This window comes from Actinophytocola sp., assembly GCF_036555685.1.
Lineage (GTDB): Bacteria > Actinomycetota > Actinomycetes > Mycobacteriales > Pseudonocardiaceae > Actinophytocola.
Genome location: NZ_DATBKY010000004.1, coordinates 1 through 55,755 on the forward strand (window position 1 = coordinate 1; position 55,755 = coordinate 55,755).

Sequence of the window (55,755 nt, forward strand, 5' to 3'; positions counted from 1 at the left end):
CGACGGCGGGCTGCCGAAGCTGTACGTCGAGCTGTCGCGCGAGCTGGCCGGCGACCCCGACCTCGTGTCGACCGTGCGGGCCGTGCTCGCCGACGCCTCGCTCGAGCCCGACCAGCTGCAGCTCGGCATGCCCGTGCAGGCCCTGTGCATGACCGACGGGCTGGCCGAGGACAACCTCCACGTGCTCGTGGACCTCGGCATCTCGGTCGTGCTCTACGAGTTCGGCACCACCCGCGGCGACCTCGCGTGCCTCGAAGACCTGCCGGTGCGCGCGGTGAAGATGTCGGGCGTCGCGGTGGCGCGGGTCGAGCGGATGGGTGCGGACGCGCTGTTCACCCGCGCCATGCGCGAGCTCGTGGCACTGGTGCGCGACTCCGGCACGCCGGTCATCGTCGGCGACATCTGCGCCGAGGCCCAGTTCGACTGGTGGCACGCGGTCGGCGCCGACTTCGCGCAGGGCGAGTTCACCGGCACGGCCGGCTCGCCGCAGGACGCGGAGCACCTGTTCGTCGCCTGACCGGCCCGCCTCAGAGCCACCCGCGGTGCGCGGCCTGGACCCCGGCCTGGAACCGGGTCGTCGCGCCGAGCCGGTCGAGCAGCACGGCGATCCGGCGCACGACCGTCCGCCGGGACAGCTGCAGCCGCCGCGCGATCGCGTCGTCGGTCACCCCCGCCGCCATCAGCGCGATGATCTTTCTGTCCTGTTCGGACAGCGGAGCACGGTCGCCCGACACGGGGATGCCGAGCGTCCACAGTGTCTCGAACAGTCCGGCGAAGGCTTTCAGCAGCCCGCCCGCGTGCACGACGAGCGACTCGGCCACGCCCGCGCGGTCGGGTTCGGGCACCAGCAGCGCGGTGTGCTCGTCGCCGATCATGAGCTTCACCGGGAGGTCGGCGAGCACCCGGGCGTCCTCGCCGCGCTCGACCATGCGGGTCATGCTCGCGAACAGGCCGGGGTCGTCGTAGACGGCCTGGTGGTAGACGGTGCGGTAGCGCAGCCCGGCCGCCATCCGCCGGGTCTGCAGCTCTTCCTGCGCGGCGAAGTGGTGCGGCTTGCTGTGGTACGGCGGGCGGTCCAGCCACCGGATGCACCCGCTCGACCGCTCCTGCAGCTGCCGGGTCAGCGCGATGAGGTCCAGCGGGTGCTCGATGGTCTCCACGCCGGGGTCCGTGTCGCGCCGCGCCTGCTGGTAGAGCCGGTCGAGCTCGGCGCCGGCGCGCCACAGCCCGGCGCGGCGCTCGTCCTCGAGGCCCAGCACCGCGACCAGCACCCGGTGCGGCGGGCGTGCCTCCCACAGGCCGGCCTCGCCGTCGACGAGCAGGACGGCGTCGGCCCCGGCCATCGCCTCGAGGGCGGTCGTGACGGCCGGCACGGGCAACCCGGTGTGCCGGGCGAGCTGGTCCGGCCGGCAACGGCCGCGGGTGGCGAGCGTGCGATAGACCCGGCCCTGGTCGCTGTCGGGGTCCAGGACGTCCTGCACCGGCGCAGCGTAGAAAGCGCCATCGAGCCCGGTCAACGCGCCGAAAGTCGGTGGCTGGCGCATGTGCGCCATAGCGCAGGTGAGCCACCGCCCGGCCCTGGCGCCGCTAACCGAATACCTCGACAGTTGGTGAGCAGTTGACTACAAGTTCGGGGAGATCCACATGCGCACACGCCTGCTCGTCGTGCCCGCAACCGTCCTGGCACTGGCGTTCTCCGTGCCCGCGTTCGCCGACGCCTCTGCGCTGTCGGCGCCTCTCACCAACGTCCACGCCACCGCCGACCACATCCTGCAAGTCGACTACCAGGTGCAGCAGACCGGGTACTGGTGCGGCCCGGCCGCCACCCGGATAGCGCTCTCTGCTCGTGGGGTCTACCGCAGCCAGTCGGCCCTGGCGGCCGAGCTGGGCACCGACACCGGCGGCACGGACTGGATCGGCCAGGTCACCGGAGTGCTGAGCAACTACGTCGGCTGGTACGAGACGAAGGAGATGCCGAACGACCCGCCCACGCAGGCCCAGCGGGACCTGCTGTGGAACGACATCGTGCTGGACATCGACAACGGCTACGCCATCGTCGCGAACATCGTCGCCCCGCCCGGCAACCAGCCCCCCGGCTACCCGCCCGACCAGACGATCTACCACTACTTCACGGTGATCGGCTACAACGACGTCGACCGCACGGTGCTCATCGCGGACCCCGCCTCGTTCAGCGGCAACCAGATCTACTGGCTCACCTTCAACCAGCTCGCAACGCTGATCCCACCGAAGGGCTACAGCGCCTGACCTTGACCCGAAACGCCACCCACCTCGACCTTGATCCACAGCGGCCGGGGTGGGTGGTGGGCGCACCCGTGGTGGATGCTCGGAACATGGAGTTCTTGAGCAGCCGCGTCATCGTCCGGCCGCGGGATCCGGAGCGGTCGCTGGCCTTCTACCGCGACACGCTCGGGCTCGCGGTCTACCGCGAGTTCCCCGGCGGCACGGTCTTCTTCACCGGCAACGGCCTGCTGGAGGTCTCCGGGCAGGCGAGCGACGGGCCGGGCGCGGGCGTGGTGCTGTGGCTGCAGGTGCGGGACATCGCCGCTACCACGCGTGAGCTGAGACAACGCAACGTTCACATTGTTCGCGAAGCTCAACAGGAACCGTGGGGACTTCTCGAAATGTGGATCGTCGATCCGGACGGCTTACGCATAGTGCTCGTGGAAATACCCTCCGAGCACCCGCTGCGAAAAGACGTGCGAAGCTAGCGCACCATCCGCCGGGCTGAGAATTCCGCGGATGCGGACCGAATCAGGCGGCGGCGGGCGCGGGTGCGATGGCCGCGACGCCCTCGGCCGTCAGCTGCGCGGGCACGAGGTCGCCGACATCGCCGCCCGTCGCGGCCTCGATCAGCCCGGCGTGCGCGAGCATGTGTGCGGTGAACTGGTCACAGCAGGGCACGTTGTCGATGAACAGGTCCGGCTCGCTGCTGCAGCTGATCTGGGCTCGGCCGGCCACTACCGCGCGGAGCATGGAGATGGCTCGGTGGTTCAGACCTTCGGGTGGCTGCATGGTTCGGGCGGTGGACATGATCGTCGTTTCCTGTGCCTGTTCGATTTCACTTGCGAGTCTGTTGTAGCACTCGGCTCTGACAATTCGTTGGATGCTCGCTGGGCCCGTTCGGTTTCATCGAAATTCCTAACAGACCGTTACCTGTATGGAGCACGCGGGGTAGGCCCAGATACGCACGCGTTCCGGACGTACCAGCGCGATCGGCCGAACGGGCCACCTCGTGAGTGTGCAAAGGGGACATCAGCGGTCCAGCTTCGCGCGCAGCCAGGCCGGCCAGCCGCGCGGGCGGCGGACCAGCGCGCCGAGCAGCCGCAGGCCGTCGAAGTTGGCCGTGCGCGAGACGATCAGGTTGTCCCGCAGCACGATCTTGTCCACCGTGACCCACTCGATCGGCTTGCGGCCGAACGTGCCGTGCAGGCGCAGCTCGACGAACACCGTGTCCTCGTCGGCCTGCGCCCAGCTGACCACCTCGCCGCGCAGGTCCGGGATCGTCGACAGCAGCTCGTCCAGGACGTTCTCCAGGCGCGCACGCCCACGGGCCGTCGCGGCCAGCGGCTGGCGGAACGTGGCGTCCGGGTGCGTCAGCGCGAGAAGCCCCTCGACGGTCGGCTCGGCCCACTCCTCGGCGAAGCGGCGCACGAAGGCCGCCGTGTCGGTCTGGAACATGGCGGTCAAGGTAACCGAACCAGCGCTACTCATCCGTCGCGGGACCTCGTCCGTTCTCTCAGCTCGCCTTGTAGATCGCGTAGCTGAACCTGTCCAGGTGCAGGCGGCCCGCCTCGTGCCTGGTGCCCCGGCCCAGCACCAGCTCGCCTGCCGCCGGGATGTCCGCGGTCACCGGGGTGAACGACGGGTTCACCGCCACCGTGAACTCGCCGCCCCGGCGGTACACGAACGGGTAACCCGGGTTCAGGATCTCCACTCCGCCGCCCGAGCCCAGGGACGGGTTCGCCTTGCGCAGTGCGATCAGCTCGCGCACCAGGTTCAGCAGCGAGTCCGGGTCGGCCTGCGAGTCCGCCACGTTCGGGCGGGTCGGGGACGGGTGCGGCGGCAGGTAGGTCACCTCGGGGTCCGCCTTGTCCCACTGCATCGGGGTGCGGGAACCGGCCCGGTTGTAGCCGGCCCGCGGCGGGCCCAGCGTCGCGCCCTCGAGGTCCGGCAGGCCGGGCTGGTACTGCATGCCGATCTCGTCGCCGTAGTACACGGCAGGCAGCGTCGGCCAGGTGAGCACGAAGACGAACGCCGCGCGGGCCTGGTCCGCGCTGCGGGAACCGGCCACGAGGCGGGGGAAGTCGTGGTTGGACGTGGGCAGGATGATATGGCCGTTGCGGCCGATCACGGTCGTCGCGGTGGCCCATTCGGCCAGGAACTCCGAGATCGTGCCCGCGCCCGACGGGTCGAAGTAGCACGCGCGCGCCGGGCGCCACGTGTCGTCGTACACCGCGCCGTTGTGCCACAGCGAGCGGAACGCCTGGCTGGACCCGAAGTGCAGGAAGAAGTCCGCGTGGAAGCCCGCCGGCACCGACACGTGCGGCTGCGCCCACTCGCTCAGCAGCACCGCGTCGGGGTGCGCCGAGTCGATCCAGCCGCGCATCTCCCGCCACAGCTTGGCCGTCTCCGCCTTGCCGGCGTCGTCCTTCACCAGCGACGATGCCATGTCCACGCGGAAACCGGACACGCCCGTGCGCAGCCAGTGGTCCATGATGTCGCGCAGCGCCTGGCGGTTCGCCCGCGGTCCCTCGGCGTCGACCGGCTGGCGCCACGGCTCGTCCGGATCCATCCGCGCGTAGCCGAAGTTCAGCGCGGGCTGCACCGGGAAGAAGTTCGGCAGGTAGAAACCCGGCCGCGAGCCGGGCGAGGGCTGGAAGCCCGGCGCCTGCCGGTCCGACCAGACGTAACGGTGGTCGGCCGGGTCGTTCGCCGAGTGCTGGAACCACGGGTGCTGGTCGGACGTGTGCCCGGCGACGAGGTCGAGCAGCACCCGGATCCCCCGCCTGCGCGCGGAGTCGACGAGCTTCGCCAGGTCGTCGCCCGTGCCGTAGCGCGGGTCGATCGCGAAGTAGTCCGCCACGTCGTAGCCGGCGTCGCGCATCGGGGAGACGAAGCACGGGTTGAGCCACACCGTGTCGACGCCGAGCCAGGCCAGGTAGTCCAGTTTGGACTCCACGCCGTTCAGGTCGCCGATGCCGTCGCCGTTGCTGTCCGCGAAACTCTGCGGGTAGATCTGGTACAGGACGGCATCCGCCAACCAGTCGGCCATGTACGCTCCTCGCTCCTCAGCGCCGGGTCAGCCGCAGCGATCGGATTCCCGGCATCGGTACCTCCACCGTGACCGACGCGGTTCCGTCCGCGCCGACCGCCACGTCCGCAAGGTACTCGATCGGCAGGGTGTCGGCGGCGCGCAGCGCCTCCCACTGGTCGTCGCTCGGCCAGTCCCCGCCGCCGAGCCGCGCCCAGGTCCGCGCGATGTTCGCGTGCGCCTCGTCGACCCGCGCCGACACCACCGCGTACCGGCCTGGCGCCAGCCCGGACAGCTCCACCGTCGCCGACCGGTCGAGGATCCTTGCACCGTCGATTTTGGACTGATCGAGCGTGCCGTTCCACGCCAGCACGTCCACGGTCGACGCCGTCTTCGTGGCCAGCGCCTCGACGAGCGCCTCGCCGCCGTCGCCGGTCACGGTCGCCGGGATCCGGCCGCCGGCCAGCGCGGAGAGCATCGCGAGCGCCCAGAACCGCGGCTTGCGCAGGTTGCCGACGGTCAGCAGGCCGAACCCGCCGTGCAGCAGCTTCGGCGCCCAGCCGAGCTCCTCGAACTGGTCGGAGGCCACCCAGTAGGACAGGCAGTCGGTCGTGTCGAGCGCACTCTTCATGCCGCGCAGCACGAACGGCGCGGCGAACACCGTGTCGTTGACCCGGTGGAAGTGCGTGGGCGTCACGCCCCATTCGGTCCACAGGATCTCCGGCTCTGCCCTGCCGGTGGCCTTCGCGTACGAGCGGGTCAGCGGCCGCATGTCCAGCGGCGCGTTGCCGTAGGTGTGGGTGGACACGAAGTCGATGGGCACGTCGTTCGCCAGGCAGTACTCGAGCAGCGCCCCCACCCAGCCCGCCGCGGCCGAGGACGGCCCGCCGACCCGGATCCGCGGGTCGACGCTCTTCACCGCGCGCGCCGCGAGCTCGTAGAGCCGGTGGTAGTCGTCCTGGGTGCCGTTCCAGAACACCTCGAGGTTGGCCTCGTTCCAGACCTCGAACTCCCAGGTGGCGACCTCGTCCGCGCCGTAGCGCTCCCGCAGGTGCACGGTCAGGTCGCGGACGAGCTCGGCCCAGCGCGCCCAGTCGCGCGGCACCGAGACCGTCGCCTTGTAGTCGAAGACGGTGTACCCGGGATCCGCGCACAGCGCGGCCGGCATGAACGACAGCTCGACGACCGGCTTGAGCCCGGTCTCGAGGAAGCGGTCGTACACCTCGTCGAGGCCGGCGAAGTCGAACGAGCCGTCCTCCCCGACCGTGACCGTCTCCGGCAGGAACGTGCCGTGCGCGCGGACGCTGCGCACGCCGACCTCGTCGCGCATGATGCGCAGCGCCTCGGCGTACTCGGCGGCGACGTCCGAGCCGCCGGGTCCGGGCTTGTCCCAGACGAGCAGCGAGAAGTGCTCGGCGCCGATCATCCGGCGCCACACGTCCGGCAGCGGGGCCGGCGCCGTGGTCGCGTCCACGGACACGACCACCCGCGCCGGCGCCGGTCCCGCCGGAAGGGGAGCGGCGCAGGCCGTCGCCGACAGTGCCCCCGCACCTTCGTCGCTCCACGTGGCCACTCGGTAGTGGTAGGTCTCGCCCGGCTCGACGAGCGTGTCGGCGTAGGGCGGGCAGGGCACCGCGAGCACGTCGCCGCCGAGATGGTCGAGCGGCTCGAACGGACCGTCGGCCGAGGTCGCGCGGTGCACGAGGTAGCCGAGTGCGCCCTGCACCGGCCGCCAGTCCAGCCGGACCAGGCCGGTGCCGGGCTCCGCGACGAGCTCCCGCGGCGGCGGTAGCTCACCGATGCCGGTGAGCCGCTCGTCGCTCGGCAGTCCGATCCGCTGCTCCCAGTCCGCTCGCGCGCTGGTCTCGGTCACCGCTGCCCCCTTGCCTGTAAGCGCTCCCTGTAAGCGCATACACTATGCGCGGGCAGCGGCTCCCCGCAAGGGAACCAAGCCCCTTCCTCGCAGATCAGGGGCAGCCGCAGCTGGTCCGGCGGGTCTGGTTGACCGGCAGCATGACCGAGCGCGGCTGGCGGTCGGGGTCGCGCAGCCGCTCCACGAGCAGGTCCACCGCGGTCTCGCCGAGACGGCGCATGGGCTGGCTGACCGTGGTCAGGCTGGGCCGCACCACGCGGCCGAGCGGGATGCCGTCGAAGCCGACCACGGCCACGTCCTCGGGCACCCGGATGCCACGCCGCTCCAGGGTCTGCAGCGCGCCGACGGCCATCTGGTCGTTCGCGCACACCAGGGCCTGCGGCACCGCGCCGCCCGCATCGAGCAGCCGCTCCGCCGCGGCCCGGCCGTCGGCCTGGGTGAAGTTGCCGCGGGTGGCCGGCTCGGCCGGTACCGGGAGGCCCGCGTCGCCGAGCGCGCGCTGGAAGCCGCGGAACCGGGCGGCCGCGTCCGGCGAGTCCTCGCCGCCGCTGATGAACGCGAGCCGGGTCAGCCCGTGGTCGTCGATCAGGTGCCGGGTCAGCTCGTACTCGCCCTCGTCGTTGGCCACCTGCAGGTGGTCGAGATGGTCGATCTCGCGCGGCCCCGCGATCATCACGATCGGCAGCCGGTGGGCGATGATCTCCAGGTCCTCGGTCGGCACGGTACGGGCGAGCACCGCGAACCCGTCCACCCGTCCGGCCACCTTCGCGACCAGGCTCTCGGGGCCGCCCTCGAGCGAGGCCGCGATCAGCAGCGCGTACCCGTGCCGGCGGGCCGCGCGTTCCATGCCGCGGGTGATCTCGTCCGCGTAGAGCATGTGCTCGGGATCGTCGGCGGCGTCGTCGGAACCGTCCCCGGGGTTGTCGACCTCGGGGTCGGCGTAGTCGGGAAAGCACAGGCCGAGCACCCCGGTCGTGCGGCTGGCCAGGCCGCGCGCGTTGCCGCTCGGCACGTAGCCCAGCTCGCGTGCCACCGCGAGCACCCGCTCACGTGTCGTCGCACGCACCGTGTCCGGGTTGCGGTAGACGCGGGACACGGTCGCGATCGAGACCTGTGCGCGGGCGGCGACGTCATAGACCGTGGGGGCACTCACCCGGTAACCGTCCTTGTATCGCGCATTCAGCTTGCCAACGCTACCCGGCGTATCGGGCAGCGGGAACGAGTTAACCCCCAGTACCCGCCCCGGTCCAGCTTCGCCACAGTTCCGCGTACCGGCCGCCGGTCCGGACGAGGTCCGCGTGGGTCCCGAGCTCGACCACCCTCGCGCGTCGGACTCCGCGAGCTTCGCGTGCGTGCCGGTCGCCAACCTCTGTCCATAGTGGACCAGCCGGCGGTCGGAAGACGTGGCTTGTACCTAACCCCATAGAGGGGTATACATGGGGGTATGCCGAAGATAAACGTGTACCTGCCCGACGACCTCGCCGAGGCCGTCAAGGAGACCGGGCTGCCGGTCTCGGCCGTGTGCCAGCGCGCTCTCGAGGTTTCCGTCAAGCGCGTCAGCGCCATCCGGGCCGCCGTCATCGGCGACCTGTCCGACGCCGACCCGACGGCCGGGCTCACCCAGTTCACCCAGCGCGCCAAGAACGTCGTCACGCTCGCGATCACCAACGCGCGGGAGCGCGGGGCCGCCGAGGTCGGCACCCGCGACCTGCTCTCCGGCATGGTCACCGAGGGCACGAACCTGGCGCTGCACGTGCTGCGGTCCATCGACGTCGACCCGCAACTCGTGCTCCGCGCGGTGGGCGAGCTCGCGCCGCCCGAGGGGGGCGGCGACGCGCGACGGATGAGCACCACGGCGGCGAACGCGCTCGAGATGACGGTCGCCGAGGCGATCGCGCTCGGCCACAACTACGTCGGCTGCGAGCACCTGCTGCTCGGCCTGCTCGCCGAGCCGGACGGTGCCGGCGGCGAGGTGCTGCGCGGGCTCGGCGTGGAGCTGCGCGCGGCCCGGCACGCGGTCGGCGCCGCGCTCATGGGCTACGAGCAGGCCAAGCTGGCCGGCGCCAGTCCCGTCGTGAACATGGTGAACCAGGCGATCCGGACGGCGCTCGAGCCGGTGCTGCGCCGGCTGGACCGGCTGGAGGCGCGGGCCGGGTAGTCACTTGCTCCGGATCTCGGGCTGGATCTCGCCGCCGACGCACCGCAGGCGGACCTCGACCTCCCGGTCACCCGAGCGGAAGCGGACGTGCGGGTGGTCGTCGACGCCCTCGTCCGCCGAGTCGACCCCGTAGCCCTGCGCGGGGGAGGTGCCGACGACCTCCACGCCACCGGGCACGCAGCGGGCGAGCACCGTGCCGCCGGCCGAGTGCACGGCGGTGGTCCGGGTCTCGGGCGGGCTGGTCGCGGGCGGCGTGGTCGTGGGCGCCGCGGACGAGGACGGCGGGGTCGTCATGGTGGCCGGTGTCGTGGTCTCCGCCAGTTGAGCGTCCACTTCGGACTCGCTGAGCGGCCGCTGCGCGCTCGCGCCGAAGATGTCCGTGCCGATCGCGCTCACGGCGACGATCCCGACGGTGGTGGCGGCCGCCGCGGCGGCCAGCCACAGCACGACGCCGGTCGTGAAGCGCATGGCTCGGGCCCTCATCACGTTCGCAGTATGCCGGCCGCGATGGTTAAGGGAGTCCTAACGCCGCGCTAGGGGAGCCGCGCGCCCGGTCCGCGCACGCCCGCGTGCCTTAGTGTTCGACCACATGGCGCAGGTACTCGTCGTCGAGGACGACGCGACGATCCGCTCGTCGATCATCCGCGGGCTGACCGACCGCGGCCACGCCGTGTTCTCCGCGCCGACCGCGATGGCCGGCCTGGAGCAGGCGGTGAGCGCGCGCCCGGACGTCGTCGTCCTCGACCTCGGCCTGCCCGACCTGGACGGCACGGCGATGCTGCGCATGCTGCGCGGCGTCAGCGACGTGCCGGTGATCGTCGCGACCGCCCGCGACGACGAGGCCGAGATCGTCACCGTCCTCGATGCCGGCGCCGACGACTACGTGGTCAAGCCGTTCGGCGTGGCGCAGCTCGACGCCCGCATCCGCGCGGTGCTGCGCCGCGGCGCCGACGAGGACCGCGTGATGGCTGTGGAGGTCGGCGGCCTGCGCGTGGACCCGCGCTCGCGCGAGGCGTCGCTGGACGGCCGCGAGCTGGAGCTGACGCCGCGCGAGTTCGACCTGCTGTACTACCTGGCCGCGCGGGCGGGGGAGGTGGTGAGCAAGCGGGAACTGCTCACCGAGGTCTGGCAACAGCCCTACGGCGGCGCGGACAAGACCGTCGACGTGCACCTGTCGTGGCTGCGCCGCAAGCTCGGCGAGACCGCCCAGCAGGCCCGTTACCTGCACGCGGTGCGTGGCGTGGGCGTGCGGCTCGCGGCACCGGAGGGCTGAGCCGTGCGCCGCCGCGTCCTGCTGCTCGTCGCCGCCACCACGCTGCTCGTGCTCGTGGCCTTCCTCGTGCCGCTCGCGCTGCTCGTGCGCAGCGCCGCCGCGGACAACGCAGTGCAGCAGGCGACCGCCCAGGCCCAGGCACTGACCTCGCTCGTGGCGACCACGTCCGAATCCGAGGCGCTGGACCTGACCGTGCAGCAGGCCGACGCCGGCAGCGGCTACGACATCACGGTCTTCCTCACCGGGAACGTGCGGTACGGCGCACCCGCGGAGCGCTCCTCGCTCGTCGAGCTCGCCTGGCGCGGGAAGAGCGCGTCGGCGGAGGTGCCGGGTGGACGGGAGATCGTGTTCGCCGTCGACCGGCCGGCCGGCATGGCCGGCGTGATCCGCACGTTCGTGCCCGACGCCGAGCTGACCCGCGGGGTCGGCCGGGCGTGGCTCCTGCTCGCCGGGCTCGGCCTCGCGCTGCTGGCGGTCAGCCTCGTGGTCGCCGACCGGCTGGCGCGCCGGCTGGTCCGGTCTACGATCGACCTCGCCGCCGTGTCGCACCGGCTGGGCCGCGGCGAGCTGACCGCGCGGGCCGACGTGTCCGCGCCGGGGGAGCTGGGCGTGGTCGCGGGCGCGCTGAACGGGCTGGCGGGACGGATCACCGGCCTGCTGCGTGAGGAGCGCGAGACGATCGCCGACCTGTCGCATCGGGTGCGCACGCCGCTGACGACGCTGCGCATGGAGGCCGAGTCGCTGTCCCCGCCGGACGCCGAGCGGATCACCGCCGGCGTGGAGGCGGTGAACCGGGCGGTGACCGACGTGATCCAGCAGGCCCGCCGCCGCGGCGCCGAACCGTCCGGTGTGGACGCCACCGAGCTGGTGCGTGAGCGGGTGGCGTTCTGGGCCGTACTCGCGGAGGACACCGACCGCGCGCTGACCGTCGACATCGGACCCGGGCCGTTGCGGGTGGAGCTGCCGCGCGCGGACCTGGAGGCGTGCGTGGACGCGTTGCTGGGCAACGTGTTCGCACACACGCCCAACGGCACGCCGTTCGCCGTGCGGCTGACCGGCCGGCCCGGCGGCGCCACGCTCGTGGTCGCCGACTCCGGCCCGGGCCTGCCCGGCCCGGCCACCGGTGCGCTGCGCCGCGGCGTCAGCGGGTCCGGCTCCAGCGGGCTGGGGCTGGACATCGTGCGTCGCGCGGCCGAGCACACCGGCGGCGAGGTCCGGCTCGAACCCGGTTCGCCCGGGCTGACCGTCGTGGTGGAGCTCGGCGCGTTAGCGCCGTCTTAACCGTCGTGCAGCGCGGTGCTAGGCCCGTGCTCGGCAGTGTTGGTGGCGTTCCGAAGGAAAGGGAAGGACTCCACCATGAACAGGAAGACGATCGTTGTCGCAGCGGCCGCGGGCGCGCTGGTGGTCTCCGGCGGCACTGCGTGGGCGCTGGGCACGGGCGACTCCGGGGCGGCCGGTGCGGTCGCGATCCCGACGGCGCTCACCTCGTCCACGACCACCTCGCCGACCACCACGCCGACCACCTCACCGCCCACCACGTCGAGTACCGCGAGGCTCTCGGCCGACGACGCGGCCCGGCTGGTGCGCACGCGGCTCGGCGGCGGCGTCGTGCGCGAGGTCGAGGCGGAGTTCGAGCACGGCCGGCTCGAGTGGAAGGTCAGCATCGTCAAGGACGGCGTCCGCTACGACATCCGCGTCGACGCCGAGACCGGCGCGACGACGCGCGTCGACACGAAGGCCCGCGACGACCGGGGCGGCCGTGACGACCGCCGTGACGACCGCGGGGACGACCACCGGGACGACCGCGGCGGGCACGGGGTGGACGACCCCGTGGGCGACGACCACGGCGGCGCCACCGACCCGGGCTCCGGCAACTCGGGCTCCGGGTCCTCGGGCCGCGGCGGCGCGGACGATCCCGCCGGTGACGACCACGGCGGGCACGGCGGCGACGACGCCCCAGGCGACGACCATGGCGGTGACCATGGCGGTGACCGTTGATCGTTTGCCGGGTTTAACCTGGCTGTTTGTGCACCGAGGCATCAGCGTCCGCCATACCGACGCGATCCAGCTCGGCCGGCACACCGCCCGGCTCGAAAGCCTGTACCGGCGCTGTTTCACCGAGCCACCGTGGTGGGAGTCGGCCGAGCGCCTCGCCGGGTTCCGCGACCGGCTGACCGGTCACCTCGGTCGCGGCGGCTTCGGGGGACTCGTCGCCGAGCGCGACGGCCGGCTGATCGGGACCGTGTACGGCTGGCCCGCCGGACCGAACCTGGGCGGCGGCAACCATTTCGACGACGCACTGGCCGCGGCGGTCACCTCCACGGTGGCCGCCCGGCTCGTCGAACCGGCGCTCGTGGTCGCCCAGCTGATGGTCGACCCGAGACACCAGCAGCGGGGGATCGGCCGGGAGCTGCTCACCCGCTTCACCGACGGCTGGCCCGCCGCGTGGCTGTGCACCCACCCAGAGGCCCCCGCCGCCGGCATGTACCGCCGCGGCGGCTGGTGCGAGGAGACCCACTTCCACGTCGACGAGTGCCCGATGGTCCTGTTCACCTGGCGGGCCCCCGACCAGCTTTCTCCGGCGTAGCACCGCCTTCGCCGGCCGCGACCGACGAGGCGGCAAAGTCGCGCAGCCGGCAACTACCGCGCCGGCTGCGGCTCCCAGGCGAACTCCCGCAGTGGCTCGTCGACCGGGGCCTCGGTGAGCCGGTTGGCCAAAGTGGACAGTGTGTAGGTGCCGATGCCCAGCACGACCTCGAGTGCCTGCCGGCGCGTGAAGCCGTGCGACAGGAACGTCGCCACCCTCGCCTCGCCCACGTCGCCGGCGGCGTCGGCGACGTCCTCGGTGAACCGGCGCAGCTCCGCCAGCCGCGGGTCGTCGAGCGGCTCACCGTCGCGCAGCGCGGCGATCACCGCCGGCGGGGCGGACAGGCCGACGAGCTTGGCCGTGTGCATGGCCATGCAGAGATGGCAGCCGTTGCGCCGGGCGATCGTCATGATCAGGACCTCGCGGGCAAGCGGGTCCAGCGAGGTGTTCTCGAACATGCCGGACAGTTTGAGGAAGCCGTCCATCAGCTGTGGCGCCTCCGCCATCCGCGCCATCGCGGCGGGCAGGTAGCCGAGCTGCCTCTCGGTGGCGGACAGGATGCGGCGGGCCGCTGGCGGGGCGGACTCGACGGTGTGGTCGGCGAACATGACTCTCCACTACGTTAGACAACGTGGTTGACGAAATAGTAAATCGGGTTGTCGATTCTGGCAACGAGCCGCCGGGATTCGAGCTGCCGCTGCTGCTCCTGGCCGGTTTCCGCACGCTGATCGAGGCCCTGCACGCCGAGCTCGCGCGCCAGGGGCACGCGCAGGCGCGTCCGGTACACGGGTTCACGCTGCAGGCCATCGGCACCGCGGGCGCGACCGCGAGCGAGGTGGGCCGGCGGCTCGGCGTGTCCAAGCAGGCCGCCGGCAAGACCATCGACCGACTGGAGAAGCTCGGCTACGTGACCCGTGCCAGCGACGACCGCGACGCGCGCCGCAAGCTGGTCCGCCTCACCGACCGCGGCCTCGATCTCCTCGCCCGCTCGGCCGCGATCTTCGATGACCTTCGCGCGCAGTGGGTCCGCACGCTCGGCGCCGACCGCGTGCGGGAGATCGAGTCCGCGCTGCGCGCAGTCACGCCCGCCGGCATCTGGCGGCTCGACACCCCGGCCTGGTTCTCGTCGTGACTCCCGCGATCGCGGACCCTCGGCTGGCCGGCGGAACGGCCGGTGGAGATCGGTCGCGGACGCCCGTTTCGCCGGTGGGAGGGGCTAGGCTCACCGGGCGGCTACGGGATCAGCGCGGAGAGGACGCAGTCGTGGACCTGAAGGAACGCAACCGGCAGGTGATCGAGCAGTTCCGGGCGGGCGGCGAGATCGACGGCATGCATCGCGACCGGATCCTGCTCTTGACCACGACCGGCAAGCGCACCGGCAACGCGCACACGACGCCGGTGATGTTCGTGCGCAACGACGACCGGCTCTTCGTCGTCGCGGCCGCGGGCGGCACGCCCACCCACCCCGACTGGTACCACAACCTCGTGGCCACGCCGGACGTGACCGTCGAGATAGGACATGGCCGGTACGAGGCGACGGCGACCCCGCTCGAGGGGGAGGACTACCGGGCGCAGTGGGAGAACATCACGTCGCGGTACGCGTTCTTCGCCGAGTACGACGAGAAGCTCAGCCGGACGATTCCGGTCGTGGAGCTCGTCCGCCGGTGAACGTCCCGATCGGGTGGTTCACGGCAGAAGGGTGACATCCGGGCTGCCGATGCCGGCGGGCCCCGTCCGCCGACATCGGGTCCGGCTCAGAACACCGAGACGCGGAACTTGCTCAGGGCCTCGGTCACCGGCTGGAAGAACGTCGTGCCGCCCGACCGGCAGTCGCCGCTGCCGCCCGAGGTGAGGCCGATTGCGGTGGAGCGGTCGTACAGCGGGCCACCGCTGTCACCGGGTTCCGCGCAGACGTTCGTCTGGATCATGCCGCGCACCGTGCCGCCGCTCGAGTAATGCACGGTGACGTTGAGCGCGGTGACGGTGCCACTGTGGACACCCGTGGTGCTGCCGCGCCGCGTCACCGACTCGCCGACGAACGCGTTGCCGGCCGAGGTGATGTCCTGGCCACCGACCGTGCCGTCGATGGCGATCGAGGTGTTGGTGTAGCGCACGATGCCGTAGTCGTTGCCGGGGAAGCTGGTTCCGGTCCGGTCACCGAGCTTGTTGTTGTGGTTGGCGTCGGCGAACCACTCCGTGGCCTCGTCGGTGCAGTGACCGGCGGTCAGGAAGGAGTAGGTGTTGCCGCTGCGCACGTTGAAGCCGAGCGAGCAGCGGAACTGGCCGCCGTAGATCGCGTCACCGCCGGAGATCAGCGGGCCGATCGTGCCGCGCAGCGTCTCGACCCGGGCCGCGCCGCCCGAGCGTGCCGCGGCGGCCCGCAGCGTGGCGACCTCGGCGGCGCCGACCGATCGGTCGGCACTGATCACCAGCTGGTTGGCGACCGGATCCACGGCCCACGCCGTGCCGGCGAGGCCGGTGTCGAGCCGGGCCATGAGCTGGTTCATCTCGCGGTCGCTGAACCGGACGACCCGGGCCTGCGCGCCCGACGCACGCACGGCCGCCGCCGCCGCGGCGTCGGTCACGTTGACGACCATCCGGCCTGTCGCGGCATCGCGGTAGACGCCGGCCGTGCGGTCCGCGCCGAGGGTGCCGGCCAGGTCGCTCGCCGCGGCCGCGCCCAATGGTGCGGCCGTGGCCGCGGGAGCGACGGCGATGACGCCGGCCGTGGCGAGTGCCGCGCTGGCAGCGCCGACAAGGACTCTTCGAACCAGGACTCTTCGAACCAATCGCATGTTCCGCCTCCTGCAGGGTCTCCGGCTCGCGCCGGGACGGCGGGTTGCCGTGGCCACAGCTCACCCCACGAGGCAGGGGCGTCACAAGCGGTCAACGGGTCGACCGGCGGCGGCCACCCGGCGGGTGGCCCTGCGGCCGAACGGGCTCCCCTGCGTGGGTGGCGGCTAGCGGCGCTCCGCGAGGATCGTGATGCCGCGGCGGTCCACCCGCAGCAGGCTCGGGACCGACTCCGACGCGGGGTAGTCCGTCTCCATGATCATGGACCGCACGGTGTCCGCGTGCGGGGAGGACTCCGCTGCGATCAGCAGGTGCTGCGGGCAGTACAGGCCGACCACGAACCGCTCCTCGCCGACCAGACCGGAGACGTACGAGTGGAAGTCCGGCAGGCACACCGCGGGCGCGGCGAGGGTGCCCTCGCGGTGCATGTTCAGCACGCCGTTGTCGTACTCCTCGATCCGCAGCCCCGCCGCGAGGTTCGCGCACGCCGCCTCGTACAGCTCCTCGAACGTGCCCGCCTCACCCCACACGCCCTCCTCGCCGAAGTGGTGGTGGGTCAGGTGGCTGATGCCGATCCGCCCGTTCGGCGCGGAGCCGACCATCGCGAGCGACACGTGCAGGCCGTCGGCGACGAGCGTGTAGTGCGGCATCGCCGCGAGCAGGTCGATCTGCGGTGACGACTCGCTCCACAGCATCGGCAGCAGCTCGCCCTCGCGCTGCAGTTCCTCGCACCGGTCGTGGACCCGCTCCGCGGCCTTCTCCTCCATCTGCCGGCGTGCGGCCGCGAGCGCGTCGGGCCAGCGGTGCGGGTCCGGCCGCGGGAACGTGTAGTACACCGCCGCACCCGGGAACGTCCGCTCGATGAAGACGTTGTCCGCGGCGGAGGGCTCCCACTCGGACATCAGCGCGACGACGTCCTCGGGTCGCGCGCCGTGCTCGCGCTGGGCCAGGTCCCACGCCTGCCGGACGCTGTCGTCGGCGATGGTCGGCCCGTGCGCGGCGACGCTCTCGTCCTGACCGCGGGAGAGCTGGAATACCACGACATTGCTGGCTGGGTCGGTGTCCACGTGGGACACGATGCCCGCGGCGGCGGCGTGCCGGCAGCGGCGCTGCACGACCGGTCACGTCCGCTGCGCGCACGGACAACACGATCACCGCACCAGCCCGAAGAACGACCGCACCTCGTCGACGAACAGCTCCGGCTGCTCCCACGCGGCGAAGTGCCCGCCCCGGTCCAGCTCGTGCCACTGCCGGATGTCGGGGTACCGCTTCGCCGCCCACCGGCGCGACGGCCGCGGGATCTCCTTCGGGAAGATCGAGCAGCCGGTCGGCACCGGCACCGTGTCCTCGGTCGACTCGGTGAACCACTTCGTGACCTGGCGGATGCTTTCCCAGTACAGCCGTGCCGACGACGCCGCCGTGCGGGTCAGCCAGTACAGCGTGACGTCGTCGAGCATCGCGTCGCGGCCGAGCACGTCCTCGGGCCGCCCGCCGGAGTCGGTCCACGAGGCGAACTTCTCCACGATCCACGCGGCGAGCCCGGCCGGCGAGTCGGTGAGCGCGTAGCCGACCGTCTGCGGCTTGGTCGACATCTGTGCGGAGTAGCCGGACTCGTACTCGCCCGCGTGCGCCAGGTCGTCGAGCGCCGCGAGTTCGAGGTCGGTCAGGTCGCCGAACGTGTCCGGGTCGGGCGCGGCGATCGGCGGGTTGAGGTGGATCCCGGCCAGGTGCGCGGCATCCTGCTGAGCCAGGCTCGTCGTGACGCTCGTGCCCCAGTCGCCGCCCTGCGCGCCGTAGCGGTCGTAGCCGAGCCGCGCCATGAGCTCCGCCCACGCGCGGGCGATGCGCTGCACGGTCCAGCCGGGCGCGGCGGGCTTGTCCGAGAACCCGTACCCGGGCAGGGACGGGCACACGACGTGGAACGCGTCCGCCGGATCGTCGGGCTCGGTCAGCGGCCCGATGGCCTGCTCGAACTCGATGATCGAGCCGGGCCAGCCGTGGGTCAGCACGAGTGGCAGCGCGCCCTCGTGCGGCGAGCGGACGTGCAGGAAGTGGATGCGCAGGCCGTCGATCTCGGTGCGGAACTGGGGGAGCCCGTTCAGCCGGGCCTCGGTGCGCCGCCAGTCGTAGCCGGTGCGCCAGTAGTCGCACAGCTCGCGGAGGTAGCCGAGCGGCACGCCCTGGGACCAGTCCGCGACCGGCTCCGGCTCGGGCCAGCGGGTGCGTGCGAGGCGCTCCCGAAGGTCGTCGAGCTCGGCGCCGGGAACCTCGATCCGGAACGGTGTCACCCCGGCAGACATGCGGCGCTCCCATTCTGTCGGTGGTCGATGCGAACATATGTTCGTGACCGGTGCGACCATCTTGCACGCCGATCTGGACGCGTTCTACGCCTCCGTCGAGCAGCGCGACGACCCGAGCCTGCGCGGCCGGCCGGTCATCGTGGGCGGCGGCGTGGTGCTCGCGTGCAGCTACGAGGCCAAGCGGTGCGGGGTGCGCACCGCGATGGGCGGTCACCGTGCCTTGCGGCTGTGCCCGCACGCGGTCGTCGTACCGCCGAGGATGTCGGCCTACAGCGAGGCGAGCAAGGCGGTTTTCGAGGTCTTCCGCAACACCACGCCACTGGTCGAGGGCATCTCGATCGACGAGGCTTTCCTCGAGGTCGGCGGCCTGCGAAAGATCGCCGGCACGCCGCTTCAGATCGCCGAGCGATTACGCACGGACGTACTCGAGCAGGTCGGCCTGCCCATCACCGTCGGCATCGCGCGCACCAAGTTCCTCGCCAAGGTCGCGAGCGGGGTGGCGAAGCCGGACGGGCTGCTGCTGGTGCCGCCGGACTCCGAGCTCGAGTTCCTGCACCCGCTGCCGGTCGAGCGGCTGTGGGGCGTCGGCCGGGTGACCGCGGAGAAGCTGCACTCCCGCGGGGTGTACACGGTGGCGGACGTGGCGAAGCTGGCCCAGTCGTCGCTCGTCGGCATGCTCGGCAAGGGGTCGGGCCGGCACCTGCACGCGCTGGCACACAACTACGACCCGCGCCCGGTGCGGGTCGGCCATCGGCGTGGGTCGATCGGCTCGCAGCGCGCGATCGGATGGCGCCCCCACACGCGCGATGACCTCGACGCGACGCTGTCCGCCATCATCGATCGGGTGTCGCGGCGGCTGCGCGCGGCCAAGCGGGTGTGCCGGACGGTCGTGCTGCGCCTGCGGTTCGCCGACTCCGCCCGTGCCACACGCTCCCACACGTTGTTCCACGCGACGGACGACACGCAGGTCCTGCTCGACACCGCGCGCACGTTGCTGCGGGACGTCATGGGCCTGCTCGACGAGCGGGGCTGCACGCTGGTCGGGATCTCGCTGGCGAACCTGGACAACGTGGACGCGGTCCAGCTGGCGCTGCCGTTCGACCGGTACCCGGCCGGTTCGCTGGACTCAGCGCTCGATCACGTCCGGGACCGGTACGGCTCGACGGCGGTGACCCGCGCGGTGTTGCTGGGCCGCGACCCGGGCGTCCAGGTCCCCATGCTCCCGGACTGACGGGCTCCGGCTCGCCGTACACCGCGGCGTCCGGTTACGGCCGGTGCAGTCGTGTGTGGACGATCGTTCGCCGCGCGAAGCGCACCTGGCTGGTGTTTGCTTGATCCGGACACATCGACCGGAGGAGGTGCCCGAGTTGACTGTGCTGGCTGATGCAAACCTGCGGCTCGATGCCAACGCGGTGGACTACGTCCTGCTGGCGCTCTACTTCGCGCTGGTCATCGGCATCGGGTACCTCGCGAGAAGGCGGGTGTCGACGAGCCTGGACTTCTTCCTCTCCGGCCGCTCGCTGCCGGCGTGGGTCACCGGGCTCGCCTTCATCTCCGCCAACCTCGGCGCCATCGAGGTCATGGGCATGTCCGCCAACGGTGCGGAGTACGGCATGCCCACGGCTCACTACTTCTGGGTCGGCGCGGTCCCGGCCATGCTCTTCCTCGGCGTCGTGATGATGCCGTTCTACTACGGCTCCAAGGTCCGCAGCGTCCCCGAGTTCATGCTGCGCCGCTTCGGTCCCGCCACCCACCTCGTCAACGGCATCAGCTTCGCCACCGCCCAGGTGCTCATCGCCGGCGCGAACCTCTTCCTCCTCGCCAGCGTCGTGAACCTGTTGCTCGGCTGGCCGATCTGGGTGTCGGTCATCGTCGCCGCCGCGATCGTGCTCACCTACACCGCGCTGGGCGGGCTGTCCGCCGCGATCTACAACGAGGTCCTGCAGTTCATGGTGATCGTGGCCGCGCTGCTGCCGCTCACGATCGTCGGCCTGTACAAGGTCGGCGGCTGGCAGGGGCTCGTCGACAAGGTCTCGGGCGGCCCGGGCGGCGCCGAGCAGGCGACCAGCTGGCCCGGCAACCAGCTCACCGGCTTCGACAACGACTTCCTCTCGGTGATCGGCCTGGTGTTCGGGCTCGGCTTCGTCCTCTCGTTCGGCTACTGGACGACGAACTTCGTCGAGGTGCAGCGCGCCATGGCGGCCAAGAGCATGTCGGCCGCGATGCGCACGCCGATCATCGGCGCGTTCCCGAAGATGTTCGTCCCGTTCATCGTGATCATCCCCGGCATGATCGCCGGTGTCGCGGTCGCCGAGTTCGCCGGGGAGAACAAGGAAGCGCTGATGTCGGGCGGTGCGGCGCCGAGCGGTGCGACGTTCAACAACGCGCTCCTGCTGCTGATGCGCGATCTGTTGCCCAACGGCATGCTCGGCATCGCGATCACCGGCCTGCTCGCGTCGTTCATGGCCGGCATGGCCGCGAACCTGAGCTCGTTCAACACAGTCTTCACCTACGACATCTGGCAGACATACGTACGCAAGGACCGGCCGGACGACTACTACCTGCGGTTCGGCCGCATAGTCACCGTGATCGCGACCGTGCTCGCCATCGGCACCGCGTTCATCGCGTCCTCGTACACGAACCTGATGGACTACCTGCAGCAGCTGTTCTCGTTCTTCAACGCGCCGTTGTTCGCCACGTTCATCCTCGGCCTGTTCTGGCGCCGGATGACCGCGGCGGCCGGCTGGACCGGCCTGGTCAGCGGCACGCTGGCCGCGATCATCGTGTTCATCCTGACCGAGTCCGGCGTGTGGACGCTACCCGGTCAGGGCGGCGCGTTCGTCGGTGCGGGCGCGGCGTTCGTGGTGGACATCGCGGTCAGCGTCGCGGTCACGTACCGGACGGCGCCGAAGCCGGCCGAGCAGCTGTCCGGGTTGGTGTACTCGCTGACACCGAAGGCGGACCGGACGCCGTCGCGCACCGGCGAGGACGCCGGGTGGTACCGCAACCCGACGCTGCTCGCGGGCATCGCCCTGGTCCTCACGATCGTGCTGAACATCATCTTCTAGGGAGGGTGAGATGACCTCGACGCCACCCGAGACACCGGCCGGGACACCAGGCGGGACACCTGGGGGGACACCGCACGAGACGCCGCGCCGCACGCGACGTGCGGGCGCGTTCGACATCCGCCTCGTCATCGCCCTGCTGCTCGGCGTGTACGGTCTGGTCCTCATCGTGCTCGGCCTCGGGTTCACGACCGACGACGAGATCGACCGGGCTGCCGGGGTGAACATCAACCTGTGGGCCGGGCTGGGCATGCTGATCGCCGCGGTGCTGTTCGCACTGTGGACGTGGGTGCGCCCGCTGCGGGTGCCCGAGGAGGGGGGCGACGAGCCCGCCGAGTAGGAGGTCGGGTTGGACGCCGCCTTGGACGTTGCCGCGTCGGTCGTGGTGGGCCTGGTGGCCCTCGTACACGTGTACTTCCTGGTCCTCGAGATGTTCCTGTGGCGCACGCCGCGAGTGCGCGCGATCTTCGGCACCACCGAGGAGGTGGCCGAGTCCAGCGCCGTGCTCGCGGCGAACCAGGGGCTCTACAACGGGTTCCTCGCCGCGGGCCTGGTCTTCGGGCTCGTCGCGGGCGGCCCGGACGCCAGCGTCGGCTTCCCGGTCACGGTGTTCTTCCTGGCCTGCGTGATCGTGGCCGGCCTCTACGGCGCGGCTACCGCGAACCGGCGCATCCTGCTCGTGCAGGCGCTGCCGGGGGCGGTCGCATTAGGACTCGTGCTGTTCGCGCACTCGTGAGGCTGGTGCCCCCGGCGGTCAGCCCGGGGGACTGACCGCCGAGGGAAGGAGGCGATCCCGCCAGCTGGTCGTTCAACTCGCGGGATCTGGGACACGCGCGCTCCCGGGCGCGGCGCGGCCGTGACTGTTGGCGTACCCGTCCGGACGCACGGTCAACCTTGCGGACGGGTGTCCTCCCAACGGTGATCCTCGTCCGGGGGCAGCTCCGGCTCTCGCCATTCCTCCGCCCGGCTCGGCCGGTTGGCGTGCAGCATGCCGTCCAGCTCGTGCTTGAGGTTGTCGTCCTGCCGGGGGCCGTGTGTGTCGCTCTCACGGTGCATGGGCGCTACCTCCATTCGCGTGTGGTCTGCGGCTACCCAACCGTCCAATCGGCGAAACCCCGCCGAGTTTGGCGAGGTCAGCGGCGGGTAGCCGATCAGCATGGGTGCCGAGGAGTTCGTGCCCGCACGCGCGGGCCTGGGCAAGTTGCGTACCGCGGCCGCCTCCTGCCGGGGGTGCGAGCTGTACAAGAACGCGACGCAGACGGTGTTCGGGGCCGGACCGGCCGACGCGCGGGTAGTGGTCGTCGGCGAGGTGCCGGGCGACCAGGAGGACCGCCAGGGTGAGCCCTTCGTGGGACCGGCCGGTCGCCTGCTGGACCGGGCGTTCGACGACGCCGGCCTCGACCGCTCGACCACGTACGTGACGAACGCCGTGAAGCACTTCAAGTTCGTCGAGCGGGGCAAACGGCGCATCCACAAGACGCCTTCGCGTACGGAGATCGTGGCGTGCCGTCCGTGGCTCGACGCCGAGCTGGACCGGGTCGGTCCGGAGCTCGTGGTCGCGCTCGGTGCGGTCGCCGCGAAGGCGTTGCTGGGGCAGGACTTCCGGGTCACGAAGGAGCGCGGCAAGGTCCTGCCGATGGGCGAGCGGGACCAGCGCGTGCTGGCGACCGTCCATCCGTCCTCGATACTGCGCTCCGACGACCGCGAGGCGGCCTACCAGGGGCTGGTGGCCGACCTCGCGGTCGCGGCGAAGGCGCTGCGCTAGTGCCGGTCAGCGGACGACGCGGCGGTAACGCTGCATCCGGCGCGGGCCGGGCATGGCCATGCGGCGGATGAGGTAGGTGAGCACGCCACCGATGACCAGCCACAGGATCGCGGCGAGGCCCTCGTTCAACAGCGTGGCGAGCTTCGCGTTGCCCGGGGTGAACAGCCCGGTCAGGCCCAGCGTGATGCCCGAAGCCCAGCCGTCCACAAAGGAGGCGAAGCCGTTACTCATGTTCGCGTTGCCCAGCACCAGCACGATGTGCACGCCGAGCACGACGGCGAACAGCGCGCAGATGACCGTGATGGCCGTGCAGACGATGTTGACCGTCCGGATCCGCCGGTAGTCCGGGTTGGCGACGCCCTCCTCCTCGACGATCTCGTCCTCGTACGGGCCGCTGGTGCGGCGCGCGGAGACCGGCGGCGGTTCGGGCATCCGGGACGCTGCGGGATCCCGCGGCAGCGGGGGCTCGGCGGCGGGGTAGGGATCGAGCCGGGTTCGGTCGGGGTCCTGCTCGTAACGCATGGTTCCTCGCAAGTCTCGACAGCTTTGTCCAGTACGGGATTCCCCGTGCGGGTACCGGCAAACCGGAGCGCGCCGATACTGCGGCCGGCCCGGCGGCGTTAGCCTGCGCGTGTGCGGTTGAGTGCGGTCCGGATACGCGCCGCCATGCGGCGGCGGCGGTTGGCGCTGCGCCGGATGGGGCTGCCGATCCTGCAGTGCGCGGTCGCGGCAGGCCTGGCGTGGCTGGTCGCGTCCGAGGTTTTCGGCCACCCCCGGCCGTTCTTCGCGCCCATCGCGGTGATCATCTGCATCGGGGTCGGGCTGGGGCAGCAGCGGCTGCGGCGGGTCGTCGAGCTGGTCGTCGGGGTGAGCGTGGGGATCGGGGTCGGGGACCTGCTCGTCTCGATCATCGGGACCGGGTTCTGGCAGCTCGCCCTCGTGCTCGCGCTCGCGATGACCGCCGCCGTGCTGCTCGGCGGCGGGCCGCTCATCGTGCTGCAGGCCGGGTCGTCCGCGATCCTCGTCGCGACGCTGCTCCCACCCGGCGGCACCGCAGGCGTCGACCGGATGCTCGACGCGCTCATCGGCGGCGTGCTCGGCATCGCGGCGATCGCGGTACTGCCTGGCAACCCGCCGGGGATGGCGCGCCGGCACGCCGACCAATTGGTCAACGAGCTCACCGTCGCGCTGAACAGTGCCGCCGACGCGTTCGAGCGCCGCGACGCCCGGCTCGCCGCGGACGCGCTGCGTCGCATCCGCACCCAGCAACCCATCGACGACTACCGCGACGCGCTGCGCACCGCGCGGGAGATCCTCGTCATCTCGCCGCTGCACCGCCGCCAGCGTCACCTGCTGAGGTCCTACGTGGACGCCGCCGAGCCGCTCGACCACGCGCTGCGCAACTGCCGCGTGCTGCTGCGGCGTACGCACGGTGCGCTCGTCGACGACGAGCCCGGGTCGCCCGGCCTGACCGCCGGCCTGCGCAAGCTGGCCGCCGCGAGCGAGGTGCTCGCGGCGTCGCTCGAAGCGTCGCCGGCCGACGCGCGGGCGGCGCTGCGCGCGGCCGGGTCCACAGTCGACACCGAGCTGCTGTCACACAGCGGCTTCTCCACGCAGGTGGTCGCGGCCCAGCTGCGGTCGATGACCGTCGACCTGCTCCAGGCCACCGGCCTGCGGCACGACGAGGCCCGCGCGCTGCTGCCCGCGATCAACCATCCCGAGAGCTGAGCGCGTTCATCTCCGGGCTGCCCAGGATCCGCTTTCCCGGGTCGGCGCCGCGGGCCAGCGCGAGCATCGCCCGGCCGACGACCTCCGTGGTCGTGATGTGGCTGCCCGCCACCAGCCGCAGCAGCGGGTAGAGCAGCGAGGTGACCCGGTAGATCGTCCGGTACAGCGTGACCTTCGACCGCGCGCCGTGCCGCGGCTGGATGTAGCCCGGCCGCAGGACGTACGCCTTGAGCGAGGTCGCCAGCAGCGCGTTCTCGGTACGCCCGCGCACCCGTGCCCACATGACACGGCCCCGCTCCGTGCTGTCCGCGCCCTGCCCTGACACGTACACGAACGTCGCGGCCGGATTCACCGCGGCGACGGCCCCGGCCACCGACATGGTCAGCTCGTACGTGACGCGCGTGTAGTCCGCCTCCTTCATGCCCGCGGACGGCACGCCGAGGCAGAAGAAGCATGCGTCCACACCGGACAGCTCGGCGACGCCGGACAGGTCGAACAGGTCCTGACGGAGCACCTCGTGGAACTTCGGGTCATCGATCCCGGCGGAGCTGCGCCCGATCGCGACGACCGACTCCACGTCGCCCGCGAGCAGGCATTCCCGCACCACACCTTGGCCGACCATGCCGGTCGCGCCGAACACCAGCACCTTCATCCGCGCGACAGTAGTACGAGGCCGCTCCCCGAGGTCGCCGCCCTCGTGCTCGCGGCGCCGGACGGGTTTTGCCAAGGCAGCTGCGGGGAAACACGCACGGTATGCGAGTGGCGACCCAGAACCTGTTGGGACGGCAGCAGGACTGGCCGGACCGCAGGCCCGCGCTGGTGACGGGGCTGCGCAAGCTGGATCCCGACATCGTGCTGTTCCAGGAGGCGATCGTCACCGACGACTACGACCAGCCCACGGACCTGCTCGGCGACGAGTACGAGATCGTCCACCACAAGATCCGCGAGCCCGACGGGTCCGGCATCTCGATCGCCAGTCGCTGGCCGTTCGGTCCGGCCCGCGGGATCGACCTACAGGTCAACGAACGCACGGCGGACTTCCCCGCCAGCGCGCTCGTCGTGGACGTGCGGTGGCCGGACCGCGAGGTGCCGCTGCTCGTGGTCAACCACAAGCCGTCCTGGCCCACCCCGGTGGAGTACGAGCGCGAGGTGCAGGCGACGACCACCGCGCGGGCCGTCGAGGAGATCGTCGAGCGAACCGGCCAGCACGTCCTCCTCGGCGGGGACTTCGACGCGATGCCGGACGCGGCGAGCATCCGGTTCTGGCGCGGCCTGCAGTCGCTGCACGGGGTCAGCGTCGCCTACCGCGACGTCTGGGAGCTGACGCACGGCGCCGAGCCGGGGCCCACCTTCTCGATCACGGAGTGCCCGGTGATCGCGGCCGAGTGGCAGACCGAGCTCGACCGCCGGATCGACTACCTGTTCGTCCGCTGCGGCCGGCGTGGCCCGACAATGACGGTCCAGCACTGCGCGCGGACGTTCGACGAGCCGGTCGACGGCGCGTGGGGCAGTGACCACTTCGGACTCGTCGCCGACCTCGAGCCACTCGACGTGGCGATCAGCGGTTGACAACGGGCCCGGCCGGGTCTTACTGAAGGTAGCCCTCCACCACGTTCGTCGGCCTGACCTCGGCGTCGTCGGGGTTCTCGCCTGCCGCGCGGCGGGCCCGCCGCTGGCGGAGGAGGTCCCAGCACCTGTCGAGCTCGACCTCGAGGTCCTTCAGCCGCTGTGGGTCGGGCTCCCCGCCACGCTCGAGCCGGTGCTCCTCGTCGATGAGCTCTCCGATACGGGACGAGAGCTGCTTGTCGTCCATGCGCGACCCCTTTCCTCGATCCCATGCTCGCAGATCGCCCGGGCGACGGCCCGTGCACGTGCCGACGCCCACGAGCCAGGGCCGGCGGACGTCTGCCGAGGCAGAACTCGTTGCCTCCCGGGTCTTGCAGGACCATCCATCGAGTGCCGTTGCCCGCTCATCATCAGACCACCGCGAACGACTCGGGCGGCAGCCGCACGTGGGTGCCGGTCACGTCGGGCTCGGCCGAGGACAGAAGGACCGCCGTCGGCCGGCGGTCCAGGAGGATCTTGGCCTCCGTCGTGCCGAGGTTGACCAGGACCCGGCGCTCGGCGCGGTGCAGCACCAGCCAGGAGTCGCCGGTGTCGACCGCGAAGTGGTCCAGCCGGGGGTCGGCCAGCTCGGGATGTGTGCGGCGCAGGGCGATCAGCGCGCGGTAGGTCTCGTAGACCTCCCGATGGGACGGTTCGGACAGCTCGGCCCAGCGCAGTGTCGAGGCGCGCACGGTCTCGGGGGACATGGGGTCGGGGACCTCGGACTCGCCCCAGCCGTGTTCGGCGAACTCCTCGCGCCGGCCATCGCGGACGGCCGCTGCCAGCTCGAGGTCCTCGAACGACGCGAAGAACTGCCACGGCGTGCTCGCCGCCCACTCCTCGCCCATGAAGATCATCGGCGTGTACGGCGAGCACAGCACGATCGCCGCACCGCACAGCATGCGGGCCGGCGAGATCGTCGCGGTCATCCGGTCGCCCTGCGCGCGGTTGCCGATCTGGTCGTGGTTCTGCAGGTAGATCAGGAACCGATGGCCGGAGTGGCGGTGCGGGTCGATCGGGCGGCCGTGCGTGCGGCCGCGGAACGACGACCACGTGCCCGCGTGGAAGAACGCCCGCCGCAGCGTCGTCGGCAGCGCGCCGGGCGCGGCGAAGTCGTGGTAGTAGCCGTCGGTCTCGCCGGTCAGCGTCACGTGCAGTGCGTGGTGCAGGTCGTCGCACCACTGCGCCGCCAGGCCGTAGCCGCCCGCGTCGCGCGTGGTGACCAGCTTCGGGTCGTTGAGGTCGGACTCGGCGATGAGGTGCAGCGGGCGGCGCAGGCCGGCGGCGAGCGCGTCGACCTCGGCGGCCATCGCCTCCAGAAGGTGGGTCGCGCCCTTGTCGACCAGCGCGTGCACGGCATCGAGCCGCAGCCCGTCGAGGTGGAAGTCGCGCAGCCAGCCGAGCGCGTTGTCGAGCACGTACCGCCGGACCTCGTCGGAGTCGGGGCCGTCAAGGTTCAGCGCGGGACCCCAGATCGTACGTCCGGCGAAGTACGGCCCGAACCGGTCGAGGTACGCGCCCGACGGGCCGAGGTGGTTGTAGACCACGTCGAGCAGCACGCCCAGGCCGCGCGCATGGCACGCGTCGACGAACCGCTTGAACGCGTCCGGCCCGCCGTACGGCTCGTGCACCGCACCCCACGCGACGCCGTCGTAACCCCAGCCCGCGGTCCCGTCGAACGCGTTGACCGGCAACACCTCCACGAAGTCGACGCCCAGGTCGACGAGGTGATCGAGGCGCGCGAGCGCCGCGTCGAACGTGCCCTCAGGGGTGAACGTGCCGATGTGCAGCTCGTAGATCACCGAGCCGGCGAGCGGCCGGCCGGTCCAGGCCTGGTCGGTCCAGGCGAACGCGCCGTGGTCGTACCGCCGCGACGGACCGTGTACGCCGCTGGGCAGCCAGGACGAGCGCGGGTCGGGCAGCGGTGTGTCCTCGTCGTCGAGGAGATAGGCGTAGTCGCTGACCTCTCCGGCGGCATCGGCGTGCCACCAGCCGCGGTCGTCACGCGTCATGTCGTGCGTGGTGCCGTCGGCGACGAGGCGGACGCGGTCGCGGTGCGGGGCCCACACGGCGAAGGGGGTCACGGCTCCTCCCGGACGAGCAGGGCGACCGGGTAGCGGTCGAGCAGCTCGGCCAGGGGCACGGGCTCCGCGACGCGTCTGCGGGTGAGGTGATCGGTCCACGTGCCCGGCGGGAGCGCGAGGATCGTGTCCTGCCAGCCGGTGCGCTCGAGGGACACCGGCAGGCGGGTGGCCACCGCGACGACGCCGGTGCGGGCGAACGCCAACGCGTGGTCGGCCGCCGGGCCGTCGGCGGTGAGCGGGCGATAGCCGGTGAAGAGACCGGGGCGCTCGCGCCGCAGGCGCAGCGTCGTGCGGACCACGTGCAGCTTCGCCGCCCCGGTGTCGTCGACCTCCGGGAGCAAGCCCTCCTCCAGGCGGGTCAGCAACTCCGTCCGCCGCGCGTAGTCGACCGGCCGGCGGTTGTCCGGGTCGACCAGCGACAGGTCCCACAGCTCGCTGCCCTGGTACACGTCCGGCACGCCCGGCCCGGCGAGCTGCAGCAGCTTCTGGCCCAGCGCGTTCGACCATCCCGGCGGCCGCACCCGCTCGACGAACGCCGCCACGTCCGCGGCCAGCTCGTCGTCGCCCAGCACCTCGGCCGGCCATCCGTGCACGGCCCGCTCGAACTCCTCGTCGTGGTCCACCCACGACGTGCGCAGCTTCGCCTCCTTGGCCGCCTTGTCGAGGTACGCGGCCAGCCGCTCCGGCGTGACCGGCCACGCGCCCACCAGCGTCTGCCACGCGAGCAGCTCGATCGTCGGCTCGGGCAGCGGGCGGCGCGCGGACCAGCGGCGGACCGCGGTGGCGAACTCCGGGGCCAGCTCGGCCAGCACCGCGATCCGGGCGCGTACGTCGTCCGACCGCTTGGTGTCGTGAGTGGACAGCGTGGTCATGCCCGCCGGCCAGCCCGCGTCGCGCGTGGCGGCGCCCGCGTGGAACTCCGCCGGGCTGACGCCGAACCGGTCCGGCGCGCCGCCGACCTCGTTCAGCGCGGTGAGGCGCGGGAAGCGGTAGAACGCGGTGTCCTCGTCACCCTTGGCGACCACCATGCCGGAGGTCTGCTGGATGCGGGTGGCGAGCTCGCCGCGCGGATCCTTGCGCACCGCCCGGTCCAGTGTGGACAGCGCATCCGCGAGGTCCGGCCGGACCGCGCGCGCCCGGTCGACCGCGGCCTGCCAGTGCGCGAGGCCCTCCGGCAGGTAGGAGCGGTAGACGGGGAACGCGATCATCAGCTCGGCGACCGCGTCCACCGGCGTGCCCGGGACCAGCGCCGCGATCCGCCGCATCTCGGCCACGAGCGAGCGCTCGGTGATCAGCCGGCGGCTGCGGGTCTCCTCGACGTGGAAGTCCGGCGTGGCGGCCAGCGCGGTCAGCACCGGTTCGCCGGCCGGGTCGACGAACACGCCGCACACCTCGCGCAGCGCGTCGTACCCGGTCGTGCCGTCCACGGGCCAGGACGCCGGGAGCGACTCGCCCGCCGCGAGGATCTTCTCCACCACGAGCCAGCCGTCCGTTCGCGACCGCAGCAGCCGGAAGTACGCGCCCGGGTCGGCGAGCCCGTCCGGGTGGTCGATGCGCAGCCCGTCCAGCTCGCCGGCGGCGGCCCAGCGCAGCACCTCCGCGTGCGTGGCCTCGAACACCGCCGGGTCCTCCACGCGCACCGCGGCCAGCGACGTGACGTCGAAGAAGCGGCGGTAGGTCAGCTCGGCGTTGCCGCGTTTCCAGTGCACGAGCCGGTAGTGCTGCCGCTCGTGGACCTCGTCCGGCGTGCCGCCTTCGGTGCCCGGCGCGATGGGGAACTCGTGCTCGAAGTACGCGAGCACGCCGTCGCGGATCTCCAGCGCGCCCTCGTCACCGAGGACCGGCAGCAGGATCGGTCCGCGCGCGAAGTCGATGTCGAAGTAGGACGCGTACCGCGACTCCCGCCCGTGGGTCAGCACGTCCCACCACCACGGGTTCACGCGCGGGACGGCGACCGACATGTGGTTGGGCACCAGGTCCACGACCAGCCCGAGGCCGGCCTTCCGCACGGCGGCCACCAGCCGCTGCCGGCCCTCCTCGCCGCCGAGCTCGGGGCTGGCCCGCGTCGGGTCGACCACGTCGTAGCCGTGGGTCGAACCGGGTGCCGCGGCGAGCAGCGGCGAGGTGTAGACGGCGCCGACCCCGAGGCGTTCGAGGTAGGGAATCAGCGAGGCGCTGTCGAGCAGGTCGAAGCCCGGCCGGACCTGGATCCGGTAGGTGGAGCTGGGGACGTTCACGCCGGTGTCCCGGTGCGCTGCAGGACGAGCAGCGAGCGGGCGGTGGCCGTGACCGTGCCGGTCGCGGCCACGATGCGAGGCTCGCTCGGGCGGTCGCCCGCCACCACGCCGACGACCGCGCCGCCGCCGGACTCGGCGAACACCTCGCCCGTGGCGGTGTCGAGCACCGTGCTCCACTCGGTGCCGTAGCTCGCCTGTGGCATGGTCATCTCGATGTCGTCGTCGTGCGCGTTGAAGCACAGCAGGAACGAGTCGTCGCGTACGCGCTCGCCGCGGCGGTCCAGGTCGGGGATGCCGTCGCCGTTGAGGAACACCATGACCGAGCGGCCGAAGCCGGACTCCCAGTCCTGTTCGGACATCTCGTCGCCGGCCGGGGTGAACCACGCGATGTCCTGCACCCCGTCGCCCCGGCGGATGGGCCGGCCCGCGAAGAACCGGCGGCGCCGGAACACCGGGTGGTTGTGCCGCATCTCGATGACCGCGCGGGTGAACTCCAGGAGGTCGACGTTGCGCTCGGTCAGCGACCAGTCGACCCACGACAGCTCGTTGTCCTGGCAGTAGCCGTTGTTGTTGCCCTGCTGGGTCCGGCCGAACTCGTCACCGTGCAGCAGCATCGGCACCCCCTGGGACAGCAGCAGGGTCGAGAGCATGTTCCGCTGCTGCCGCGCGCGCAGGTCGTTGATCTTCTCGTCGTCCGTCGGGCCCTCCGCGCCGCAGTTCCACGACCGGTTGTCGTCGGCGCCGTCGCGATTGTCCTCGCCGTTGGCCTCGTTGTGCTTCTGGTTGTAGGACACCAGGTCGCGCAGCGTGAAGCCGTCGTGTGCGGTGACGAAGTTGATCGAGGCGTACGGGCGCCGGCCGTCGTCCTGGTAGAGGTCCGACGAGCCGGTGATGCGGGAGGCGAACTCGCCCAGCGTGGCGGGCTCGCCGCGCCAGAAGTCGCGTACCGTGTCCCGGTACTTGCCGTTCCACTCCGTCCACAGTGGAGGGAAGTTACCGACCTGGTAACCGCCGGGCCCGACGTCCCACGGTTCGGCGATCAGCTTCACCTGGCTGATCACGGGGTCCTGCTGCACCAGGTCGAAGAACGTGGCGAGCCGGTCGACGTCGTAGAACTCGCGGGCCAGCGTCGCGGCGAGGTCGAAGCGGAACCCGTCGACGCGCATCTCGGTGACCCAGTACCGCAGCGAGTCCATGATCAGCTGCAGGGTGTGCGGGCTGCGCACGTTGAGCGAGTTGCCGGTGCCCGTGTAGTCCATGTAGTACCGCCGGTCGTCGTCGACGAGGCGGTAGTAGCTGTCGTTGTCGATGCCGCGCATGGACAGCGTCGGGCCGAGGTGGTTGCCCTCCGCGGTGTGGTTGTAGACGACGTCGAGGATGACCTCGATGCCCGCCTCGTGCAGCGCGCGGACCATCGCCTTGAACTCCTGCACCTGGCTGCCGGCCATGGTGTTCGGCTGCCCGTGCCCGACCGCGTAGCCGTCGTGCGGGGCGAGGTAGGCGATCGTGTTGTAGCCCCAGTAGTTGCGCAGGCCGCGTTCGAGCAGCCCGTGGTCGTGCAGGAACTGGTGCACGGGCATCAGCTCGACCGCGGTGACGCCGAGGTCGACCAGGTAGTCGATCATGACGGGGTGCGCGAGGCCGGAGTAGGTGCCACGCAGCTCCTCGGGGATCTCCGGGTGGGCGATCGTGAGGCCGCGCACGTGCGCCTCGTAGACGATCGTCTCGTTGTACGGCGTGTTCGGCGGCCTGTCGTTGGCCCAGTCGAAGAACGGGTTGACCACCACGCCCTTGATCGTGTGCGGGGCGGAGTCGGCGTCGTTGCGTTCCTCGGGCTTGCCGAACCGGTAGCCGAACACCGACTCGTCCCAGTCCACCGCGCCGCTGACCGCCTTGGCGTACGGGTCGAGCAGCAGCTTGTTGGGGTTGTGCCGCAGCCCGGCCGCCGGCTCGTACGGGCCGTGCACGCGGTAGCCGTACTGCTGGCCGGGCCCGATGCCCGGCAGGTAGCCGTGCCACACGAAGCCGTCGACCTCGGGCAGCCGGACCCGGGTCTCGTTGCCGGCCGCGTCGAACAGGCACAGCTCGACCCGCTGCGCCGCCTCGGAGAACAGCGCGAAGTTGGTGCCGGCGCCGTCGTAGGTGGCGCCGAGCGGGTAGGGGGAACCTGGCCAGGCCTGCACGCGGTCTCCTCGGTGGGGTCGAAGGTGATCGGGTCTCGATCTCTTTTGTCAGACGGTAAACGGGGGCACCGACAGAGCTACCGCTTCCTGAGCGGCTTCTCGTCGGATTCAGCCGATCCGGGTTCGGCCTGCGTCATCGGTCGTGCGTCGCGCAGGGCGGAGATCGCGCGCAGCACTACCGGGTGTTCCAGCAACTCGTCCACCGACACCGGAAGTGGGATACGCCAGTTGGGGTACTCGTCGATGGTGCCGGGCAGGTTGGGCTGACGCGTCTCGCCGACCGCGTCCTGCGGGGAGGTCAGCAGCAGCGTGCTGGCCGCCGTCGCGAGCAGCCGGTGCAGGGCGACGACGAGGTTCTCGTCGCTCGGGTCGTCCGGGAGCAGATCGTGTGCGGCCAGCTCGGCGAGGAGCTCCTCGCGGTCGGCGGCCGCCTTCGCCCGCTCGGCGTCGGGGTCCGCGAGCTGTCCGAGGTCGGCGCGGACCGTGACGTGCTCGCCACGCAGGAAACCCGCGGCGGTGGGCAGATCGTGGGTGGAGATGCTCGCCATCGCGGCGGCCGGCCACCGCGCGGGCGCGAGCAGCGGCTCGCCCGGCGAGTGCTCGTCGCGCTGGAACCACAGGACGGCCGAGCTCAGCACGCCGCGCTCCCGCAGCGTCGAGCGCACTTCGTCGGACACGGTGCCGAGGTCCTCGCCGACCACGATCGCCGACGCCCGGTGCGCCTCCAGCGCGAGCACGCCGAGCAGCGCGCTCGCGTCGTAGTGGACATAGGTGCCCTCACTCGCCGGCCGGCCCGGCGGGATCCACCACAGCCGCCAGAGCCCCATGACGTGGTCGACCCGGATCCCGTCGGCGTGGGCGAGCACGCTGCGGATGACATCACGGAAGGGGAGGTACCCGGCGGCGGCGAGCCTATCCGGGCGCCAGGGAGGCAGGTTCCAGTCCTGCCCCTGCTGGCTGAACGCGTCCGGCGGCGCGCCGACGGTGACCTCCGGGGCGAGCACGTCCTGCAGCGCCCACGCGTCCGCACCCGCCGGGTCCACGCCGACCGGCAGGTCGTGCACGATCCCGACCGGCATGCCCCCGGCCGCGGCCCGCACGCCGGCCAGCTGCTCGGCGCACAGCCGTTGCAGCCACGAGTGGAACGCGATGCGGGGGTTGTCCCGCCGCGCCTCCTCGACCGCCGCGCCGCGCGGGTGGCGGAGCTCGGCCGGCCACTTCCGCCAGTCCGCGCCGTGCTGCTCGGCCAGCGTGCAGAACGTCGCGAAGTCGCGCAGGTCCGCGTCGTCCGGCGGGGGCGGCAGCGGCGGCGAGCGGCGCCAGAGCAGCTCGAGCGCGGCGAGCTTGGCCCGCCACACCGCGTCGTAGTCGATCAGTCCGGCCCCGGGGGGCGGGGCGAGCGCCTCGACCTCCGCGCGCACCTCGGGCGACGCCCGGCGGAACGCCTCGGTGTCGGTGACCCGCAGGTACAGCGGGTTCGCGAAGCGGCGACTGGACGGCGAGTACGGCGAGCGCTGCACGGGCTGGACCGGCGTGATCGCCTGGACCGGGTTGACCAGCACCGCGCCGGCGCCGAGCCGTGCCGAGCCGCCGACCAGCGTCCGCAGGTCGGCCAGGTCGCCGATGCCCCACGAGCCGGCCGAGTGCAGCGCGTACAGCTGCACCATCCAACCCCAGGCCGGCGGCACCGGCGGCAGCGTGTGCGGGGTGACCACCACGCTCGTCCGGCGGTCGCCGACGACGAGGTCGTGCCAGCCCAGCGGCAGGTCGCCCGGCAGCTCGTGGCGCACCGGCCGGGTCGTGCCGTCCTCCAGGTGCAGCTCGCCGGGCACGCCGACGGCAGGCGTCTCGCCGGCCCGGACCACGATCGGGTCGGGCACGGTCGCGCGGCCGTGCTCCGCGATGGCGTCGGACAGCTGCGCGCTGACGGTCGCGGGCGTGCTGGCGTCGACGCCGAGCTGGGCGAGTACCGCGACCACGACATCGTCGGCGACGTCGATCCGGCGGCGTTCGGTGTCCTCGTACCACGTGGCGACACCGTGCGCGGCGGCGAGCGCGCGGAGCTCAGCATCCATATGGGACCGGGTCAGCGCGACTCGCGCTGGCTCGGCAGCGAGCGGCCGAGGCCTTCACGGGCGGCGAGCAGAGCCGTCCGTGCGCCGGCCGGGTCGTCGGCATCGAGCCGGACGCGTGCGGTGCGCACGTCGTGCACCGCGGGCTCGATGCGGCAGGTGTCCCCGGTCGCCGCGCTCCACGCCAGGCCGCCGACCAGAAGGTCGTCGAGCTTGTGCCGGGTCGGGTCGTCGGGGGAGGTGGTCGAGGACAGTTCGGCGAGTGCGGCGTCGACCGCGGCCCGCAGGCGCTCACCGGGCGTCGGTGCCGGGCGAGGAGTGGGACGGGATCGGAGCATCGGGGCCGGGATCCCGGCTCTCAGCTCCTCACGAACGTTCACGGACAGTTTCTGCTTGGCCACCGTGGCCCTCCCGCACTGGGCTATCGCAGGGCCGGCCGGCGCCCGCCGCCGGCTCGTACCCAGATCCTTGCATTTCAAACCCGGAAATCCCAGCCCAGGGACGGAAATCACCATGTTAAGCGATCAAGAGAGATCTGTAGTGACATAGAGCCGTGAGCCCGCTCGGAACGATCATCGACAAGGTTGACGAACGAATCGGCGACGGCATCGAAACCGTCCTGTGCGCGCACCACACGCGCCGGCTGGGCAAGCTCGGCTGGCGCGAGGTGCTGGGGGAGCGCAGCGACAATCCCTTGGGCGTGCGCGCCCCGCTGCGGACCGGCAACTCCGTGGAGGTGCTCGTCGACGGCGAGGACGCGCTGCCGGTCGTCCAGGCGGCCATCCAGGGCGCCCGCAAGAGCGTGCACATCGCGAACTGGCACGCGAGCCCGGACTTCCGGCTGACCCGCGACCCCGGCTCGCCGACCCTGCGCGAGCTGCTCGCGTCGACGGCCGAGCGGGTCCCGGTCCGGCTGCTGCTGTGGGCCGGTCCGCCGCTGCCGGTTTTCCAGCCGACCCGGGGGCTGGTGAAGTCCGCGCACGAGGCGTTCACGCGCGACTCGAAGGTGCGCTGCGTGCTCGACTCCCGCGAGCGCACGATGCATTGCCACCACGAGAAGCTCGTGATCGTCGACGACGAGACCGCGTTCGTCGGGGGCATGGACTTCACCGCGCTCGAGGGCGACCGGCACGACAGCATCGAGCACCCGCCGGACCGTCCGCTGGGCTGGCACGACGTCGTGACCCGCCTGCGCGGCCCGATCGTGGCCGACGTCGCCGACCACTTCCGCCGCCGCTGGCGCGAGGTGGCGCAAGAGGACCTGCCCGAGCCGGTACCGCCGAAGCCGGCCGGGGACACCAACGTCCAGCTCCTGCGCACGATCCCGGACGGGACGTACGACTTCGCGCCGCGCGGCGAGTTCACGATCCTCGACGGGTACCTGCGCGCGCTGCGCTCGGCGAAGCGGCTGGTGTACCTGGAGAACCAGTTCCTCTGGTCACCCGAGATCGTCGAGGTGCTGATGGACAAGCTGTGCGACCCGCCGGACCCGCGGTTCCGCGTGGTCCTCGTGCTGCCGCGCAAGCCGTCCAACGGCGCGGACACCACGCGCGGCCAGCTCGGCCGCATGCTCGCCGCGGACGCGGTCGACCCGACGGGCCAGAAACTGTTGCTGGCGACCACGATCAACGCGCACCACGACGACCCGGCGGTCGAGGACACCGCACCGGTCTACGTGCACGCGAAGGTCGGCATCGTCGACGACGCCTGGATGACGATCGGCTCGGCGAACCTCAACGAGCACTCGCTGTTCAACGACACCGAGGTCAACATCGCCACCGACGACCGCGAGCTGATCAGGCACACCCGGCTGCGGCTGTGGGCCGAGCACCTGCAGCGCCCGCGCGAGGACGTCGACGGCGACCCGGCCGAGGTGATCGACCGGCTCTGGCGGCCGACCGCCGAGCACCAGGCCGAGCGGGAGGCGAACGGGCACCCGCCCACCCACCGGCTCACGCTGCTGCCCGGCGTCTCCCGCCGCGCCGGCCGGTTACAGGGACCGTTGCGGGGCCTGCTGGTGGACGGCTAGCGAGCTCAGCCTGCTCTGCACGGCCGGCGCGTAGCCGGAGGAGTGGCCGACGGCCTTCGGGTGGTAGGACTCGAGGATCGGGTTCGACAGGCCGTTGATCCACTCCGCGTCGTCGCACACCGCGTGGCCGGTGAACACCGAGCGCACGTCCACGAAGCCGAAGCCGTGCGCGCCGGCCCGGGCGCTGGTCGTCGTCGCGAGCAGGTCGGCGGTCTGGTTCAGCGAGGCCTGTTCCCCGGGGCTGATGCGGGCGAGCGCGTTGCACTCCTCGCCGTTGAACAGCCGCGGGTAGCCGACGACCGCGACCCGCGCGTTGGGCGCGCGGTTGTGGATCTGCGTGTAGAGGTTGTCGAGCAGGCCGGGCAGCGTGTTGCGGATGAAGCTGTTCGCGTTGTTGATCTCGTTCGTGCAGGTCCACGGCCACGGCTTGGCGCACTGCGTGATCACGTCGGCGAAGCCGGCGTCGTTGCCGCCGACCGACACGGTGACGTAGGCGGTGCTCGCGTTGAGGCTGCCGAGCTGGTTCAGCACGTCGGGCACGCGGGCGCCCGAGCAGGCGGCGAACGTGAGCGGCGCGCCGAGGCGCTGGGCGACGAGCACCGGGTAGGCCTGGGGCGAGCGGTAGCAGGAGCCGGAGTCGGGGTAGTAGTTGCGGGTGCCGACGCCGGAGGAGTACGAGTCGCCGAGCGCGGTGTAGGGGCCGGCGGCGGCCTGGGCGGGGATTCCCACCAGGGCCACGACGGCGGCGAGTGCCGCGGTGACGGCGGCGAGCAGGGTCGGTCGGACGAGTCGCATGGGCTGCCTCCACACGGTTTGCGGAACGTCCGGGAGCAGGGGCCGGACGTCATTCAGCGTGCGGTTTCGGTGTGGAGTCGAACAATCCGCCGATTCGGTGGAAACTTTCGCACTTCTAGCCAGATTTGCGACTTTCTGTCAGCGTTTCCTTTGCGAGGTCGTGGGGTATCTGGTGCACGTGGCGCTCACGGTTGGTGTCGAGGAGGAGTTCCTGCTGGTGGACGCCGACGGGCAGCTCTCCGGCCGCGGGCCGGAGGTGGCCCGTGCGGTGGGCGAGTCCCCGGGCGAGATCGAGACCGAGCTGACGTTGTGCCAGGTCGAGTCGGCGACCGAGGTCTGCCGGACGCCCGACGAGGTGCTCGACCAGCTCACCGGACTGCGTGCCTCGCTGGCGTCGTCCGCCCGCGAACGGGGTTTGCGGCTCCTGCCGAGCGGATGCCCGGTGCTGCCGGAGGACGACCGCCCGGCGATCACGCCCAAGCCGCGGTACCTGCGCATGGCCCAGCACTTCGGCGCGACGGCCCGGGCCGGTTCGACCTGCGGCTGCCACGTGCACGTCGCGATGCCGGACCGGGAGCTGGGCGTGCAGGTGATCAACCACGTGCGGCCGTGGTTGCCGGCCCTGCTCGCGGTGACCGCGAACTCGCCCTTCGACGGCCTGGACACCGGCTATGCGAGCTGGCGGTACCAGGCGTGGTCGCGCTGGCCGTCGGCCGGCCCGCCGCCGATGTTCGCGTCACTGGACGAATACGAGTCCACTGTGGACGCGATGCTGCGCTCGACCGCGATCCTGGACAAGGGGATGGTCTACTGGGACGTCCGCCTCTCCGAACACCAGCCGACGCTGGAGTTCCGCGTCGCGGACGTCGCTGCCCGGGCCGAGCAGGCGGCGCTGCTCGCGGTCCTCGTGCGCGGGCTCGTCGCGTTCGCCATCGGGCAGGTCTCCGACGGCGTGTCCGCGCCGCGGCTGCCGCACGCGGTGCTGCGGGCGAACCTCTGGTGCGCGTCGCACGCGGGCCTGGGCGGGGAGAGCCTGCACCCGCTGACCGGTGAGCTCGCCGGGATCCACGACCAGCTGGCCGACCTGCTCATCTTGCTGCGCCCGGCGCTTGGACCGGACGTGCCGTTCGCCGAGGCCGGGCTCGCGACGTTGCGGGAGGCCGGGAGCGGTGCCGACCTGCAGCGGGCGGTGTTCGAGCGGCGCGGCAAACTGCGGGACGTGGTGGACGAGCTGGCACTGCGGTAAGACCGCGGTGAGACCTGCGGTGAGCCTGCGGTGAGCCTGCGGTGAGGTCGTACGCGGTGACCAGAGGTGGGCGCGGCGTTGGGGCGGCGATCGTGGCCGACGCGGTCGCGTCCCGCTGTCCGCCACGCTCGTGACGGGGTCACGCTTCCGGTGGACGGCGGCCGGTCGGCCGGTGGCGGCGACCCGGAGCCGGCGGCGGAGTCGTAGGCTGCGCCGGTGGACGACGTGTCGACGACGGTCCGGACGGTCTGCCACGGATGCCGTCAGGTCACCCAGTACCGCAGCGACGAGGGCGTGATCCGGCCGATGGTGCTGCCCGCGAGCGGCACGGTGTGGGTGGACAAGATGCCCGGTGGGATGGTCGAGGTGCCGTGCCCGGTGTGCGGGGACGACGAGGACCCCGGCTGGGTGCCGGCGTTCGTCCCGCCCGCCTGAGTTTCACCTACGCTCGGCGTCATGTGCCGAAACATCACCGCCCTGCGAGGCCTCGAGCCGGCCGCGACGCCCGAGGAGATCGAGGCGGCCGCGCGCCAGTACGTGCGCAAGGTGAGCGGGGTCCAGACGCTGTCGGACAACACCCGTGACCCGTTCGAGGCCGCGGTCGCCGCGGTCGCGAAGGCGACGACCCAGCTCCTCGCCGAGCTCCCGCCGCGCAAGCAACCGCCGGCGACCCTTCCGCCCCTGCGCCGCCCGCAGGTGCGGGCGCGGCTCGCGGCGAAGAACGCGCGCTGACCGGACTCCCCGGGCCCGCGACGTGCCGGGCCCGGGGATCCCCGGACTCGTCGGCCGGCGGACATAGACTGCGGGCCCCGCCTGCCCAACCGACCGAGGAGCGTGCGTGGCCGAGCCGAACCCGTCGACCAACGGGGCCGTCGCCGCTGCCGGGCAGCAGCCGGTCGGCCTGGTCGTCGGCACCGTGGCCGCGAGCCCCCTCGAGTTCTCCGTCGGCGTGGCCGCCGACCAGTTCCTGCAGCTCGACGACGTGGTCGTGACGAGGCGCAAGCTCCCGGACGGCACCGACGTGCAGATCGCCGGCGTGGTCACCAACGTCGAGGCCGGGCACGAGGGCGCCCGCTTCGCCTCCGACGTCTTCCTCATCGAGCAGGGCGCGCTGCCGGCCGAGGTCAGCGAGGTCGCCGAGGTCACCGTCACGCGCGTGGAGCCCGAGGTCTACGTGCCGCCCCGGCCGGGCACGGCCGTGGCCAGGGCCACCGGCGACGAGCGCGCGACCGCCCTCTACTTCGACACGATGGCCGATGCCAAGGTGCCGGTCGGCCTCGGCCGCGACGGCCAGCCCGTGTTCCTCAACTTCGACTTCGTCGACGGCACGCGCGGCGGCCACGTCTCCATCTCCGGCGTGTCCGGCATCGCGACCAAGACCAGCTTCGCCACGTTCCTGCTCCACTCGATGTTCAACTCCGGGGTGCTGGCCGGCGAGGCGCACAACACCAAGGCGCTGATCTTCAGCGTCAAGGGCGAGGACCTGCTCTTCCTCGACTACGCCAACTCCCGCCTCACCGACGCCCAGCGCGCGAAGTACGGCCTGCTCGGGCTGCCGGCGAGCTCGTTCCGCAACGTCCAGGTCTTCGCCCCGCCGCGCCCCGGCGACCCGAGCGGCACCCCGGACGTCCGGGCCCGCGACAAGGCCGTCAGCCCCTTCTACTGGACCCTCGCCGAGTTCTGCGAGCAGGAGCTCATGCCGTTCGTGTTCGCCGACGGCGAGGACGAGCGCAGCCAGTACACGATGCTCATCGGCCAGGTCGCGGCACGGCTGCGGCGCGACCACCAGAAGGTCGGCGCGGACGGCGCCGTGCAGATCACCGGCGTCGACCCCGGCCGCGGCGGGCAGCTGCGCAGCTTCGAGCAGCTGGTCGGGCTCATCGAGGACGAGCTGCTCGACGAGGACACCCGCCGCGACTGGGTCGCCGGCAGCACCTCGACCGGCAGCGTCAACGCCTTCCTGCGGCGGCTGCGCTCCGCGGTCCGCGCCCTGTCGACGATCATCCGGGCCGACCTCAAGGACCGCGGCAACCGCTCCCTCACCACCGGCGAGGCCCAGGTGACGGTCGTCGACCTGCACAACCTGCCCGACCGTGCGCAGCGGTTCGTCGTCGGCGTGTCGCTGCGCCAGGAGTTCCGCCGCAAGGAGGAGCAGGGCACCGCGCGGCCGCTGATGTTCATCGTCCTCGACGAGCTCAACAAGTACGCGCCCCGCGACGGTGACAGTCCCATCAAGCAGATCCTGCTCGACGTCGCCGAGCGCGGCCGCTCCCTCGGCGTGATCCTCATCGGCGCTCAGCAGACCGCGAGCGAGGTCGAGCGGCGGATCGTGGCGAACTGCTCGATCCGCGTGGCCGGCCGGCTCGACCCGGCCGAGGCGTCCCGCCCCGAGTACGGCTACCTGCCACCCGCGCAGCGCCAGCGCGCAACGATCGCCAAGCCCGGCACGATGTTCGTGTCGCAGCCGGACATCCCGGTGCCGCTCGCGATCGAGTTCCCGTTCCCCGCGTGGGCCACCCGGCCCGCGGAGAAGGGCGCGTGGACGGGAGTGGACACCGGCCCGGCCGCGCCCGCCGACCCCTTCGGGGGCCTGGACGACGACCCGCCCCCGTTCTGACCGCCGGGAGAGACCACCGCCCATGAAGATCCTGCACACCGCCGACTGGCACGTGGGCAAGGTGCTGAAGAACCAGCCACGCATCGACGAGCAGAAGCTGGTCCTGCGCGACATCGTCCGCATCGCGAACGAGGAGGACGTCGACCTCGTCGTCGTCGCCGGCGACCTGTTCGAGACGGCGGCACCCAACCCGCAGGCGCAGAGCCTGGTGATGCGCACCCTCATGGCCCTGCGCGCGGAAGGCCGCCACGTGGTCGCGCTCGCCGGCAACCACGACAGCTCGCGGCTCGTCCAGGACGTCTACCGGCCGGTGCTCGGCGAACTGGGCATACACGTGGTCGGCACGCCGCAGCGCCCGGACCGCGGTGGCACGGTCACCCTCGACACTCGCGGCGGCGAGCGCGCGGTAGTCGCCGCTTTGCCGTTCCTGTCGCACCGATTCGCCGTGCGCGCTGCCGAGGCGCTGCTGCACGACCAGTCGCAGCACAACCAGGACTACGCGAACAAGGTCCGCGGCATCGTCGAGCTGCTCTGCCGCGGGTTCACCGGCGACAGCGTCAACCTCGTCACCACCCACGCCACGCTGCTCGGCGGCCGCTGGGGTGGCGGCGAGCGGGCGGTGCAGCTGCTCGGCTACGAGGTACCGCCGGACACCTTCCCGCCCAGCACGCACTACGCCGCGCTCGGGCACCTGCACCGCTACCAGCAGATCGACGGCCCGTGCCCGATCGCGTACTCCGGCTCGCCGATCGCGCTGGACTTCGGCGAGGAGGCCAACGAGCCCGTGGCGCTCATCGTGCACGCCACCCCGGACAGCCGCGCGCAGATCCGTCCCGTGCCGCTGACCGGCGGGCGCGCGCTGCGCACGCTGCGCGGCACGCTCGACGAGGTCGTCGCCGCGGGGGCGGAGGCCGGGGACGCGTTCCTGCGGGTCGTGCTCACCCAGAAGGCGGCCGCGGGCCTCGCCGACCGGGTGCGCGAGAAGCTGCCGAACACGCTCGACGTGCAGATCGACGAGAAGTACCGCGCCCGCGCGGAGACCACGGTGACCCGCTCGCGGATCGGCCGCACGCCGACGGACCTGTTCGCCGACTTCCTCGCCGAACGGGAGATCGACGACCCCCGGCTCGGCGCGATGTTCGCCGAGCTGCTCGAAGACTCGACGGGAGGACGGTAGCGATGCGCCCGCTGCGCCTGATGTTCGAGGGCTTCGGCAGCTACCGGGACCGCACCGACATCCAGCTGTCCGATGTGGACTTCTTCGTGCTGACCGGGCCGACCGGCGCCGGCAAGTCGACGGTCATCGACGCGCTGTGCTTCGCCCTCTACGGCACGGTGCCCCGCTGGGGCAAGGGGAACGTCATCCGCAACGCGCTCGCGCCGTCGGTCAACGAGGGCAAGGTCTGCCTCGTCTTCGAGGCGGCCGGCGGGCGGTACGCGGCCGTGCGGCTGCTGCGCCGCACCGCGCAGGGCAACGTGCAGACCAAGGAGGCGCGCCTCGACCGCCTCGACGACAGCGTGCCCGCCGACGCGGACCTGACCAAGATCCTCGAGGCGGTCGCCGAGTCGCGCGCCGAGGGCGACAAGGTCACCGGCGCGGTGGCCGGGCTGCTCGGCATCGGCTACGAGCAGTTCACCCAGTGCGTGGTGCTGCCGCAGGGCCGGTTCGCGGAGTTCCTGCAGGCCAAGCCGTCCGACCGGCAGGACCTGCTGATCGCGCTGCTCGCCTACGCCGTCTACGAGGACGTCGGCCAGCGCGCCCGCGAGCGCGCCAAGGTCGCGGCCGGCCGGCTGGAGATGGCCGAGCAGCGGCTCGCCGAGCTGGGCACGGTCACCGACGACGTGATCGCCGCCGCGACCCGGCGGGTGGCCGACCTCGAGGGCCTGGTGTCCACTGTGGACACCGCGGTCGAGGAGATGGCCGCGCTGCGTACGAAGTGGACGGAGGCGAACGCCGCGGCCGCCACCGTACGCGAGCAGGTCACCACGCTCGCCGCGCTGCGCAGGCCGGGCGACGTCACCGACCTGTCCACCCGGCTCGCGCTCGCCGACGAGCTGGTCGGCAAGCGGGCGGCCGAGCGGACCGAGGCCGAGGCGGCCGAGCAGGCGGCCGACAAGGCGTGTACCGGGCTCCCAGCCGCCGCGGACCTGCAGCGCTGGCGCGACGCGCACACCCGGTCGGCGACGCTGACCGGCCGGCTCGAGCGGCTGCGCACGACGGCCGAGCGGGCCGAGGCCGACGATCAGAAGGCCGCCGACGAGCTCGCCGCCGCGGAGACCGCGCTCGCCGAGGCGGAGACCGCCCAGCGGGACACCGACCGCGAGCACCGCGCGGTCGCGCTCGCGGCCGACCTCGTCGCCGGCGAGCCGTGCCCGGTGTGCCGCCAGCAGGTCCACGACCTGCCCCATCACGAGGTGCCGGCCGACCTCGACGCCGCCCGCGAGGCCGTCAAGCAGGCCAGGTCGCGGCTCACCGCGGCCCGCCGCGCGCACGCGGACGCGAGCAAGGCGGCCGCCGCGGCGCGGGCCGACGTCACGTCCGCGCAGAAGCAGGCGACCGAGCTCGCCGCCGAGCTGCGCGACGCACCGGCCGCCGGCGAGGTCGACGAGCGGCTCGCCGAGCGCGAGACCGCCGACGCCGCGGCCGAGCGCGCCCGGGTCGCCGCCCGAGCCGCGCGGAACGCCGTCGAGCAGGCCCAGCGCGCCCGGGCCGCCCTGGGCGAGGAGGAGAAACGGGCGTGGTCGTCGCTGCGGGCCAGCCGCGACAGCTTCGTGGCGCTCGGCGTGCCCGCCGTGGACGGCACCGACCTCGCCGCCGCGTGGGACGCGCTGCTCGCGTGGGCCAGAGACCGGCGTGCGGAGCTCGAGGACCGGGCCGAGGAGCTGGCGGCCGCCGAGGGGGAGCTGCGCGCGAAGGGCACCGCCGCGCGGGCGGAGCTGACGGGCCTGCTGGACAAGCACGGCGTGGCGCTGCCCGACAACGGCAAGCCGGATGTCGTGCTCGCCGGTCAGGTCGAGCGGGCCAGGGCCGAGCTCGCCGACCGGATCGAGCGGCGGGACAAGTCGCGGTCCCTCGCCACGGAGGTCTCGAAGCACAAGGAGGAGCAGCAGGTCGCCAAGGAGCTCGGCAACCTGCTGAAGTCCAACGGGTTCGAGGCGTGGCTGTGCGCCGAGGCACTCGACTCGCTCGTCACCGAGGCCTCGGAGATACTGCTGCAGCTCTCCGGCGGGCAGTACGAGCTGCACCGGGCCGAGCGCAACGAGCTGGTCGTGGTCGACCACAACGACGCCGGCGCGCAGCGGCCGGTGAACACCCTGTCCGGCGGGGAGACGTTCCAGGCGTCGCTGGCCCTCGCGCTCGCGCTGTCACACCAGGTCGTCGGCCTGTCCGGCGGCAAGCGGGACCTGAACTCCATGTTCCTCGACGAGGGCTTCGGCACGCTGGACGAGTCCACTCTGGACACCGTGGCCGCCACGCTGGAGCGGCTCGCCGCCGAGACCGAACGGATGGTGGGCATCGTGACGCATGTGCCGGCGCTGGCCGAACGGGTGCCGGTGCAGTTCGCGGTCACCCGGGACGGCGCGTCGTCGCGGCTTCGCCGGGTCGAGGTGTGATGGTGGTGCCATGACCGCCCCAGTGCCCGCCACGTACACCGTGGACCCGTGGGACCCGGGATACGGGGTCGCCCGCGGCGACGAGCCGGGTGGCCCGGAGTCCTCCGCACGGCTCGAGCTGGATCTGGAGCTGAAGGCGGCCGACTGGAAGCCGGTCGATCCGCAGGTCGTCCCGCTGCCCGGGTCCGTGCTCTTCCTCGACGGGGTGCAGCGGATCGACGCGCGCGTGTGGCGCCACGGCGACGGTCCGGAGCCGGACCCGGGGGTGCTGGCGTCGGTCGCCGTCGGGCTCGTCCGGTGCGACGGCGCCGCCGAGATCGTCGACGTGGCCGTCGACCGGGGCCTGTTCGCCGAGACCGGCGAGGACATCATCACCCGGCACGCCCGCTACGCGTTCCACCACGCGCCCGGCGGCCTCGACAAGCTCGTGCTCGGCGTGACCCGGCGGATGTCCGAACTGGAGGTCACGCTCGCGAACGCGTGGCGGGAACACTCCGACGTCGAGGACGACCTGCTCGTCGTCGACGGTCCGCTGCGTGGCCGCACGCACCTGGCGCGCACGGTCGGGTACGTGAAGACGCACCAGAAGTCCTACCTGCAGCGCGAGCAGGCCGCGGTCGTGGCGGATCTCGCGCCCGGGCAGCGCAGCCCGGTGTTCGGCATGGGCACGTCGTGGGAGCGCAAGTCCTGGTACCTGCGCCTGCCCGGCTCGTCGAGCGCACCGTGGTCGGCGATCGTGCGGCTGGAGTGCTCGGCCGAGCTGTCCACACCGGACGCGGTCGCGCTGGCGGACATCACCGCCCGGGTGCTGCCACGGCTCGCGAGCGTGCCGCACAAGGACCCACGCGCGCCGCAGAACCTCGTGCCGATCGGTGGCCTGGAACGGCAGCTGCGGCACCGCCTCGGCGATGCCGCGCTGCTGTACCGCTCGTTGCGCTCGGCGATGGCGGCCTAGCGCACTGATTCCTGAACTGACGATTCGTCCCGTCAAACAGTGTCCAAGGCCGCCATGTCGTCGTCGGTAAGCTTGGCGGTCACGCCGGACCAGGCCTGCGCCACCTGTTCGGCGGTGCTCACGCCGACTATCGGGACCAGTTGTGGCTGACCGGAGGCGAGCCAGGCGAGGACGACCTGTCCGGGGCGCAGCCCTCGCTCGCGCGCGATGGCGGTCAGGGCGGTCTGGCGCCGCTGGTTGCCAGGGTGCCGGTATTCCTCGCTCAGTGGCCGGTCGGTTCGGTCGTAGGCACCGAGCAGCGTCGCGGTGTACACCCAGCCGGAGACGTCGGGGTTCCGCCGCAGGAAGTCCAGGCCGTCGTCGCTCAGCATGCCGAGTGGAATCGGCTGCCCCTCGACGGGCTGCCTCGGCAGCGGCTGGAAGTAGGAGTAGCGCTGCTGGTACCCGCTCGGTCGGGGGTACCCGCCTCGCTCGGCCGCGGACCGGATCCGTTCGAGCAGCCAGGACGGATGGTTGGAGATCCCATAGCGGCCGACCAACCCCTCGGCCACCAGGTCGCCGAAGGTAGCCACCAGGTCGTCGACCGACACAGTGGGATCCTCGACGTGCGCCCAGTAGAGATCGACCGCGTCGACACCGAGCCGGTCCAGGCTGGCCTCAAGGGAGTGCCGAACCGCGTCCCGGCCGAGTCCTTCAATGTGGTCGGGGAAGCCGCCCGGGCGGGTCGGCTGCGCGCCGACCTTGGTGCTGATCCGTACCGGGACACCTGGGTTGGCGCGGAGCCACCGTCCCAGCAGGGCCTCACTCTGACCGCCGAAGCCGGTGTCGGAGGTCCAGAAGCTGTAGTTGTTGGAGGTGTCCAGCCATCGACCCCCGAGCTCGACGTATCGATCGAGGATGGCGAACGCCGACCGGTCGTCCACTCGGGTTCCGAAGTACATCGTGCCGAGAGCCATGGTTGCTGCGTCCATGTCCGTACCGTTGCACCTGGAGCGCGCTTCGGGTCAAGCACGAAGATCATGGACGCTCGCGAGATCAGGACCGCCGGGCGACGAACACGAACTCCTTCCCTGGACGATCGGGCGCGTCTGCGACCTCCCGCACGGTGTAGCCGTGCGCTGCCAGGTCCGCCTCGACTTCCGCACGGTCGCGGAACCGCAGCGTCGAGTCGGACGTGAGTTGCTGCCCATCGGCGGCGAACGCGTAGTGCCAGCGAAACGTGACCACGGGCGGGCTCAGGTCGACCAGTTCGACCCAGCTCTCGGACCTCACCCACGCCCGGGATCGGCGTGACCCGGTGCGAGGAGTCGCGGTTCCAGGTCTCCCAGGCGCGCGCGGCCGGGTCCCTGGTCTCGAAGACCAGATGGCCGCCCGGTCGCAGGGCTGCACGCGCCCGGGTCAGCGCCTGCCCCCACAGGTGCGGGTCGACGATCGCCTGGGCCACGTTCGCGGTCATGGTGACGAGATCCACCCGCAGCGGCGGTAGATCGGTCGCGTCACCGTGGATCCAGCGCACGCGGTCGCTACCCGGTTTCGCCCTGGCCACATCGAGGGAGGCGCCGGCCGGATCGACGCCGACGACCTCCAGCCCTCAGTCGGCCAGCATGAGCGCGAACACGCCCGTGCCGCAGCCGATGTCCAGCACCCGCCTCGCGTCGAGTCGCCGGGCGAGTTCGACGTAGTGGCAGAGATCGGTGCGGTCCGGATCGAGCGCGTCGTAGATCGCCGCCAGCCGCGGGTGCCCGAAGATCTCGTCAGCCATGGGCGGGAGCGGCCGGCTGTGCTCCAGCGGCGGGCGCCTTCGCCGGGCGCGGGCTCGCCCGCCACAGCGCCACCGCGAGCCACAGCAGGCCGGCGAGCATGAGCACGCCATGCGCGATGCGGACCGGCGCCGGGGCGAAGAACTGCGGCAGGAACAGCGCGAACCCGGCCGCGAACAGGAGGCCGCTGGTCCGCGGCAGCGCGCCGGTCCGCCAGATCGCGACGGCCACCATGATCGCGCCGACCGCGAGCAGGAGCAGCCCGGCGCCGAACATCGTGATCGCGACCGGGTTGTACCGGGTGGCCTCCGCGATCGCGAGCAGGTCACCGCCGTTGGTGGCGGCCGCGTGCAGGCCGAAGTCCTCCGCGCCGTAGTAGGGCAGCACCAGCCCCGCGCCGACGGACATGACCACCATCGGCGCGAGGCCGACCGACTCGCGCAGGGCGAGCAGCGCGAGCGGCACGAGGATGAAGCCGAGCATCGCGAACGCGTGTGCGGCGACCCAGGCGCCGGACGCCATCGCCTCGCGTGCACCGTCCACAGTGGTCTCATCGGTCCACGGCCGGACGGCGGGGTAGAGGAGGAAGAGGACGCCGGCGGCGGCGAGGGAGAGCGGAGCGAGTCTGGACATGAGGATCTCCTAGGTTCTGGGCAGGCTCGCGATGACGGCCCGCACGAGCTGGTCGTAGGTCTGGTCGAGGTCTTCGGGCAGGCCGAACCCGCCGCCCGCCTCGAGGGAGGCGAAGCCGTGCGCGACCGCGCGCAGGCAGCGGGCGGCGTGCACGGCGGCGGAGTCGGCGAGGCCGTACGCGCGCAGCGTGGCGAGGACGACCTCGAGCTGCTTGCCCCCGGCGGCGGCGAGTGCCGGGTCGTGGAGGGGGTCCAGCGGCATCGCCGCGTAGCGGGCCGGGTGTGCGCGGACGTAGTCGCGGTAGGCGTGCAGCAACGCGGCGACCGCGTCGTCCCCGCTGTGGCCGAGGACCGCGGTGGTGAACCGCTCGGTCATGTCCTCCAGCACCCGGATGCCGAGCAGCGTGCGCAGCTCGCCGAGGCCCGCGACGTGCTTGTACAGCGACGGCGTCGCGACCCCGGTGCGCCCGGCGACCGCGGCGAGCGTCAGCGCGGCGAGCCCGGCCTCGTCGACGAGGGCGAGCGCGGCGTCCACGACTGCGCTCGTCGACAGCCCGGCCCTAGGCACGACAACTCCGGCCAATGTTCATAGCCGTAAAGCTAATGACATTAGCCAGGGTTGTCAAGCGGTCAGATCGCGCCCTGCTGCGCCAGCTGGAAGCGGGCGGTGCCCTCGACGGTGTCGTCCACGTCGAGGGTCTTGTCCTCGACGTAGTCGGCGGTGAGCGCGTCGAGCATGACCCGCGCGCCCGTCGTCTCCTCGGTCACCACCAGGTCCGTCTCATCCGGCAACGCGGCGATCGACACCGCGAAGTCCGGGGCCCCGAACCTGGCCTCGATGCGCAGGCCGGCTGCCCCCTGGCCCTGAACGAGCCGGTTGATGGCCAGGCCGGCCTCGGGGGTGATGTGCAGCAAGGGACACCTCGCTTCCTCGGCGGACTCGAGGTGGCCTACCCGGACCGAACCGCGGCTAACCCGAACTGTCGATCCGGTCACCGCGCGCGGGCCGCCTCCCGGGACGGCGTGTGTCACGAGGAGTCCGGAGTGGCCTGCGGGCTGTCGGCGTCACCGGGCGGCGTCGTCGTCTGGTAGATCGCGTTCAGCCAGACCGTCAGCAGTACGTCGACCACGTCCGCCTCGGCCACCGCCGGGCCGTCCTGGGCGAACGTCGCGTGCAGGACCCGCTCGTTCATCGAGTTCAGCACCACCGCGAGGTCGCGGGCCGCCAGCCCGGGCGGGGCCGCGCCGCGCCGGCGCTCGCACTCGATGGCCTCCGCCACGAGCAGCGTCCACGACGACATCACCCGCGCCCACAGCTCGCGCACCTCGGCGTTCGTCACGCGGGCCGCCGCACACGCCAGCGCCACCGGCCGGTGCGCGGAGAACGTCTCGTGGAACGCGGCGATGCAGCGCCGCCAGTACCGCGGCGGATCGCTCGCCATGTCGTCCGGCACGCGGTCGAGCGCCGCGTCCGCCTCGGCCACCACCCGGTCCAGCAGCGCCAGGAGCACCGCGTCCTTGGAGGGGAAGTAGAAGTAGAACGTCGGCCGGGAGATGCCGGCACCACGGGCGAGATCGTCGGTGGAGATCTCGCTGATCGACCGCTCGCCGAGCAGCCGCTCCGCGGTGGCGAGGATCGCGCCCTCCCGGTCGTCGCCGGACGGCCGGACGCCGCGGCGGCCGCGAGCGGACCTCGTGCCGGACCTGGCGGGGCTGGACATACCGGCCACGCTACCGTCCGGCCACGCGCGCACTCAACACCCTGTTGACTGACTCGACAGGCTGTCGATACCGTGGCCGGCATGGCTCGAGAGTCCATGGAGCACGTGTCCGAACACGTTCCCGAGCATGTCGGCGTGCTGATCGTGGGTGCCGGGCTCTCCGGCATCGGCGCCGCCTGCCACCTGCGGCGCGAGTGCCCCGACCGGTCGGTCGCGATCCTCGAGTCCCGCGACGCCATCGGCGGCACGTGGGACCTCTTCCGCTACCCCGGCGTCCGGTCTGACTCGGACATGTACACCCTCGGCTACTCCTTCCGGCCGTGGAACCAGGCCAAGGCCATCGCCGACGGTCCGGCGATCCGCGAGTACGTCCGCGAGACCGCCCGCGAGTTCCGCGTCGACGAGCTGGTCCGCTACGGCCACCAGGTCACCGGCGCCGAATGGTCCACATCGGACCACCGGTGGACCGTGCACGCCACCGGCCCGACCGGCGACACGACGCTCACCTGCGACTTCCTGTTCGTCTGCGCCGGCTACTACCGCTACGACCAGGGCTACACCCCCGACCTGCCCGGCATCGACCAGTTCACCGGTCCCGTCGTCCACCCGCAGCACTGGCCCGAGGACCTCGACTACGCGGGCAAGCGGGTCGTCGTCGTCGGCAGCGGCGCGACCGCCGTGACGCTCGTGCCGGCGATGGCCGGCACCGCCGCGCATGTCACGATGCTGCAGCGCTCACCGAGCTACGTGCTCTCCCTGCCCGCGCTCGACCCGCTCGCCCAGAAGCTGCGTGGCCGCATCCCCGACCGCTACCTCTACCCGCTCCTGCGGTGGAAGAACGTGCTCGGCGCGCAGCTGCTGTTCCAGCTGAGCCGCCGCGCGCCCAAGCTCATGAAGTCGTTGCTGCGCAAGGGCGCGATGGGCCTGCTGCCGCAGGGCTACGACGTCGACACGCACTTCGCGCCGAGCTACGACCCGTGGGACCAGCGCATGTGCTTCGTGCCCGACGGCGACCTGTTCAAGGCCGTCAGCGACGGCCGCGCCTCGATCGTCACCGACACGATCGCCGGCTTCACCGCCGACGGCGTGACCACCGCCTCCGGCCAGCACCTGCCCGCCGACATCGTGATCACCGCGACCGGCCTCAACCTCCTGCCGGTCGGCGGCATGAGGCTGACCGTCGACGGCGACGAGGTCGCGCTCGGCAACACCCTGGCCTACAAGGGCATGATGCTCTCCGGCGTGCCCAACTTCGCGCTCACCATCGGCTACACGAACGCCTCCTGGACGCTCAAGAGCGACCTCGTCGCCCGCTACGTCTGCCGGCTGCTCAACCACATGGCCGCACAGCGCTACGACATCGCGACCCCGCGCCCGCCGGCCGGCACCGAGGCGACCGTGCCGCTCGTCGACCTGCGGTCGGGGTACGTGCTGCGCAGCATCGACAAGCTGCCCAAGCAGGGCCCGGCCGCCCCGTGGCGGCTGTACCAGAACTACCCGCGCGACGTGGTGCTGATGCGCTACGGCCCGGTCGACGACGACATGCGCTTCGACCGCGCGCCCGCGACCGTCCTGTCCGGACAGGGCACGTGACCGTCACCGACGAGACGCTCCGCATCGCCGGCCGGTCCGTCCGCTACCGCGCCACGGGCGACACGGCGAACCCGCCGGTCGTCATGCTGCACGGCATCGCGCGCAGCCTCGAGGACTTCACCGACCAGCACGAGCTGCTCGACGACCGCTACCGCGTCTACAGCGTCGACCTCGCCGGCTTCGGCGAGTCCGACCCGCTGCCCGGCAAGAGCACGCTGCCCGGCATCACCGACGCGGTGGCCGCGTTCCTCGACGAGATCGGCGAGACCCGCCCGGCGCACCTCGTCGGCAACTCGCTCGGCGGCGCGGTGGCCATGCTGCTCGCGCTGCGCCACCCGGACCGCGTGCGCAGCCTCGTGCTCGTCGACAGCGCCGGCTTCGGCCGCGAGGTGACGATCGCGCTGCGCGTCCTGGCGCTGCGCCCGCTCGGCCGGCTGCTGCTGCGCCGCCCGTCGCTCAGCACCTCGCGGCGCATGGAACAGGCGATCTTCCGCGACCGCGGCTTCGTCACCGAGGCACGGGTCGAGCGTGCGCTCGAGCTCGCCCGCCGCTCGCACGGTCCCGACGTGTTGCTCCAGCTGACCCGCTCGCTCGGCACGTTCCGCGGCGTGCGCCGGCCGTGGCGCGACGCGATCATCGCGGCCACCGCGGCCGCCGCCGTGCCCACGCTCATCGTGTGGGGCTCGCACGACCTGATCCTGCCGGTGGCCCATTTGGACGCTGCGAAACGGCTCCTGCCGCATGCGCGCACGCACCTTTTCGCCGACACCGGGCACATGCCGCAGATCGAGCGTGCCGAGGAGTTCGCCCAGCTGGTGAGAGATTTCTGGGCGGAATCCGTACCGGGTTAGCCTTGCGCACAAATCTGCGCCCGGTACCGTGCCCTGCATGTCCCGTCCCGGTCCCAACAGCGGTCCGCCCCGGCCGTACGACTGGCAGCGGCAGTTCCAGCAGCCCGACTACCGGCAGCACCAGCGCGGGAACCATCCCGAGCAGCAGGGCTACCGCGAGCCGGTCTACGAGGACGACCCGTACCGGCAGCCGTCCTATCGGGAGCCCGAGCCGTACCAGCCCTACGGAGAGCCGTACCGGCCCGGCCCGCCATCGCGCCGGCCGACGCCGCAGGAGATGTACCCGGACGAGGGCGGCTTCAGATTCCGGCTGCCCGGCATCGGCCTGCTGTTCAGCCTGGTCGGGATCGCCGTGCAGCTGGTGTGCATGCTCGTGCTGCCGTGGGTGTCCGCGTCCGCCGCGGGTGGCAAGTCGCTCACGCTGCCGCAGCTGTGGGACCTCGCGACGGAGGCGAACGCGCAGGGCTTCGGCGGCTGGTACCTCGTGCTGTTCAGCTACCCGCTCGCCGCGCTCGGCATCGTGCTCGCGCTCGTGTCGGTGATCGAGTCGGTCGTCGGCAAGGCTCTCTTCGCCGCGCTCGCGATCCTCGGCATCGGCTACCTGCTGGTGCGCTACGGCGTCGGGCCGGCCGCCGGGCTGTTCGGCGAGAACCAGGGCGACTTCTCCCGCGGAGAGCTCACCACGATCGGCATCGCGGTCGGCGCGCTCGTGATCGTGCTGTCCATGGTGAAGATGGGCCTCGCCATGTTCCGCCGCATCGCCGGGCTGATCCTGCTCGCCATGGCCGGCGTGCACGTCTACGCGGTGCAGGACCTGTTCGCCGGCGGCGACGGCCCGAGCTTCGGCGCGTACGGGCCGGCGCTCGGCTACGCGCTGAGCGGAGTCGCCGCGCTGATCGGCCCGCGCCGGCTCACCCCCGGCTGAGCAGCTCGGCGAGCTCGGTGAAGCTGCCGGCCGACAGGTCGGCGGTGACGTCCTCGGCGCGGTCGGCCGGGTGGTCGGGTCCCTTCTCCTCGGGCCGCTCCACGAACGCCGTGCGCAGCCCGGCCGCGCGGGCGCCGTCGAGGTCCCAGCCGTGCGCGGCGACCATCAGGACCTCGCCGGGCTCGACGTCCAGCAGGCGGGCCGCGGTCCGGTACACCGACGCGTCCGGCTTGTAGTTGCGGGCGAGCTCGGCGGACAGGATGCAGTCGAACGGCAGGTGCGCGGCCTTGACGAGGTTCGTCAGCAGCGCGAAGCCGCCGTTGGACAGGGCGGCGGTGGTGTACCGGCCGCTCAGCTGGGCCAGGCCCGGCACCGAGTCGGGCCACGCCGGCAGGCGGTGCCAGGCCCGGACGAGCCGCCCGCGGGTGTCCTCGTCCGGGTCGAGGCCGTGGCGCGCCAGCAGCTCGTCCAGCGACTCGCGGTGCAGCGCGTCGAGGTAGGCCCAGTCGCGGCGGCCCTCGCGGACGTTGGCCATCGAGGGCAGGTACTTCTCCCGCCACTGGCTCGTGAACGACCCCGCGTCGACGTCCGGCAGCAGCTTCGCCACCTGCTCGGCGACCCCGGTGTACCAGTCGACCGTCGTGCCGAAGATGTCGCAGGTGATGACCCGGATACCGTCCATGGCGTCAATGCGTACCTCCTGGGAGGCTGCCTTGTCGACACCGAAGATCGCCCCGAAGGTCGCCCCGAAGATCGCGGTGGTCACCGGTGGCGGGTCCGGCCTCGGCCGGGTCATGGCGACCGCGCTGCTCGACGCGGGCCACCGCGTGGTCGTCGCCGGCCGCACCCGCGCGTCGCTCGAGTCGGTCGACGGGGCGGACCCGTTCGTCGCCGACGTCACCGACGCGGACGCCGTCGCGGCGCTGTTCGACCACGTCAGGTCGGCCTACGGCCGGCTCGACCTGCTGGTCAACAACGCCGGCGTGTTCGGCCCAGCGGCCGGGGTGGCGTCGGTGTCCGACGAGGACTGGCAGGCCGTCGTCGACACGAACCTCACCGGCTCGTTCCGCTGCGCCCGCGAGGCGTTCCGGATCATGGCCGGACAGGACCCGCGCGGCGGCCGGATCGTCAACAACGGCTCGATCTCCGCGCACGTCCCCCGGCCGGACGCGGTCGCGTACACGGCCACCAAGCACGCGATCACCGGGCTGACGAAGGCGCTCGCGCTGGAGGGCCGCGCGCACGACATCGCGGTCAGCCAGATCGACATCGGCAACGCGGCCACCGAGATGACCGCGGGCTTCGGCTCGGGCACGCGCCAGGCCGACGGCACGCTGCGCCCGGAGCCCACCATGGACGCGGCCCACGTGGGCGAGCTGGTGGCGTACATGGCCGCGCTGCCCCTGTCGGCCAACGTGCAGTTCGTGACGCTGATGGCCACGAACATGCCGTACGTGGGCCGGGGCTAGCGGATCCTGGCCGGCGACGTCCGGATCCACGGACGCCGCGTCCGTCACGTCCACAGTGGACCACCGGGTCGTGCGGAAAAGGTCCGCGCCCGCCGCCACGAGCCGGTCGAGCCGGTCGAGCCGGTCGGGGTGCCAATCCCGGTCGCGGTCGCCGCACTCCGCCGCGAGCGCCGCGAACGGCGCCGGCGCGACCCCGGCCGGCAGTGACGGCCGTACGCTTCGGTGAACGCCGCCGCGTTCGCGAGCCGGGTGCGATTCGCCCGGCTTCGCCGCGCGGCGCTCCTCGCCACTCCGGGCACATGACGTGCGCCACCCCGGCCGCCACGTCGAACCGCCGCGGGCATCCCGGGTGTTCGGGCGGCAGAAAGCCCAGGTCACTCGCGGGACGAAGGGTCGTGGACGGCGTCATGAGCGCGGCCGCCAGTATTACCTCACGCGGGCAACCCCGGGGCAAATACCAGGGGATGTCAGTGTCGGCGGATACCCTTCTCTACGGTGGTGCACGCCGATGCCCGGCTCGTCCGCGGGCATGTCGATCTTGGGCGCACCGGT

At 72.2% G+C, this 55,755-nt stretch carries 58 protein-coding genes and 2 pseudogenes; 29 read left to right on the top strand and 31 right to left on the bottom strand.

What is annotated here, in order from left to right; genetic code table 11:
- Positions 1-517, top strand: a 517-nt coding sequence (locus VH969_RS00345) for an EAL domain-containing protein (protein ID WP_331968376.1), incomplete at its 5' end; no start/stop codon positions are given.
- Positions 518-527: 10 nt separating this feature from the next.
- Here the strand turns inward: VH969_RS00345 and VH969_RS00350 are convergent.
- A complete protein-coding gene (locus tag VH969_RS00350) occupies positions 528-1,481 on the bottom strand; it encodes a helix-turn-helix transcriptional regulator (protein WP_331968379.1) in 954 nt (317 codons plus the stop codon).
- A 163-nt stretch (positions 1,482-1,644) separates the two neighbouring features.
- Here VH969_RS00350 and VH969_RS00355 point away from each other — a divergent pair, with 163 nt between their 5' ends.
- The gene (locus tag VH969_RS00355; protein ID WP_331968382.1) at positions 1,645-2,265 is read left to right on the top strand and encodes a C39 family peptidase; all 621 of its coding nucleotides are present in this window, start codon (positions 1,645-1,647) and stop codon (positions 2,263-2,265) included.
- An 86-nt stretch (positions 2,266-2,351) separates the two neighbouring features.
- A complete protein-coding gene (locus VH969_RS00360; protein ID WP_331968385.1) occupies positions 2,352-2,729 on the top strand; it encodes a VOC family protein in 378 nt (125 codons plus the stop codon).
- A gap of 43 nt (positions 2,730-2,772) precedes the next feature.
- Here the strand turns inward: VH969_RS00360 and VH969_RS00365 are convergent, their stop codons facing one another.
- From VH969_RS00365 to VH969_RS00385, 5 genes are all read right to left on the bottom strand, one after another.
- On the bottom strand, positions 2,773-3,051 hold the full coding sequence (locus tag VH969_RS00365) for a hypothetical protein (protein WP_331968388.1): 279 nt from the start codon (positions 3,049-3,051) through the stop codon (positions 2,773-2,775).
- 222 nt (positions 3,052-3,273) lie between these two features.
- The gene (locus VH969_RS00370) at positions 3,274-3,699 is read right to left on the bottom strand and encodes a nuclear transport factor 2 family protein (RefSeq protein ID WP_331968391.1); all 426 of its coding nucleotides are present in this window, start codon (positions 3,697-3,699) and stop codon (positions 3,274-3,276) included.
- Positions 3,700-3,757: 58 nt separating this feature from the next.
- Positions 3,758-5,293, bottom strand: coding sequence for an alpha-amylase family glycosyl hydrolase (locus VH969_RS00375; protein ID WP_331968394.1), 1,536 nt, complete (start codon positions 5,291-5,293; stop codon positions 3,758-3,760).
- Positions 5,294-5,309: 16 nt separating this feature from the next.
- Positions 5,310-7,145, bottom strand: a complete 1,836-nt coding sequence (locus tag VH969_RS00380) for a GH39 family glycosyl hydrolase (RefSeq protein WP_331968397.1) — start codon at positions 7,143-7,145, stop codon at positions 5,310-5,312.
- Between the two features lie 94 nt (positions 7,146-7,239).
- Complete coding sequence (locus VH969_RS00385) at positions 7,240-8,298, bottom strand: LacI family DNA-binding transcriptional regulator (protein WP_331968401.1); 1,059 nt, start codon at positions 8,296-8,298, stop codon at positions 7,240-7,242.
- Between the two features lie 291 nt (positions 8,299-8,589).
- Here VH969_RS00385 and VH969_RS00390 point away from each other — a divergent pair, with 291 nt between their 5' ends.
- On the top strand, positions 8,590-9,303 hold the full coding sequence (locus VH969_RS00390; protein WP_331968404.1) for a Clp protease N-terminal domain-containing protein: 714 nt from the start codon (positions 8,590-8,592) through the stop codon (positions 9,301-9,303).
- On the opposite strand, the gene VH969_RS00395 is transcribed toward VH969_RS00390, so the two are convergent.
- Positions 9,304-9,789 carry a hypothetical protein gene (locus VH969_RS00395; protein WP_331968407.1) on the bottom strand — a complete coding sequence of 162 codons (486 nt, stop codon included), beginning with the start codon at positions 9,787-9,789 and terminating at the stop codon, positions 9,304-9,306.
- 103 nt (positions 9,790-9,892) lie between these two features.
- Between VH969_RS00395 and VH969_RS00400 the strand changes: the two genes are divergently transcribed.
- The 4 genes from VH969_RS00400 (at position 9,893) to VH969_RS00415 (ending at position 13,163) form a co-directional block, all read left to right on the top strand.
- Complete coding sequence (locus VH969_RS00400) at positions 9,893-10,576, top strand: response regulator transcription factor (RefSeq protein WP_331968410.1); 684 nt, start codon at positions 9,893-9,895, stop codon at positions 10,574-10,576.
- A gap of 3 nt (positions 10,577-10,579) precedes the next feature.
- Positions 10,580-11,857, top strand: coding sequence for a HAMP domain-containing sensor histidine kinase (locus tag VH969_RS00405; protein ID WP_331968413.1), 1,278 nt, complete (start codon positions 10,580-10,582; stop codon positions 11,855-11,857).
- A gap of 75 nt (positions 11,858-11,932) precedes the next feature.
- Positions 11,933-12,574, top strand: coding sequence for a PepSY domain-containing protein (locus VH969_RS00410; RefSeq protein WP_331968416.1), 642 nt, complete (start codon positions 11,933-11,935; stop codon positions 12,572-12,574).
- Between the two features lie 28 nt (positions 12,575-12,602).
- On the top strand, positions 12,603-13,163 hold the full coding sequence (locus tag VH969_RS00415; RefSeq protein ID WP_331968419.1) for a GNAT family N-acetyltransferase: 561 nt from the start codon (positions 12,603-12,605) through the stop codon (positions 13,161-13,163).
- Between the two features lie 53 nt (positions 13,164-13,216).
- On the opposite strand, the gene VH969_RS00420 is transcribed toward VH969_RS00415, so the two are convergent.
- Positions 13,217-13,771: a carboxymuconolactone decarboxylase family protein gene (locus VH969_RS00420; RefSeq protein WP_331968422.1), complete on the bottom strand. Its 555-nt coding sequence runs from the start codon at positions 13,769-13,771 to the stop codon at positions 13,217-13,219.
- A gap of 23 nt (positions 13,772-13,794) precedes the next feature.
- On the opposite strand from VH969_RS00420, the gene VH969_RS00425 reads away from it, so the two are divergent.
- Positions 13,795-14,295: a MarR family winged helix-turn-helix transcriptional regulator gene (locus VH969_RS00425; protein WP_331968425.1), complete on the top strand. Its 501-nt coding sequence runs from the start codon at positions 13,795-13,797 to the stop codon at positions 14,293-14,295.
- A gap of 131 nt (positions 14,296-14,426) precedes the next feature.
- Positions 14,427-14,831 (top strand): nitroreductase/quinone reductase family protein, encoded by a 405-nt coding sequence (locus VH969_RS00430; RefSeq protein ID WP_331968428.1) that lies wholly within the window; start codon positions 14,427-14,429, stop codon positions 14,829-14,831.
- 86 nt (positions 14,832-14,917) lie between these two features.
- Here the strand turns inward: VH969_RS00430 and VH969_RS00435 are convergent, their stop codons facing one another.
- The 3 genes from VH969_RS00435 to VH969_RS00445 all read right to left on the bottom strand — a co-directional run bounded on the left by VH969_RS00435 (position 14,918) and on the right by VH969_RS00445 (position 18,256).
- Positions 14,918-15,958, bottom strand: a complete 1,041-nt coding sequence (locus VH969_RS00435; protein WP_331968431.1) for a S1 family peptidase — start codon at positions 15,956-15,958, stop codon at positions 14,918-14,920.
- 165 nt (positions 15,959-16,123) lie between these two features.
- Positions 16,124-17,071, bottom strand: a complete 948-nt coding sequence (locus tag VH969_RS00440) for a hypothetical protein (protein WP_331968434.1) — start codon at positions 17,069-17,071, stop codon at positions 16,124-16,126.
- Positions 17,072-17,107: 36 nt separating this feature from the next.
- Complete coding sequence (locus tag VH969_RS00445) at positions 17,108-18,256, bottom strand: epoxide hydrolase family protein (RefSeq protein WP_331968437.1); 1,149 nt, start codon at positions 18,254-18,256, stop codon at positions 17,108-17,110.
- Between the two features lie 37 nt (positions 18,257-18,293).
- Here VH969_RS00445 and dinB point away from each other — a divergent pair, with 37 nt between their 5' ends.
- From dinB to VH969_RS00465, 4 genes are all read left to right on the top strand, one after another.
- Positions 18,294-19,487: a DNA polymerase IV gene (dinB, locus tag VH969_RS00450; protein WP_331968441.1), complete on the top strand. Its 1,194-nt coding sequence runs from the start codon at positions 18,294-18,296 to the stop codon at positions 19,485-19,487.
- A gap of 136 nt (positions 19,488-19,623) precedes the next feature.
- Positions 19,624-21,324 carry a sodium:solute symporter family protein gene (locus tag VH969_RS00455; RefSeq protein ID WP_331968444.1) on the top strand — a complete coding sequence of 567 codons (1,701 nt, stop codon included), beginning with the start codon at positions 19,624-19,626 and terminating at the stop codon, positions 21,322-21,324.
- Positions 21,325-21,334: 10 nt separating this feature from the next.
- Positions 21,335-21,661: a hypothetical protein gene (locus tag VH969_RS00460; protein WP_331968447.1), complete on the top strand. Its 327-nt coding sequence runs from the start codon at positions 21,335-21,337 to the stop codon at positions 21,659-21,661.
- A gap of 21 nt (positions 21,662-21,682) precedes the next feature.
- Positions 21,683-22,057: a DUF1304 domain-containing protein gene (locus VH969_RS00465; protein WP_331968577.1), complete on the top strand. Its 375-nt coding sequence runs from the start codon at positions 21,683-21,685 to the stop codon at positions 22,055-22,057.
- 152 nt (positions 22,058-22,209) lie between these two features.
- Here VH969_RS00465 and VH969_RS00470 read toward each other — a convergent pair whose 3' ends face one another.
- Positions 22,210-22,377, bottom strand: coding sequence for a hypothetical protein (locus tag VH969_RS00470; RefSeq protein ID WP_331968450.1), 168 nt, complete (start codon positions 22,375-22,377; stop codon positions 22,210-22,212).
- Positions 22,378-22,477: 100 nt separating this feature from the next.
- On the opposite strand from VH969_RS00470, the gene VH969_RS00475 reads away from it, so the two are divergent.
- Positions 22,478-23,086: a UdgX family uracil-DNA binding protein gene (locus VH969_RS00475; RefSeq protein WP_331968453.1), complete on the top strand. Its 609-nt coding sequence runs from the start codon at positions 22,478-22,480 to the stop codon at positions 23,084-23,086.
- A gap of 6 nt (positions 23,087-23,092) precedes the next feature.
- On the opposite strand, the gene VH969_RS00480 is transcribed toward VH969_RS00475, so the two are convergent.
- Positions 23,093-23,608, bottom strand: coding sequence for a hypothetical protein (locus tag VH969_RS00480; RefSeq protein WP_331968456.1), 516 nt, complete (start codon positions 23,606-23,608; stop codon positions 23,093-23,095).
- Between the two features lie 111 nt (positions 23,609-23,719).
- Between VH969_RS00480 and VH969_RS00485 the strand changes: the two genes are divergently transcribed.
- On the top strand, positions 23,720-24,814 hold the full coding sequence (locus VH969_RS00485; protein WP_331968459.1) for an FUSC family protein: 1,095 nt from the start codon (positions 23,720-23,722) through the stop codon (positions 24,812-24,814).
- Here the strand turns inward: VH969_RS00485 and VH969_RS00490 are convergent.
- On the bottom strand, positions 24,795-25,466 hold the full coding sequence (locus tag VH969_RS00490; RefSeq protein ID WP_331968462.1) for an NAD(P)H-binding protein: 672 nt from the start codon (positions 25,464-25,466) through the stop codon (positions 24,795-24,797). The two genes, VH969_RS00485 and VH969_RS00490, sit on opposite strands and share 20 nt — an antisense overlap.
- 107 nt (positions 25,467-25,573) lie before the next feature.
- Here VH969_RS00490 and VH969_RS00495 point away from each other — a divergent pair, with 107 nt between their 5' ends.
- Positions 25,574-26,383, top strand: a complete 810-nt coding sequence (locus tag VH969_RS00495) for an endonuclease/exonuclease/phosphatase family protein (protein ID WP_331968465.1) — start codon at positions 25,574-25,576, stop codon at positions 26,381-26,383.
- Positions 26,384-26,402: 19 nt separating this feature from the next.
- On the opposite strand, the gene VH969_RS00500 is transcribed toward VH969_RS00495, so the two are convergent.
- The 6 genes from VH969_RS00500 to VH969_RS00525 all read right to left on the bottom strand — a co-directional run bounded on the left by VH969_RS00500 (position 26,403) and on the right by VH969_RS00525 (position 35,396).
- Positions 26,403-26,627 carry a DUF2630 family protein gene (locus VH969_RS00500; protein WP_331968469.1) on the bottom strand — a complete coding sequence of 75 codons (225 nt, stop codon included), beginning with the start codon at positions 26,625-26,627 and terminating at the stop codon, positions 26,403-26,405.
- 163 nt (positions 26,628-26,790) lie between these two features.
- A complete protein-coding gene (gene treZ / locus VH969_RS00505; RefSeq protein WP_331968472.1) occupies positions 26,791-28,503 on the bottom strand; it encodes a malto-oligosyltrehalose trehalohydrolase in 1,713 nt (570 codons plus the stop codon).
- Positions 28,500-30,740, bottom strand: a complete 2,241-nt coding sequence (treY, locus tag VH969_RS00510) for a malto-oligosyltrehalose synthase (protein WP_331968475.1) — start codon at positions 30,738-30,740, stop codon at positions 28,500-28,502. Before treY ends, treZ begins: the two co-directional genes overlap by 4 nt.
- Positions 30,737-32,923 carry a glycogen debranching protein GlgX gene (gene glgX, locus VH969_RS00515; protein WP_331968478.1) on the bottom strand — a complete coding sequence of 729 codons (2,187 nt, stop codon included), beginning with the start codon at positions 32,921-32,923 and terminating at the stop codon, positions 30,737-30,739. Before glgX ends, treY begins: the two co-directional genes overlap by 4 nt.
- Positions 32,924-33,000: 77 nt before the next feature.
- On the bottom strand, positions 33,001-34,998 hold the full coding sequence (gene malQ, locus VH969_RS00520; protein WP_331968482.1) for a 4-alpha-glucanotransferase: 1,998 nt from the start codon (positions 34,996-34,998) through the stop codon (positions 33,001-33,003).
- 11 nt (positions 34,999-35,009) lie between these two features.
- Positions 35,010-35,396 (bottom strand): hypothetical protein, encoded by a 387-nt coding sequence (locus VH969_RS00525; RefSeq protein WP_331968484.1) that lies wholly within the window; start codon positions 35,394-35,396, stop codon positions 35,010-35,012.
- Between the two features lie 152 nt (positions 35,397-35,548).
- Here VH969_RS00525 and VH969_RS00530 point away from each other — a divergent pair, with 152 nt between their 5' ends.
- Positions 35,549-37,024: a phospholipase D-like domain-containing protein gene (locus VH969_RS00530; RefSeq protein WP_331968487.1), complete on the top strand. Its 1,476-nt coding sequence runs from the start codon at positions 35,549-35,551 to the stop codon at positions 37,022-37,024.
- Here VH969_RS00530 and VH969_RS00535 read toward each other — a convergent pair.
- Complete coding sequence (locus VH969_RS00535; protein ID WP_331968490.1) at positions 36,986-37,819, bottom strand: SGNH/GDSL hydrolase family protein; 834 nt, start codon at positions 37,817-37,819, stop codon at positions 36,986-36,988. The two genes, VH969_RS00530 and VH969_RS00535, sit on opposite strands and share 39 nt — an antisense overlap.
- A gap of 178 nt (positions 37,820-37,997) precedes the next feature.
- Here VH969_RS00535 and VH969_RS00540 point away from each other — a divergent pair, with 178 nt between their 5' ends.
- The 7 genes from VH969_RS00540 to VH969_RS00570 all read left to right on the top strand — a co-directional run bounded on the left by VH969_RS00540 (position 37,998) and on the right by VH969_RS00570 (position 46,252).
- Positions 37,998-39,065, top strand: coding sequence for a carboxylate-amine ligase (locus VH969_RS00540; RefSeq protein WP_331968493.1), 1,068 nt, complete (start codon positions 37,998-38,000; stop codon positions 39,063-39,065).
- A 216-nt stretch (positions 39,066-39,281) separates the two neighbouring features.
- Entirely contained in the window at positions 39,282-39,500 is a 219-nt protein-coding gene (locus tag VH969_RS00545; protein WP_331968496.1) for a hypothetical protein, read from the top strand.
- Between the two features lie 21 nt (positions 39,501-39,521).
- Positions 39,522-39,797 (top strand): DUF2277 domain-containing protein, encoded by a 276-nt coding sequence (locus VH969_RS00550; protein WP_331968499.1) that lies wholly within the window; start codon positions 39,522-39,524, stop codon positions 39,795-39,797.
- A gap of 106 nt (positions 39,798-39,903) precedes the next feature.
- A complete protein-coding gene (locus VH969_RS00555) occupies positions 39,904-41,682 on the top strand; it encodes an ATP-binding protein (protein ID WP_331968502.1) in 1,779 nt (592 codons plus the stop codon).
- A gap of 22 nt (positions 41,683-41,704) precedes the next feature.
- Positions 41,705-42,859, top strand: coding sequence for an exonuclease SbcCD subunit D (locus VH969_RS00560; protein ID WP_331968505.1), 1,155 nt, complete (start codon positions 41,705-41,707; stop codon positions 42,857-42,859).
- Positions 42,860-42,861: 2 nt separating this feature from the next.
- Positions 42,862-45,297, top strand: a complete 2,436-nt coding sequence (locus VH969_RS00565) for an AAA family ATPase (RefSeq protein ID WP_331968507.1) — start codon at positions 42,862-42,864, stop codon at positions 45,295-45,297.
- A 10-nt stretch (positions 45,298-45,307) separates the two neighbouring features.
- Positions 45,308-46,252: a hypothetical protein gene (locus VH969_RS00570; protein WP_331968510.1), complete on the top strand. Its 945-nt coding sequence runs from the start codon at positions 45,308-45,310 to the stop codon at positions 46,250-46,252.
- A gap of 32 nt (positions 46,253-46,284) precedes the next feature.
- On the opposite strand, the gene VH969_RS00575 is transcribed toward VH969_RS00570, so the two are convergent.
- The 8 genes and pseudogenes from VH969_RS00575 to VH969_RS00610 form a co-directional block, all read right to left on the bottom strand.
- On the bottom strand, positions 46,285-47,223 hold the full coding sequence (locus VH969_RS00575; protein ID WP_331968513.1) for an aldo/keto reductase: 939 nt from the start codon (positions 47,221-47,223) through the stop codon (positions 46,285-46,287).
- 64 nt (positions 47,224-47,287) lie between these two features.
- Positions 47,288-47,524, bottom strand: a complete 237-nt coding sequence (locus VH969_RS00580; RefSeq protein WP_331968516.1) for a hypothetical protein — start codon at positions 47,522-47,524, stop codon at positions 47,288-47,290.
- A gap of 142 nt (positions 47,525-47,666) precedes the next feature.
- Positions 47,667-47,798 (bottom strand): annotated as a pseudogene (locus VH969_RS00585) (SAM-dependent methyltransferase); the annotation flags it as partial.
- 45 nt (positions 47,799-47,843) lie between these two features.
- Positions 47,844-48,014, bottom strand: coding sequence for a class I SAM-dependent methyltransferase (locus VH969_RS00590; RefSeq protein ID WP_331968519.1), 171 nt, complete (start codon positions 48,012-48,014; stop codon positions 47,844-47,846).
- Entirely contained in the window at positions 48,007-48,645 is a 639-nt protein-coding gene (locus tag VH969_RS00595) for a hypothetical protein (RefSeq protein ID WP_331968522.1), read from the bottom strand. Before VH969_RS00595 ends, VH969_RS00590 begins: the two co-directional genes overlap by 8 nt.
- 9 nt (positions 48,646-48,654) lie before the next feature.
- Positions 48,655-49,212, bottom strand: coding sequence for a TetR/AcrR family transcriptional regulator (locus VH969_RS00600; RefSeq protein ID WP_331968525.1), 558 nt, complete (start codon positions 49,210-49,212; stop codon positions 48,655-48,657).
- A gap of 62 nt (positions 49,213-49,274) precedes the next feature.
- Positions 49,275-49,559, bottom strand: coding sequence for an iron-sulfur cluster biosynthesis protein (locus VH969_RS00605; protein ID WP_331968528.1), 285 nt, complete (start codon positions 49,557-49,559; stop codon positions 49,275-49,277).
- Between the two features lie 113 nt (positions 49,560-49,672).
- Positions 49,673-50,365 (bottom strand): TetR/AcrR family transcriptional regulator, encoded by a 693-nt coding sequence (locus VH969_RS00610; RefSeq protein ID WP_331968531.1) that lies wholly within the window; start codon positions 50,363-50,365, stop codon positions 49,673-49,675.
- A gap of 81 nt (positions 50,366-50,446) precedes the next feature.
- Between VH969_RS00610 and VH969_RS00615 the strand changes: the two genes are divergently transcribed.
- The 3 genes from VH969_RS00615 to VH969_RS00625 are packed head-to-tail and all read left to right on the top strand — an operon-like array spanning position 50,447 to position 53,734.
- The gene (locus VH969_RS00615) at positions 50,447-51,958 is read left to right on the top strand and encodes a flavin-containing monooxygenase (RefSeq protein ID WP_331968534.1); all 1,512 of its coding nucleotides are present in this window, start codon (positions 50,447-50,449) and stop codon (positions 51,956-51,958) included.
- A complete protein-coding gene (locus VH969_RS00620; protein ID WP_331968537.1) occupies positions 51,955-52,809 on the top strand; it encodes an alpha/beta fold hydrolase in 855 nt (284 codons plus the stop codon). Before VH969_RS00615 ends, VH969_RS00620 begins: the two co-directional genes overlap by 4 nt.
- Before the next feature lie 37 nt (positions 52,810-52,846).
- On the top strand, positions 52,847-53,734 hold the full coding sequence (locus VH969_RS00625) for a hypothetical protein (RefSeq protein WP_331968540.1): 888 nt from the start codon (positions 52,847-52,849) through the stop codon (positions 53,732-53,734).
- Here the strand turns inward: VH969_RS00625 and VH969_RS00630 are convergent.
- Complete coding sequence (locus tag VH969_RS00630; RefSeq protein WP_331968543.1) at positions 53,721-54,416, bottom strand: haloacid dehalogenase type II; 696 nt, start codon at positions 54,414-54,416, stop codon at positions 53,721-53,723. The genes VH969_RS00625 and VH969_RS00630 overlap by 14 nt on opposite strands.
- 31 nt (positions 54,417-54,447) lie before the next feature.
- Between VH969_RS00630 and VH969_RS00635 the strand changes: the two genes are divergently transcribed.
- Positions 54,448-55,203 (top strand): SDR family oxidoreductase, encoded by a 756-nt coding sequence (locus tag VH969_RS00635; RefSeq protein WP_331968547.1) that lies wholly within the window; start codon positions 54,448-54,450, stop codon positions 55,201-55,203.
- Between the two features lie 301 nt (positions 55,204-55,504).
- Here VH969_RS00635 and VH969_RS34430 read toward each other — a convergent pair.
- Positions 55,505-55,612 (bottom strand): annotated as a pseudogene (locus VH969_RS34430) (hypothetical protein); the annotation flags it as partial.
- Positions 55,613-55,755: the final 143 nt, after the last annotated feature.

What these genes read in the sequence shown, in the direction of transcription:
- VH969_RS00355 (WP_331968382.1), top strand. Translation starts at nt 1,645, where the DNA reads ATGCGCACACGCCTGCTCGTCGTGCCCGCAACCGTCCTGGCACTGGCG.
- VH969_RS00360 (WP_331968385.1), top strand. Translation starts at nt 2,352, where the DNA reads ATGGAGTTCTTGAGCAGCCGCGTCATCGTCCGGCCGCGGGATCCGGAG.
- VH969_RS00365 (WP_331968388.1), bottom strand. Translation starts at nt 3,051, where the DNA reads ATGTCCACCGCCCGAACCATGCAGCCACCCGAAGGTCTGAACCACCGA.
- VH969_RS00370 (WP_331968391.1), bottom strand. Translation starts at nt 3,699, where the DNA reads ATGTTCCAGACCGACACGGCGGCCTTCGTGCGCCGCTTCGCCGAGGAG.
- VH969_RS00375 (WP_331968394.1), bottom strand. Translation starts at nt 5,293, where the DNA reads ATGGCCGACTGGTTGGCGGATGCCGTCCTGTACCAGATCTACCCGCAG.
- VH969_RS00390 (WP_331968404.1), top strand. Translation starts at nt 8,590, where the DNA reads ATGCCGAAGATAAACGTGTACCTGCCCGACGACCTCGCCGAGGCCGTC.
- VH969_RS00400 (WP_331968410.1), top strand. Translation starts at nt 9,893, where the DNA reads ATGGCGCAGGTACTCGTCGTCGAGGACGACGCGACGATCCGCTCGTCG.
- VH969_RS00410 (WP_331968416.1), top strand. Translation starts at nt 11,933, where the DNA reads ATGAACAGGAAGACGATCGTTGTCGCAGCGGCCGCGGGCGCGCTGGTG.
- VH969_RS00420 (WP_331968422.1), bottom strand. Translation starts at nt 13,771, where the DNA reads ATGTTCGCCGACCACACCGTCGAGTCCGCCCCGCCAGCGGCCCGCCGC.
- VH969_RS00435 (WP_331968431.1), bottom strand. Translation starts at nt 15,958, where the DNA reads ATGCGATTGGTTCGAAGAGTCCTGGTTCGAAGAGTCCTTGTCGGCGCT.
- VH969_RS00445 (WP_331968437.1), bottom strand. Translation starts at nt 18,256, where the DNA reads ATGTCTGCCGGGGTGACACCGTTCCGGATCGAGGTTCCCGGCGCCGAG.
- dinB (WP_331968441.1), top strand. Translation starts at nt 18,294, where the DNA reads ATGTTCGTGACCGGTGCGACCATCTTGCACGCCGATCTGGACGCGTTC.
- VH969_RS00460 (WP_331968447.1), top strand. Translation starts at nt 21,335, where the DNA reads ATGACCTCGACGCCACCCGAGACACCGGCCGGGACACCAGGCGGGACA.
- VH969_RS00470 (WP_331968450.1), bottom strand. Translation starts at nt 22,377, where the DNA reads ATGCACCGTGAGAGCGACACACACGGCCCCCGGCAGGACGACAACCTC.
- VH969_RS00475 (WP_331968453.1), top strand. Translation starts at nt 22,478, where the DNA reads ATGGGTGCCGAGGAGTTCGTGCCCGCACGCGCGGGCCTGGGCAAGTTG.
- VH969_RS00480 (WP_331968456.1), bottom strand. Translation starts at nt 23,608, where the DNA reads ATGCGTTACGAGCAGGACCCCGACCGAACCCGGCTCGATCCCTACCCC.
- VH969_RS00490 (WP_331968462.1), bottom strand. Translation starts at nt 25,466, where the DNA reads ATGAAGGTGCTGGTGTTCGGCGCGACCGGCATGGTCGGCCAAGGTGTG.
- VH969_RS00500 (WP_331968469.1), bottom strand. Translation starts at nt 26,627, where the DNA reads ATGGACGACAAGCAGCTCTCGTCCCGTATCGGAGAGCTCATCGACGAG.
- malQ (WP_331968482.1), bottom strand. Translation starts at nt 34,998, where the DNA reads ATGGATGCTGAGCTCCGCGCGCTCGCCGCCGCGCACGGTGTCGCCACG.
- VH969_RS00535 (WP_331968490.1), bottom strand. Translation starts at nt 37,819, where the DNA reads ATGCGACTCGTCCGACCGACCCTGCTCGCCGCCGTCACCGCGGCACTC.
- VH969_RS00550 (WP_331968499.1), top strand. Translation starts at nt 39,522, where the DNA reads ATGTGCCGAAACATCACCGCCCTGCGAGGCCTCGAGCCGGCCGCGACG.
- VH969_RS00560 (WP_331968505.1), top strand. Translation starts at nt 41,705, where the DNA reads ATGAAGATCCTGCACACCGCCGACTGGCACGTGGGCAAGGTGCTGAAG.
- VH969_RS00565 (WP_331968507.1), top strand. Translation starts at nt 42,862, where the DNA reads ATGCGCCCGCTGCGCCTGATGTTCGAGGGCTTCGGCAGCTACCGGGAC.
- VH969_RS00570 (WP_331968510.1), top strand. Translation starts at nt 45,308, where the DNA reads ATGACCGCCCCAGTGCCCGCCACGTACACCGTGGACCCGTGGGACCCG.
- VH969_RS00575 (WP_331968513.1), bottom strand. Translation starts at nt 47,223, where the DNA reads ATGGACGCAGCAACCATGGCTCTCGGCACGATGTACTTCGGAACCCGA.
- VH969_RS00590 (WP_331968519.1), bottom strand. Translation starts at nt 48,014, where the DNA reads ATGGCTGACGAGATCTTCGGGCACCCGCGGCTGGCGGCGATCTACGAC.
- VH969_RS00595 (WP_331968522.1), bottom strand. Translation starts at nt 48,645, where the DNA reads ATGTCCAGACTCGCTCCGCTCTCCCTCGCCGCCGCCGGCGTCCTCTTC.
- VH969_RS00610 (WP_331968531.1), bottom strand. Translation starts at nt 50,365, where the DNA reads ATGTCCAGCCCCGCCAGGTCCGGCACGAGGTCCGCTCGCGGCCGCCGC.
- VH969_RS00615 (WP_331968534.1), top strand. Translation starts at nt 50,447, where the DNA reads ATGGCTCGAGAGTCCATGGAGCACGTGTCCGAACACGTTCCCGAGCAT.
- VH969_RS00625 (WP_331968540.1), top strand. Translation starts at nt 52,847, where the DNA reads ATGTCCCGTCCCGGTCCCAACAGCGGTCCGCCCCGGCCGTACGACTGG.
- VH969_RS00630 (WP_331968543.1), bottom strand. Translation starts at nt 54,416, where the DNA reads ATGGACGGTATCCGGGTCATCACCTGCGACATCTTCGGCACGACGGTC.